The organism is Amycolatopsis sp. NPDC005961, from assembly GCF_040629235.1.
Taxonomy (GTDB): Bacteria; Actinomycetota; Actinomycetes; order Mycobacteriales; family Pseudonocardiaceae; genus Amycolatopsis; species Amycolatopsis camponoti.
The window spans coordinates 1-53007 of record NZ_JBEXVF010000036.1 but is presented as its reverse complement, the minus strand read 5'-3'; the positions used below and the strand labels follow the sequence as shown (position 1 = coordinate 53007).

Annotated in this window: 60 protein-coding genes and 1 tRNA gene (1 of these 61 only partly in view); 32 read left to right on the top strand and 29 right to left on the bottom strand. The window is 71.6% G+C overall.

Annotated elements, in window-relative coordinates:
* A protein-coding gene (locus ABZ342_RS28455; RefSeq protein ID WP_360479055.1) for a P1 family peptidase crosses the window boundary here: on the top strand, positions 1 to 569 show its 3' portion. Its footprint begins 412 nt before the window's first position; 569 of the gene's 981 nt are visible here — the last part of the coding sequence; the start codon falls outside the window, past its left edge; it ends in the stop codon at positions 567 to 569.
* A gap of 1 nt (position 570) precedes the next feature.
* On the opposite strand, the gene ABZ342_RS28450 is transcribed toward ABZ342_RS28455, so the two are convergent.
* Positions 571 to 948, bottom strand: coding sequence for a hypothetical protein (locus tag ABZ342_RS28450; protein WP_360479052.1), 378 nt, complete (start codon positions 946 to 948; stop codon positions 571 to 573).
* A gap of 71 nt (positions 949 to 1019) precedes the next feature.
* Here ABZ342_RS28450 and ABZ342_RS28445 point away from each other — a divergent pair, with 71 nt between their 5' ends.
* The 3 genes from ABZ342_RS28445 to ABZ342_RS28435 all read left to right on the top strand — a co-directional run bounded on the left by ABZ342_RS28445 (position 1020) and on the right by ABZ342_RS28435 (position 2721).
* Positions 1020 to 1427 (top strand): M67 family metallopeptidase, encoded by a 408-nt coding sequence (locus tag ABZ342_RS28445; RefSeq protein ID WP_155541331.1) that lies wholly within the window; start codon positions 1020 to 1022, stop codon positions 1425 to 1427.
* Between the two features lie 67 nt (positions 1428 to 1494).
* Positions 1495 to 1767, top strand: a complete 273-nt coding sequence (locus ABZ342_RS28440) for a MoaD/ThiS family protein (protein ID WP_086679767.1) — start codon at positions 1495 to 1497, stop codon at positions 1765 to 1767.
* Between the two features lie 3 nt (positions 1768 to 1770).
* Positions 1771 to 2721 (top strand): cysteine synthase, encoded by a 951-nt coding sequence (locus ABZ342_RS28435; RefSeq protein ID WP_155541332.1) that lies wholly within the window; start codon positions 1771 to 1773, stop codon positions 2719 to 2721.
* Position 2722: 1 nt separating this feature from the next.
* On the opposite strand, the gene ABZ342_RS28430 is transcribed toward ABZ342_RS28435, so the two are convergent.
* Positions 2723 to 3550, bottom strand: coding sequence for an MBL fold metallo-hydrolase (locus tag ABZ342_RS28430; RefSeq protein WP_360479048.1), 828 nt, complete (start codon positions 3548 to 3550; stop codon positions 2723 to 2725).
* A gap of 10 nt (positions 3551 to 3560) precedes the next feature.
* Here ABZ342_RS28430 and ABZ342_RS28425 point away from each other — a divergent pair, with 10 nt between their 5' ends.
* Positions 3561 to 4283, top strand: coding sequence for an aspartate/glutamate racemase family protein (locus ABZ342_RS28425; RefSeq protein ID WP_360479161.1), 723 nt, complete (start codon positions 3561 to 3563; stop codon positions 4281 to 4283).
* Here ABZ342_RS28425 and ABZ342_RS28420 read toward each other — a convergent pair.
* Positions 4273 to 5121: an arylamine N-acetyltransferase gene (locus ABZ342_RS28420; protein WP_360479045.1), complete on the bottom strand. Its 849-nt coding sequence runs from the start codon at positions 5119 to 5121 to the stop codon at positions 4273 to 4275. The two genes, ABZ342_RS28425 and ABZ342_RS28420, sit on opposite strands and share 11 nt — an antisense overlap.
* A 183-nt stretch (positions 5122 to 5304) precedes the next feature.
* Here ABZ342_RS28420 and ABZ342_RS28415 point away from each other — a divergent pair, with 183 nt between their 5' ends.
* Genes ABZ342_RS28415 through rdgB form a run of 5 tightly spaced genes read left to right on the top strand, consistent with a single transcriptional unit; the run spans position 5305 to position 8960 of the window.
* Positions 5305 to 5955 carry a rhomboid family intramembrane serine protease gene (locus ABZ342_RS28415; RefSeq protein ID WP_360479042.1) on the top strand — a complete coding sequence of 217 codons (651 nt, stop codon included), beginning with the start codon at positions 5305 to 5307 and terminating at the stop codon, positions 5953 to 5955.
* The gene (gene murI, locus ABZ342_RS28410) at positions 5952 to 6758 is read left to right on the top strand and encodes a glutamate racemase (RefSeq protein WP_360479039.1); all 807 of its coding nucleotides are present in this window, start codon (positions 5952 to 5954) and stop codon (positions 6756 to 6758) included. Before ABZ342_RS28415 ends, murI begins: the two co-directional genes overlap by 4 nt.
* Positions 6759 to 6787: 29 nt before the next feature.
* Entirely contained in the window at positions 6788 to 7555 is a 768-nt protein-coding gene (locus ABZ342_RS28405) for an MBL fold metallo-hydrolase (protein WP_360479036.1), read from the top strand.
* Between the two features lie 23 nt (positions 7556 to 7578).
* Positions 7579 to 8355 (top strand): ribonuclease PH, encoded by a 777-nt coding sequence (gene rph / locus ABZ342_RS28400; RefSeq protein ID WP_155541338.1) that lies wholly within the window; start codon positions 7579 to 7581, stop codon positions 8353 to 8355.
* Positions 8352 to 8960 (top strand): RdgB/HAM1 family non-canonical purine NTP pyrophosphatase, encoded by a 609-nt coding sequence (gene rdgB / locus ABZ342_RS28395; RefSeq protein WP_155541339.1) that lies wholly within the window; start codon positions 8352 to 8354, stop codon positions 8958 to 8960. The genes rph and rdgB overlap by 4 nt, the downstream gene beginning before the upstream one ends.
* A 4-nt stretch (positions 8961 to 8964) precedes the next feature.
* Here rdgB and bcp read toward each other — a convergent pair whose 3' ends face one another.
* From bcp to ABZ342_RS28370, 5 genes are all read right to left on the bottom strand, one after another.
* Positions 8965 to 9438, bottom strand: a complete 474-nt coding sequence (gene bcp / locus ABZ342_RS28390) for a thioredoxin-dependent thiol peroxidase (RefSeq protein WP_360479032.1) — start codon at positions 9436 to 9438, stop codon at positions 8965 to 8967.
* Positions 9439 to 9454: 16 nt separating this feature from the next.
* Complete coding sequence (locus ABZ342_RS28385; protein ID WP_360479029.1) at positions 9455 to 9994, bottom strand: hypothetical protein; 540 nt, start codon at positions 9992 to 9994, stop codon at positions 9455 to 9457.
* A 192-nt stretch (positions 9995 to 10186) separates the two neighbouring features.
* Positions 10187 to 10369, bottom strand: coding sequence for a hypothetical protein (locus tag ABZ342_RS28380; protein WP_155541342.1), 183 nt, complete (start codon positions 10367 to 10369; stop codon positions 10187 to 10189).
* Between the two features lie 134 nt (positions 10370 to 10503).
* Positions 10504 to 11391 carry a hypothetical protein gene (locus tag ABZ342_RS28375; protein ID WP_360479025.1) on the bottom strand — a complete coding sequence of 296 codons (888 nt, stop codon included), beginning with the start codon at positions 11389 to 11391 and terminating at the stop codon, positions 10504 to 10506.
* Between the two features lie 49 nt (positions 11392 to 11440).
* A complete protein-coding gene (locus tag ABZ342_RS28370) occupies positions 11441 to 12334 on the bottom strand; it encodes an AraC family transcriptional regulator (protein WP_155541344.1) in 894 nt (297 codons plus the stop codon).
* A gap of 140 nt (positions 12335 to 12474) precedes the next feature.
* On the opposite strand from ABZ342_RS28370, the gene ABZ342_RS28365 reads away from it, so the two are divergent.
* On the top strand, positions 12475 to 13557 hold the full coding sequence (locus tag ABZ342_RS28365; protein ID WP_360479022.1) for an aldo/keto reductase: 1083 nt from the start codon (positions 12475 to 12477) through the stop codon (positions 13555 to 13557).
* Between the two features lie 17 nt (positions 13558 to 13574).
* On the opposite strand, the gene ABZ342_RS28360 is transcribed toward ABZ342_RS28365, so the two are convergent.
* Positions 13575 to 14492: a helix-turn-helix domain-containing protein gene (locus ABZ342_RS28360; RefSeq protein ID WP_360479019.1), complete on the bottom strand. Its 918-nt coding sequence runs from the start codon at positions 14490 to 14492 to the stop codon at positions 13575 to 13577.
* A gap of 70 nt (positions 14493 to 14562) precedes the next feature.
* On the opposite strand from ABZ342_RS28360, the gene ABZ342_RS28355 reads away from it, so the two are divergent.
* Positions 14563 to 15510, top strand: coding sequence for a saccharopine dehydrogenase NADP-binding domain-containing protein (locus ABZ342_RS28355; protein ID WP_360479016.1), 948 nt, complete (start codon positions 14563 to 14565; stop codon positions 15508 to 15510).
* Positions 15511 to 15692: 182 nt separating this feature from the next.
* Here the strand turns inward: ABZ342_RS28355 and ABZ342_RS28350 are convergent.
* A tRNA-Leu gene (locus ABZ342_RS28350) sits at positions 15693 to 15766 on the bottom strand.
* Positions 15767 to 15864: 98 nt separating this feature from the next.
* Here ABZ342_RS28350 and ABZ342_RS28345 point away from each other — a divergent pair.
* Positions 15865 to 16086, top strand: coding sequence for a DUF3618 domain-containing protein (locus ABZ342_RS28345; protein ID WP_360479013.1), 222 nt, complete (start codon positions 15865 to 15867; stop codon positions 16084 to 16086).
* A 3-nt stretch (positions 16087 to 16089) separates the two neighbouring features.
* On the opposite strand, the gene ABZ342_RS28340 is transcribed toward ABZ342_RS28345, so the two are convergent.
* Together ABZ342_RS28340 and ABZ342_RS28335 are read right to left on the bottom strand one after the other, a co-directional pair.
* A complete protein-coding gene (locus tag ABZ342_RS28340) occupies positions 16090 to 16524 on the bottom strand; it encodes a hypothetical protein (protein ID WP_196425409.1) in 435 nt (144 codons plus the stop codon).
* A 209-nt stretch (positions 16525 to 16733) separates the two neighbouring features.
* Entirely contained in the window at positions 16734 to 17291 is a 558-nt protein-coding gene (locus ABZ342_RS28335) for a helix-turn-helix domain-containing protein (RefSeq protein WP_360479158.1), read from the bottom strand.
* A 114-nt stretch (positions 17292 to 17405) separates the two neighbouring features.
* Between ABZ342_RS28335 and ABZ342_RS28330 the strand changes: the two genes are divergently transcribed.
* Positions 17406 to 18863, top strand: coding sequence for an NAD(P)/FAD-dependent oxidoreductase (locus ABZ342_RS28330; protein WP_360479010.1), 1458 nt, complete (start codon positions 17406 to 17408; stop codon positions 18861 to 18863).
* A gap of 47 nt (positions 18864 to 18910) precedes the next feature.
* On the opposite strand, the gene ABZ342_RS28325 is transcribed toward ABZ342_RS28330, so the two are convergent.
* The 3 genes from ABZ342_RS28325 to ABZ342_RS28315 all read right to left on the bottom strand — a co-directional run bounded on the left by ABZ342_RS28325 (position 18911) and on the right by ABZ342_RS28315 (position 23584).
* Positions 18911 to 19381 (bottom strand): helix-turn-helix domain-containing protein, encoded by a 471-nt coding sequence (locus tag ABZ342_RS28325; protein ID WP_155541352.1) that lies wholly within the window; start codon positions 19379 to 19381, stop codon positions 18911 to 18913.
* A 250-nt stretch (positions 19382 to 19631) separates the two neighbouring features.
* The gene (locus tag ABZ342_RS28320) at positions 19632 to 21053 is read right to left on the bottom strand and encodes an LCP family protein (protein WP_196425411.1); all 1422 of its coding nucleotides are present in this window, start codon (positions 21051 to 21053) and stop codon (positions 19632 to 19634) included.
* A 377-nt stretch (positions 21054 to 21430) separates the two neighbouring features.
* The gene (locus ABZ342_RS28315; protein ID WP_360479006.1) at positions 21431 to 23584 is read right to left on the bottom strand and encodes a phospholipase A2; all 2154 of its coding nucleotides are present in this window, start codon (positions 23582 to 23584) and stop codon (positions 21431 to 21433) included.
* A 1113-nt stretch (positions 23585 to 24697) separates the two neighbouring features.
* Between ABZ342_RS28315 and ABZ342_RS28310 the strand changes: the two genes are divergently transcribed.
* On the top strand, positions 24698 to 25039 hold the full coding sequence (locus ABZ342_RS28310) for a hypothetical protein (RefSeq protein WP_360479003.1): 342 nt from the start codon (positions 24698 to 24700) through the stop codon (positions 25037 to 25039).
* Here the strand turns inward: ABZ342_RS28310 and ABZ342_RS28305 are convergent.
* Both ABZ342_RS28305 and ABZ342_RS28300 read right to left on the bottom strand, forming a co-directional pair.
* Positions 25017 to 26252 carry a GGDEF domain-containing protein gene (locus ABZ342_RS28305; RefSeq protein WP_230862339.1) on the bottom strand — a complete coding sequence of 412 codons (1236 nt, stop codon included), beginning with the start codon at positions 26250 to 26252 and terminating at the stop codon, positions 25017 to 25019. The genes ABZ342_RS28310 and ABZ342_RS28305 overlap by 23 nt on opposite strands.
* A 542-nt stretch (positions 26253 to 26794) precedes the next feature.
* On the bottom strand, positions 26795 to 28009 hold the full coding sequence (locus tag ABZ342_RS28300; RefSeq protein WP_360479000.1) for an MFS transporter: 1215 nt from the start codon (positions 28007 to 28009) through the stop codon (positions 26795 to 26797).
* A 384-nt stretch (positions 28010 to 28393) separates the two neighbouring features.
* On the opposite strand from ABZ342_RS28300, the gene ABZ342_RS28295 reads away from it, so the two are divergent.
* The gene (locus ABZ342_RS28295; protein WP_155541356.1) at positions 28394 to 29293 is read left to right on the top strand and encodes an SDR family oxidoreductase; all 900 of its coding nucleotides are present in this window, start codon (positions 28394 to 28396) and stop codon (positions 29291 to 29293) included.
* 66 nt (positions 29294 to 29359) lie between these two features.
* On the opposite strand, the gene ABZ342_RS28290 is transcribed toward ABZ342_RS28295, so the two are convergent.
* Entirely contained in the window at positions 29360 to 31216 is a 1857-nt protein-coding gene (locus ABZ342_RS28290) for an AMP-dependent synthetase/ligase (RefSeq protein ID WP_360478997.1), read from the bottom strand.
* Positions 31217 to 31410: 194 nt separating this feature from the next.
* Here ABZ342_RS28290 and ABZ342_RS28285 point away from each other — a divergent pair, with 194 nt between their 5' ends.
* From ABZ342_RS28285 to ABZ342_RS28265, 5 genes are all read left to right on the top strand, one after another.
* Complete coding sequence (locus tag ABZ342_RS28285; RefSeq protein ID WP_360478994.1) at positions 31411 to 32067, top strand: transcriptional regulator; 657 nt, start codon at positions 31411 to 31413, stop codon at positions 32065 to 32067.
* 597 nt (positions 32068 to 32664) lie between these two features.
* Positions 32665 to 35178: an ATP-binding protein gene (locus tag ABZ342_RS28280; protein WP_155541359.1), complete on the top strand. Its 2514-nt coding sequence runs from the start codon at positions 32665 to 32667 to the stop codon at positions 35176 to 35178.
* Complete coding sequence (locus tag ABZ342_RS28275) at positions 35178 to 35597, top strand: roadblock/LC7 domain-containing protein (protein WP_284745731.1); 420 nt, start codon at positions 35178 to 35180, stop codon at positions 35595 to 35597. Before ABZ342_RS28280 ends, ABZ342_RS28275 begins: the two co-directional genes overlap by 1 nt.
* Positions 35594 to 35965 (top strand): DUF742 domain-containing protein, encoded by a 372-nt coding sequence (locus tag ABZ342_RS28270; RefSeq protein ID WP_155541361.1) that lies wholly within the window; start codon positions 35594 to 35596, stop codon positions 35963 to 35965. The genes ABZ342_RS28275 and ABZ342_RS28270 overlap by 4 nt, the downstream gene beginning before the upstream one ends.
* Positions 35946 to 36548, top strand: a complete 603-nt coding sequence (locus ABZ342_RS28265; protein ID WP_004561734.1) for an ATP/GTP-binding protein — start codon at positions 35946 to 35948, stop codon at positions 36546 to 36548. Before ABZ342_RS28270 ends, ABZ342_RS28265 begins: the two co-directional genes overlap by 20 nt.
* Before the next feature lie 19 nt (positions 36549 to 36567).
* Here the strand turns inward: ABZ342_RS28265 and ABZ342_RS28260 are convergent, their stop codons facing one another.
* Positions 36568 to 37008 carry a DoxX family protein gene (locus ABZ342_RS28260; RefSeq protein ID WP_360478989.1) on the bottom strand — a complete coding sequence of 147 codons (441 nt, stop codon included), beginning with the start codon at positions 37006 to 37008 and terminating at the stop codon, positions 36568 to 36570.
* Positions 37009 to 37121: 113 nt separating this feature from the next.
* Between ABZ342_RS28260 and ABZ342_RS28255 the strand changes: the two genes are divergently transcribed.
* Complete coding sequence (locus tag ABZ342_RS28255) at positions 37122 to 37586, top strand: NUDIX domain-containing protein (protein WP_155541363.1); 465 nt, start codon at positions 37122 to 37124, stop codon at positions 37584 to 37586.
* On the opposite strand, the gene ABZ342_RS28250 is transcribed toward ABZ342_RS28255, so the two are convergent.
* From ABZ342_RS28250 to ABZ342_RS28230, 5 genes are all read right to left on the bottom strand, one after another.
* The gene (locus tag ABZ342_RS28250; RefSeq protein WP_155541364.1) at positions 37572 to 38219 is read right to left on the bottom strand and encodes an HAD family hydrolase; all 648 of its coding nucleotides are present in this window, start codon (positions 38217 to 38219) and stop codon (positions 37572 to 37574) included. The genes ABZ342_RS28255 and ABZ342_RS28250 overlap by 15 nt on opposite strands.
* A gap of 28 nt (positions 38220 to 38247) precedes the next feature.
* Positions 38248 to 38751, bottom strand: a complete 504-nt coding sequence (locus tag ABZ342_RS28245) for an O-acetyl-ADP-ribose deacetylase (RefSeq protein WP_360478984.1) — start codon at positions 38749 to 38751, stop codon at positions 38248 to 38250.
* Complete coding sequence (locus ABZ342_RS28240) at positions 38751 to 39542, bottom strand: alpha/beta hydrolase (protein WP_360478981.1); 792 nt, start codon at positions 39540 to 39542, stop codon at positions 38751 to 38753. Before ABZ342_RS28240 ends, ABZ342_RS28245 begins: the two co-directional genes overlap by 1 nt.
* The gene (locus ABZ342_RS28235) at positions 39539 to 40189 is read right to left on the bottom strand and encodes a DUF998 domain-containing protein (protein ID WP_360478978.1); all 651 of its coding nucleotides are present in this window, start codon (positions 40187 to 40189) and stop codon (positions 39539 to 39541) included. Before ABZ342_RS28235 ends, ABZ342_RS28240 begins: the two co-directional genes overlap by 4 nt.
* A 95-nt stretch (positions 40190 to 40284) precedes the next feature.
* Positions 40285 to 41406, bottom strand: coding sequence for a metallophosphoesterase (locus ABZ342_RS28230; protein ID WP_230862340.1), 1122 nt, complete (start codon positions 41404 to 41406; stop codon positions 40285 to 40287).
* Positions 41407 to 41480: 74 nt separating this feature from the next.
* On the opposite strand from ABZ342_RS28230, the gene ABZ342_RS28225 reads away from it, so the two are divergent.
* Positions 41481 to 41753, top strand: coding sequence for a hypothetical protein (locus tag ABZ342_RS28225; RefSeq protein WP_155541368.1), 273 nt, complete (start codon positions 41481 to 41483; stop codon positions 41751 to 41753).
* A gap of 63 nt (positions 41754 to 41816) precedes the next feature.
* Complete coding sequence (locus tag ABZ342_RS28220) at positions 41817 to 42467, top strand: YidC/Oxa1 family membrane protein insertase (RefSeq protein ID WP_360478974.1); 651 nt, start codon at positions 41817 to 41819, stop codon at positions 42465 to 42467.
* Here the strand turns inward: ABZ342_RS28220 and ABZ342_RS28215 are convergent.
* A complete protein-coding gene (locus tag ABZ342_RS28215; protein WP_360478971.1) occupies positions 42450 to 42863 on the bottom strand; it encodes a DUF1992 domain-containing protein in 414 nt (137 codons plus the stop codon). The two genes, ABZ342_RS28220 and ABZ342_RS28215, sit on opposite strands and share 18 nt — an antisense overlap.
* Positions 42864 to 42930: 67 nt before the next feature.
* Between ABZ342_RS28215 and ABZ342_RS28210 the strand changes: the two genes are divergently transcribed.
* Positions 42931 to 43701, top strand: coding sequence for a TetR/AcrR family transcriptional regulator (locus tag ABZ342_RS28210; RefSeq protein WP_360478968.1), 771 nt, complete (start codon positions 42931 to 42933; stop codon positions 43699 to 43701).
* Here ABZ342_RS28210 and ABZ342_RS28205 read toward each other — a convergent pair.
* The 3 genes from ABZ342_RS28205 to ABZ342_RS28195 all read right to left on the bottom strand — a co-directional run bounded on the left by ABZ342_RS28205 (position 43698) and on the right by ABZ342_RS28195 (position 46236).
* The gene (locus ABZ342_RS28205) at positions 43698 to 43964 is read right to left on the bottom strand and encodes a hypothetical protein (RefSeq protein WP_360478965.1); all 267 of its coding nucleotides are present in this window, start codon (positions 43962 to 43964) and stop codon (positions 43698 to 43700) included. The genes ABZ342_RS28210 and ABZ342_RS28205 overlap by 4 nt on opposite strands.
* Complete coding sequence (locus ABZ342_RS28200) at positions 43961 to 45127, bottom strand: hypothetical protein (RefSeq protein ID WP_360478962.1); 1167 nt, start codon at positions 45125 to 45127, stop codon at positions 43961 to 43963. Before ABZ342_RS28200 ends, ABZ342_RS28205 begins: the two co-directional genes overlap by 4 nt.
* A 194-nt stretch (positions 45128 to 45321) precedes the next feature.
* Positions 45322 to 46236, bottom strand: a complete 915-nt coding sequence (locus tag ABZ342_RS28195; RefSeq protein WP_360478959.1) for a LysR family transcriptional regulator — start codon at positions 46234 to 46236, stop codon at positions 45322 to 45324.
* A 103-nt stretch (positions 46237 to 46339) separates the two neighbouring features.
* Between ABZ342_RS28195 and ABZ342_RS28190 the strand changes: the two genes are divergently transcribed.
* Both ABZ342_RS28190 and ABZ342_RS28185 read left to right on the top strand, forming a co-directional pair.
* A complete protein-coding gene (locus tag ABZ342_RS28190; protein ID WP_360478956.1) occupies positions 46340 to 47035 on the top strand; it encodes an SDR family oxidoreductase in 696 nt (231 codons plus the stop codon).
* Positions 47036 to 47136: 101 nt separating this feature from the next.
* Positions 47137 to 47697 (top strand): hypothetical protein, encoded by a 561-nt coding sequence (locus tag ABZ342_RS28185; RefSeq protein WP_360478953.1) that lies wholly within the window; start codon positions 47137 to 47139, stop codon positions 47695 to 47697.
* A 2-nt stretch (positions 47698 to 47699) separates the two neighbouring features.
* Here ABZ342_RS28185 and ABZ342_RS28180 read toward each other — a convergent pair whose 3' ends face one another.
* Positions 47700 to 48140 (bottom strand): GNAT family N-acetyltransferase, encoded by a 441-nt coding sequence (locus ABZ342_RS28180; RefSeq protein ID WP_360478950.1) that lies wholly within the window; start codon positions 48138 to 48140, stop codon positions 47700 to 47702.
* Between the two features lie 138 nt (positions 48141 to 48278).
* On the opposite strand from ABZ342_RS28180, the gene ABZ342_RS28175 reads away from it, so the two are divergent.
* From ABZ342_RS28175 to ABZ342_RS28155, 5 genes are all read left to right on the top strand, one after another.
* Entirely contained in the window at positions 48279 to 48500 is a 222-nt protein-coding gene (locus tag ABZ342_RS28175) for a hypothetical protein (RefSeq protein WP_155541377.1), read from the top strand.
* A gap of 240 nt (positions 48501 to 48740) precedes the next feature.
* The gene (locus tag ABZ342_RS28170; protein WP_360478946.1) at positions 48741 to 49622 is read left to right on the top strand and encodes a sugar isomerase; all 882 of its coding nucleotides are present in this window, start codon (positions 48741 to 48743) and stop codon (positions 49620 to 49622) included.
* A complete protein-coding gene (locus ABZ342_RS28165; protein WP_360478943.1) occupies positions 49619 to 50521 on the top strand; it encodes a 1-phosphofructokinase family hexose kinase in 903 nt (300 codons plus the stop codon). Before ABZ342_RS28170 ends, ABZ342_RS28165 begins: the two co-directional genes overlap by 4 nt.
* A complete protein-coding gene (locus ABZ342_RS28160; RefSeq protein ID WP_360478940.1) occupies positions 50521 to 51363 on the top strand; it encodes a class II fructose-bisphosphate aldolase in 843 nt (280 codons plus the stop codon). The genes ABZ342_RS28165 and ABZ342_RS28160 overlap by 1 nt, the downstream gene beginning before the upstream one ends.
* Before the next feature lie 98 nt (positions 51364 to 51461).
* Complete coding sequence (locus ABZ342_RS28155) at positions 51462 to 52826, top strand: ABC transporter substrate-binding protein (protein WP_360478938.1); 1365 nt, start codon at positions 51462 to 51464, stop codon at positions 52824 to 52826.
* Positions 52827 to 53007 lie beyond the last annotated feature (181 nt).

The following is a 53007-nucleotide window of genomic DNA, read 5'->3' as shown; positions in this document are numbered from 1 at the left end:
CTTCGGGGACGGTCGGTGCGGGCGCTGGGGCGGCCGTCGGGTCGCTGAAGGGCGGGATCGGGTCCGCGAGCGAGGTCGTCGGCGAGTTCACGGTCGGGGCGATCGCGGCGGTCAACGCGGCCGGTGAGGCCGTGGACCTCTCGACGGGCCGCGCGTTCGCGGCCGACCACGGCGACTTCGGCGTGACGTGGCCTTCGCGCGCCGCTGACCTGCCGTCGCGGCGGACCGACCTGAACACGACGATCGGCGTGGTCGCGGTGGACGCGGCGCTGTCGAAGGCCGAGGCGCGGCGGATCGCGGTCGCGGCCCAGGACGGGCTGGCGCGCGCGGTGCGCCCGGCCCACACGATGTTCGACGGCGACACGGTGTTCGCGCTGGCCACGGGAGCGCACGAGCTGCCGGACGCGAGCGGCCCGTTCGGCGCGGCGGCGCGCCCGGCGGCGCTGGACGCGCTGTGCTCGGCGGCGGCGAGGGTGTTCGCGCGGGCGATGGTGCACGGGTTGCTGGCGGCGACGACGGCCGGTGGCGTGCCGGCCTACCGGGACGTCTGGCCGGAGGCGTTCGGCTGAGTCAGAGGTCCGGGAGCGGGTCCGGCGGCAGGTCGTGGGCGCCTTCGAGGTTCGCCGCGCGGACCGCGCTGACGTACTCCTCGTCGATCTCGAGGTGCAGCCGGGCGAAGCTCAGCACCGGGCCGAGCGACGGGTGGACCTCGACCGGGCCGATCTCGGTGCGCCGCGACACCCGGTCGTAGACGGCTTTCGGGGTGTAGCGGCGGAAGCGACCGCCGTAGAGCACCGTGATGGCGCGGTCGGTGACCACGATGAAGAACGCCGCCCGCGTGCGGACGCCGTCGACGTAGAGCGAGATGCCGGGGATGAGGTACTGGATCACCTCGCCGTCTTCGAGGAACTCGCGGCAGCGTTCACGGGCGTTCGCGGGCATCGGCATGCCTCGATTGTCCTGGTGAGCGCAATATCTCATCATCTGGACAGCTTGTGTCCACCACCTAAGATGTCGGTGTGCTCCGGATCCGCCGTGAACTCGTCGACGAGATCGTCGCCCATGCCCGCCGTGACCATCCCGACGAGGCGTGCGGCGTCATCGCCGGGCCCGCGGGGTCCGACTCGGCCGAGCGGTTCATCCCCATGCTGAACGCCGCGCGGTCGCCGACGTTCTACGAGTTCGACTCCGGTGACCTGCTGAAGCTCTACCGGGAGATGGACGCCAACGACGAGGTGCCCGTGGTGATCTACCACTCGCACACCGCGACCGAGGCCTACCCGTCGCGGACCGACGCGAACATCGCGGCCGAGCCGGACGCGCACTACGTGCTCGTCTCCACCCGCGACCCCGAAGTGCACGAATTCCGGTCGTACCGGATCGTGGACGCCGAGATCACCGAGGAGCCGGTCGAGATCGTCGACTGAGCCCCGCCGGAATAAACCGCCGCGCCACCGGCGTCTGCGTGTAAGAACCCACCGGAGGTAAGAACCCATGGCCGTGACCGTCTCCATCCCGACGATCCTGCGCACCCACACCGGCGGCGAGAAGTCCGTCGAGGCGAAGGGCGCGACCGTCCTCGAGGTCATCGACGACGTCGAGTCCCGCCACGCCGGCATCAAGGGCCGCCTGGTGAAGGAGGAGAAGCTGCACCGCTTCATCAACGTCTACGTCAACGACGAGGACGTGCGCTTCGCCGGTGGCCTCGAGGCCGAGGTCAAGGACGGCGACACCCTGACCATCCTCCCCGCCGTGGCCGGTGGCTGATCGATGGCTCGCTTCGAGTCCCTGCTCGACGCGCTCGGCGGCACCCCGCTGGTCGGGCTGCCCCGGCTCTCGCCCACGCACGACGTGCGCCTCTGGGCGAAGCTGGAGGACCGCAACCCGACCGGCTCGATCAAGGACCGCCCCGCGCTGGCCATGATCGAAGCCGCCGAGCGCGAGGGCAAGCTGCGGCGCGGCTCCACGATCCTGGAGCCGACGTCGGGCAACACCGGCATCTCGCTGGCCATGGCCGCCAAGCTCAAGGGCTACGGGCTGGTCTGCGTCATGCCGGAGAACACCTCGACCGAGCGCAAGCAGCTGCTGCAGGCCTACGGCGCGCGGATCGTGTTCTCCCCGGCCGCGGGCGGCTCGAACGAGGCCGTCCGGCGGGCGAAGGAACTGGCGGAGGCGAACCCCGAGTGGGTGATGCTCTACCAGTACGGCAACCCGGCCAACGCCGACGCGCACTACCGCGGCACCGGCCCGGAGCTGCTCAAGGACCTGCCGACGCTGACGCACTTCGTCGGCGGCCTCGGCACGACCGGGACCCTGGTGGGCGTCGGCCGGTACCTGCACGAGGCGAAGCCGGACGTCCAGGTCATCGCGGCCGAGCCGCGCTACGGCGAACTGGTGTACGGCCTGCGCAACCTCGACGAGGGGTTCGTCCCGGAGCTGTACGACGCTTCGGTGCTGAACGGCCGCTACTCCGTGGGCGCGTACGACGCGCTTCGCCGCACGCGTGAGCTGCTCGAGAACGAAGGCATCTTCGCGGGCATCTCGACGGGCGCGGTGCTGCACGCGGCGCTGGCGGTGGCCGAGAAGGCCGCGGCCCGGGGCGAGCAGGCGGACGTCGCTTTCGTCGTCGCCGACGCCGGGTGGAAGTACCTGTCGACGGGTGCCTACGCGGGGTCGCTCGACGAGGCCGCCGCGCGGCTCGACGGGCAGCTCTGGGCCTGAGTCACTCGGCCTTCCACAGTTCGGGCAGAGCCAGGTCGACGCCGTCGGCCTCGGCCAGCCGCTCGAAGGTGGCCATGGTCGCCCCCAGGTCGTCGAACACCTTCGGCAGCAGCTTCAGCGGCTTGGACAGCGGGCGCCAGAAGGCGTCCCAGTGGATCGGGCGGACCTTGCGCGGCCTGAGCGCGCCGACGGTCTCCCGCCAGTACTCCTCCCGCCATTCCTCCGTCTGCTTGCCGGCCGCTCCCGCGCCGAGGTAGACGACGTCCGCGGAGTGGCCGGCGAGCGCCCCGGGCACGAAGTTCGCGGACGCGTGGACGACGGCGCTGCCCGCCGCGTGCGCGATGTGGAACGAGTAGCACCGCCCGGTCTTGAAGTCCTTCGCCCTGGCCGGCAGCCGGACCGGCTCGGTGATCTCGCCCGGTACCCGGTCGCCGGCGCTGTGCCGGGTGTCGATCGGGGTCACGGTGAACGCGCCGAACTCCACCGGCCTGCCCGGCACCAGCTCTTCGAACGGCTCCGCGGCCAGGTCGTAGCCCTCCTGGACCTTCCGGGTCGACGGCGAGCCGGCCAGCGTGGCGCCGGTGAGCTGCGCGACGACCGGCGCGTCGAGGACGTGGTCGACGTGCGAATGCGCCACCAGGACGGCGTCGAGCTTCGTGACCCCGAGCCGGCTCAGTGCCTCGTCGATGCGCTCGCGGTCCGGCGCCACGCGCGTCGCCATCTTCAGCAGGGACGGCCGCGAGAAGAAGCCGTCGACCAGCACGCCGGAGGTGCCGTCGGTGACCAGGACGTTCGACACCCCGGCGAAAGCCGTGCGCAGTTCGGGCATGCTGAACAGCATGAAGGTCATCGGGCTGCTCGGCGGGATGAGCTGGGAATCTTCAGCCGAGTACTACCGGCTGCTGAACGAACGGGTGAAGGACGCCCTCGGCGGGTTCCACTCCGCCCACACGATCCTCTACTCCGTCGACTTCGCCGCCATCGAAGCCATGCAGGCCGAAGACCGCTGGGACGACGCCGGCGCCGAGCTGAACCGCGCGGCTCGCGCGCTCGAAGCGGCGGGAGCGGACTTCGTCGTGCTCTGCACCAACACCATGCACAAGGTCGCCGAGCAGCTGGAAGACGGCCTCGGCATCCCGCTGCTGCACCTCGGCGACGCCACCGCCGCGGCCGTCGGCGCCGCCGGGATCCGGCGGGTCGGGCTGCTCGGGACCGGGTTCACCATGGGGCAGCCGTTCTACCGCGACCGGCTCGCCGCGCACGGCCTCGACGTGCTCGTGCCGAGCGCGCAAGACCGTGACCTCGTCCACCGCGTCATCTACGACGAGCTGGTGCTCGGCGTGGTGAAGCCCGAGTCCAGGACCGCCTACCGCGGCGTGATCGCGCGGCTGGTCGAGGCGGGGGCCGAGGGCGTGATCTACGGGTGCACGGAGATCGAGCTGCTCGTCGGCCCGGAGGACTCGCCCGTGCCGACCTTCCCGACGACCCGCCTGCACGCCGACGCCGCCGTCGACTTCGCGCTCGGCAAGGCCCCGCTGCCGCCGGCTCCGGTCACACGCTGACCACCGGTCCTCCCGTGTGGGCTTCGTGCTGCGCAACGACCTGCCGCCACAGCCGCTCGCGCTCCTCGGCCGTGAACAGGTCCGGCGTGATGCCGAAGACGTCCGCCGCGGCCGTCCACCAGTCCGCCGGGGACTCGACGAACTCCTTGGCACCGTGGCGGTTCAGGGTCCGCGCCCGCAGGGTGTCGACGCCCGTCGCGTCCCGGCGTTGCAGCACGCAGACCCGGACGAACCCGGACTCCGGTGACGTCGACAGCCACGCGTGCTTCTCGGCGAAGTCGGCCATCTCCGCCGCGCCCGCCGCGAAGTCGAAGCCGGCGAAGCTGCCCGACGGGTCGTGGTCGAACCGCCAGCCGCCCGGCGCCACCTCCGAGGGCCGCAGCCGGTAGGTGTGCGGGCCTTGCCGGTGGGTGCCTTCCCGTAGGGGGAGCGGCTCGTGGATGCCGTCGCCGAGCCCGGCGTCCACCAGCCACGTCGTCCCCGGCTCGTCCGGCACCCCGGTGACGGTCAGCGCCAGGTGGTTGCGGTCGACGTTCGGCGCGTCGCCCGGACCGCCCTGAACCCCGCCGAGGTGGCGCGTGACCTGGTAGCCGAGCTCGCGCAGCAAGGCCGAGAAGGCGCCGTTCAGCTGGTAGCAGTACCCGCCGCGGCCCCGCAGGATCCGCGCGAGCGACGCCGACGGCTCCAGCGGCGTCGGCCGCCCGAGCTGGATCTCCAGCGCCTCGTACGGCACGCGCTCGACCTGCGCGGAGTGCAGCCGCCGCAGCGCGGCCACGCTCGGCGGCTCCGCGTCGAGGCCGAGCCGCTTCAGGTATCCGTGGACGTCGAAGTTCCCCATGCCCGAGACGCTAGCGGGAGGGACCGACAGAATGAGGCTTGTTCTGGTTAGACCGGCGCTACGGACTGCAGGTCGCCGACCAGTGGTGACCTTTGCGCCGGGCGACGGCTGAACAAGCCTCACTGCCGGGATCAGGGATTTCACCCGAGGTGGACCCGCTCGGATCGACGTAGCGTCGATCACGTGAGCACACTGCCCGTGAACCCGGACCCGGAAACCGACGCCGCGAAACGCGTGCTGCCGCCGAGACCGAAGGCGGCCGCGCTCGTCGCGCTCTCGTTCACCCTGCTGCTCTACCTGGTCGAGCTGGTGGACGTGATCCTGCCCGGCGACCTGGACCAGGGCGGCATCCACTCGCGGATGCTGTCCGGCCTCGACGGCGTGCTGTTCGCGCCGCTGCTGCACGCCGGCTGGTCGCACCTGTTCGCGAACACCGTGCCGGTGCTCGTGTTCTCCTTCCTCGCCATGGCCGCCGGGATCGGCCGGTTCGCCCTGGTCACGGCCATCATCTGGGTGGTTTCCGGGCTCGGGGTGTGGCTGATCGGGCCGGCCAACACGGTCACGGTCGGCGCGTCCGGGCTGGCCTTCGGCTGGCTCGCCTACCTGCTGGTGCGCGGCATCTTCAACCGCGCCGCCGGGCAGATCCTGGTCGCCGTCGTCCTGCTCGGCGTGTGGAGCGGCATGCTCGCCGGCCTGCTGCCCGGCAACCCGGGCGTTTCCTGGCAGGGACACGTCTTCGGCGCGCTGGCCGGCGTCCTCGCGGCGTGGCTGACCAGCCGCACGGGGAAGTCGCGCAAAGCCGTACCCCCGGCTGCGGGTAACCTCGAAGGGTGACGTCTCCGTCTGCTGATGCCCCGATCGGTGTGTTCGATTCCGGCGTCGGCGGGCTGACGGTCGCGAGGGCGCTCCTCGAGCAGCTGCCCGCCGAGCAGCTCCGCTACGTCGGCGACACGGCGCACAACCCGTACGGCCCGCTGCCGATCGCCACCGCCCGCAGCTACGCGCTCGCGGCCCTCGACGAGATCGTCGAGGGCGGCGTGAAAGCCCTGGTCATCGCCTGCAACACGGCGTCCGCGGCCTGCCTGCGCGACGCCCGCGAGCGCTACGACGTGCCGGTGATCGAGGTCGTCCTGCCCGCCGCGCGGCGCGCCGTCGTGGCCACGCACACCGGCCGCGTCGGCGTGATCGGCACCGAGGGCACCGTGCGGTCGCGCGCCTACGAGGACGCGTTCGCCGCCGCGCCCGGCATCACGCTCACCAGCGTCGCCTGCCCGCGGTTCGTCGACTTCGTGGAGCGCGGCATCACCTCCGGGCGCCAGGTCCTCGGGCTCGCGCAGGGCTACCTCCAGCCGCTGCTCGACGCCGAGGTCGACACGCTCGTGCTGGGCTGCACGCACTACCCGCTCCTGCAGGGCGTGCTGCAGATCGTGATGGGCCAGGAGGTCACCCTGGTTTCGAGCGCGGACGAGACGGCCAAGGACGTCGTCCGGATCCTCACCGAACGGGACCTGCTGACGACGCGGGAGACGCCGCCGCGGCACGAATTCCTCGCCACCGGCTCGGCCGAGCCGTTCACCCGGCTCGCCGCGCGGTTCATGGGGTTCGCCCCGGGTGTCCTCGCTCCCACCACCGCGTGATCAGGCGTCTTGGCGCTTAGGGTGTCGAAGTGCGACTGACCATCCTCGGGTGCTCCGGCAGCATCCCCGGGCCGAACACCGCCGCGTCCGGCTACCTGGTCGAGGCGGAGGGCTTCCTGCTCGGCCTCGAACTCGGCAACGGCACGCTGGCGCAGCTGCAGGCCGTGGCCGATCCGTTCGACCTGGACGCCCTCGTGCTCACGCACCTGCACCCCGACCACTGCGCCGACGTCAGCGCGCTCACCGTCCTGCGGCGCTACCACCCGGCGCCGCCGTACCCGGCCCGCCCGCGCCTGCTGCCGCTGTACGCGCCGCACGACGCGCCCCTGCGGCTCGCGAACGCGTACGCGCCCAACGAGACCGAGCGGGCCACCACCGACCTCACCGACGTCTACGCCTTCCACCCGCTGCGGCCGGAGCCGTTCCGGATCGGGCCGTTCGAGGTCGTCGCGGTCGAGGTCGACCACCCGACCCCCGCATACGGCCTGCGTATCTCCTACGGCGGCCGGATCCTCGCGTTCACCGGCGACACCGGGCCGTGCGCGGCGCTGAACGAGCTCGCCGACGGCGTCGACCTGCTGCTCGCCGAGGCGTCCTGGACGGATTCGGCCGAACGCCCGGCCGGCGTTCACCTGTCGGGCAAGCAGGCGGGCGAGCTGGCGCGCGACGCCGCGGTCGGGCGGCTGCTGCTGACGCACATCGCGCCGTGGACGGACGCGGGCGCGGTACTGGCCGAGGCGTCGGCGGAGTTCCCGGGGGCCGAGGTCGTCAAGCAGGGTGCCGTCTACGACGTCTGAGCCGCCGGTTCTAGAGTGCTCCCGTGGCTCGAAAAGATGGCAGGAACGACGACCAGCTCCGTGACATCAAGATCACCCGGGGGTTCCAGCAGTGGCCGGCGGGGTCGGTGCTGATCGAATTCGGCAACACCCGGGTGCTCTGCGCGGCGAGCGTCACCGAAGGCGTGCCGCGCTGGCGGGCCGGGTCCGGGCTCGGGTGGGTGACCGCCGAGTACGCGATGCTGCCGTCCGCGACCAACACCCGCGGTGACCGCGAATCGGTCAAGGGCCGGATCGGCGGGCGCACGCACGAGATCTCACGGCTGATCGGCCGCTCGCTGCGCGCCTGCATCGACCTGGCCGCGCTGGGCGAGAACACGATCGTCATCGACTGCGACGTCATCCAGGCCGACGGCGGCACCCGCACGGCCGCGGTGACCGGCGGTTACGTGGCGCTGGCCGACGCCATCACGTGGCTGGGCGCGGCGAACCGGCTCAACGACCCGCAGCCGCTGTCGTCTTCGGTGGCCGCGGTGAGCGTCGGCGTGGTCGACGGCCGCGTGCGGCTCGACCTGCCGTACGAGGAGGACTCGCGCGCCGAGGTGGACATGAACGTGGTGGCCACCGACGCGGGCACGCTGATCGAGGTCCAGGGCACGGGCGAGGGCGCGACCTTCGCGCGGTCCACTTTGGACAAGATGCTGGACCTGGCGCAGGCGGGCTGCGAGGAGCTGACCCGGCTGCAGAACGAGGCGCTGGCGCTGCCGTACCCGGGCGAGCTGCCGGAGCCGCGTCCGGACAAGAAGAAGGGCTCGAAGTGACGAAGCTGCTTCTGGCCACGCGCAACGCGAAGAAGCTCGGCGAGCTCGAGCGAATCCTTGCCGCCGAAGGCATTTCGGGGATCGAGGTGCTCGGTCTCGCGGACGTCCCCGAGTTCCCGGAGGCACCGGAGACGGCGCCGGACTTCGAGGGCAACGCGGTGGCGAAGGCCCGCGACGCGGTGGCGGCGTGCGGCTTGCCGGCCATCGCCGACGACTCGGGCCTCGCGATCGACGCGTTGAACGGCATGCCGGGCGTGCTGTCGGCCCGCTGGTCGGGCCGTCACGGCGACGACGAGGCGAACCTGAACCTGGTGCTGGGCCAGCTGGGCGACGTCCCGGACGAGCGCCGTGGAGCCCAGTTCGTGTGCGCGGCGGCGTTGGTCCTGGTGTCGGGCGAGGAGACGGTGGTCCGCGGCGAGTGGCGCGGGACGATGGTGCGCTCGCCGCGAGGAACCAACGGGTTCGGCTACGACCCGATCTTCCAGCCGGACGGCGAATCGCGGACGTCGGCGGAGCTGGAACCGTCCGAAAAGGACGCCGTCTCGCACCGGGGCAGGGCGTTGCGGGCCCTGCTCCCGGCGCTGCGGGAGCTCGCGGAAGGCTGACGCCTCAGGAAGCCACGCCGAGGTCGCGGATCAGCTTCGCCACGTGCCCGGTCGCGCGGACGTTGTAGAAGGCGTGCGCGATCTTGCCCTCGGGGTCGACGACGAACGTCGAGCGGATGACGCCCAGGTACGTCTTGCCGTAGTTCTTCTTCTCGCCGTACGCGCCCCAGGCCTCGATGACGCCCTTGTCCGGGTCGCCCAGCATCGGGAACGTCAGCTTCTCGGTCTCGACGAACTTCGCGAGCTTCGCCTGCTTGTCCGGCGAAATGCCGATCACCTGGAAGCCGGCATCGTTCAGCTCGGCGAGGTTGTCGCGGAAGTCGCAGGCCTGCTTGGTGCAGCCCGGCGTGCTCGCCGCCGGGTAGAAGTACACGACGACGGACTTGCCGCGGAAGTCGCGCAGCGAGACGTCTTTGCCCTCGCTGTCGGGCAGGGTGAAGTCCGGGGCTTCGTCGCCGGGGGAAAGTCGCTCGGTCATAGGGCCGAGCCTAACCTCAGGCCGGACCGCAGTACGTGACGGCGGCGGCCTCGGTCGCGCTCGGCCGGATCTGCAGGCGCAGCTGCGTCGGCTCCTGCGGTACCGCGAACGCCAGGGTGACGTGCACCGAGCGGCCGGGCGGGATGTCCTTGCCCGCGTCGGTGATGCCGGTGAACCCCTGGGTCGTGTCGACGACCTGCTTGACCGGCTTGCCCGCCGAGGTCGCGGTGACGGTGAGGCCGGAGAGCTTGTACGTCGTCGCGCCGTCGTTCGTCAGCTGGACGTCGAAGGCCGCGCCGCGCGAGCTGCGCGGGTACGCCGACGCGCTGGGCTGGAACGACTCCGGCGAGCCGACCGAGATGGTGACGCCGCTGGCGAACCGGTGGTCGGCGCCGAACTTGAGGTCGTTGCCCGCCTGCGCCGCGCTCGCACCCGCCTGGCCGCCGCCCGCGCCGAGCGCCGCGGTGCCCTCCTGAGCCGAGGGGACCCCGCACGCCACCGCCAGGGAAAGCAGTCCTGTGGTGAACATGATCTTGCACGTGCGCGCGAGCGCCATCGCGGGTACTCCAGTCGGCGGTTCGGGGGTGCCGTTCGGCAACGGGGCGTGCCGGGCGAACCCGCTCCACTGTGGCCGTGATCGCGCGTGGTTACGAGGAGACACGGGGGGTTGTCGCGCACCTGGTGCCGCCCCGTGGCCAATCCGTGACCGGAACGGCACGGGTGGTGACAATCACCGCCGACATGCCACTTAAACCGCGAGGGCGAACAGCAGGATGAAGATCGCCACGCCGACCACCCAGGAGGCCATCAACCAGCCGAAATCCCGGACCGGATCGACCGCGCGGCTCTCTTCGCCGGGCACGTAGACACCGCGCTCTTCGAACCAGTCGGCCCAGCGGGTGAACCAGCTCAACGGGTTGCGCGACGACATGCTTCACCTCCGGGCACCGGCTTACCCGTCACAGTACGGGTACGGCCGCGCTCACCGGAAGCCGCGTAACCGCTCACCGCCCGTGACACGACGTGCCACGGGCGGGTGAACTCCCACGTTGCTCGTGTAGATCTTCAGAGCACGCCGTTGCGCTGCAGGATCGAGACCGCGCGGACGGTCGCGTAACCGCTCCACTCGAGCTCCGCCGCGGGTGAATAACTCGCGAAATCGACCCGCCAGCCACCGTCGTCGTGCTGCTCGCCGGCGAGCCGCTCCAGCTCCGCGTCGATCACGGCGTCCTTGAACAACGCGCGGGCCGGACGGTCCGGCAGCGGGGCGAAGTCCAGTGCGCGCAAGGTTTCTCCGTCGGACCCGCCGGCCACCGGGACCAGGCCGTCCGGCGAGACGAACGGCGCCAGCCGGTCCAGCAGCGTCGCCGCTTCGGCGTGGAAGTCGTGGGCCGCGTCCACGAAACCCACCGCGAACGACAGCGCGATCGCGTGCGGGGCCTCGTCCAGGGCACGGATTTCGCGGAAGCAGTACTCCGTCGCCGCGGCGAGCCACGGGTGTTCGCGCACGGCCCGGTCGTGGCGGGCGACGCGCAGGGCGGCGCTCGCGGCGAACGCCGTGCTCTGCAAAGCGGCCCGCGCCGGGTCCGCCTGGACCCAGAAGGGCGCGCAGCCCGCCGGGTCCGCCACGGGCAGGGCGAACGGCAGGCCGCCGTCCGGCGTGGAAACCGAAGCCAGCCAGTCGCAGAGCCGGGCCGCGTGCGGGGTGGTCGCCGGCCCGGCCTCTTCGAACACCTCGAAGGCGTGGAGGGCGCCGCCGGGCTGGCTCTCCGGCGCCCGCAGGTCGGGCTCCAGGCCCCAGCCGTAGCCCCCGTCGGGATTGCGGTAGCCGTCGACGGCGGCCAGCACGGCGTCGGCGCCGGTTTCGCCGCGGAGCAGCTCGAAGCGGCGTCGGTCGAGGAGCCGGGCGTGCGTCGCCATGAACGACGCCGCCGCGGAAAGGTTCACAGCCATGCGCCCAGCGTCGCACCGGGGCGGCCGCGGGTCTTGAACGGATCGGACCTCACGGCAGCCGCGGCCCGGCCGGGGCGGCGGCCGCGCGCAGCCGGGCCGCGTCCTGGCCGGGTGGGGCGCCGAACAGGCGGCGGTACTCGCGGTTGAACTGCGACGGGCTGTCGTAGCCGACGAGGTGCCCGACCCCCGCGACGTCGCCCGCGTCGGCCAGCAGCAGCGAGCGGGCTTCCTGCAGGCGGATGCGCTTCTGGAACTGCAGCGGGCTCATCGCCGTGACCGCGCGGAAGTGCCGGTGGAACGCCGACGGGCTCATCCCGCTCAGCTTCGCTAGCTCGTCGACCCGCATCGGCTCGGCGTGGTTCTCGCGGATCCACCGGATCGCGCGGCCGACGTGGGCCAGCCCGCTGTCGGCCAGGCCGATCTGCCGGACCAGGTCGCCGTGCGGGCCGGTCAGCACCCGCCAAAGGATCTCCCGCTCGATCAGCGGCGCGAGCACGCGCGCGTCGGCGGGGTGATCGAGCAGCCGCACCAGCCGGACGACGGCGTCGAGCAGCTCGGGCCCGGCGTCCCCGGTCGCGATCGGCGACGCCGGCGGAGTGCGCGAGAACCGGCCGGGCGGGGCGTCGAGCAGCAGCGGGGCGATGGCCGCGGGCCGCAGGGCCAGCCCCACGCCCAGCGACGGCGTCTCCGGTGTCGCGCCGACGAAGTGGCCGGTCACCGGCAGATCGGTGCTGACCAGCAGGTACTGCCCCGCGCGGTACTCGTGCACCTGCTCGCCGAGCAGCAGGCGCTTGCCGCCCTGGACCATGACGACCAGCAGCGGCTCGGCCAGCGAGTGGTGCGGCTCGCTGGTGTCCACTTCGGACAGCAGCAGGCCCGGGATCGGCGTGCGAAGGTCGGCGCGCGCGTGGGCGGCGACGAGGTCGCGAAGCTCGGTCAGCACCCCTCAAGGAAAGCACGCCGGTTTGCCGGTGACCATCGAAGTCGAGAGGATCGTGCAAGAGAAGGCGACGATCAATCTACCGTTCACCTGGGATTCACGGTTTTCTGGTGGTGGTCAATCCGACACCAGAGGAGAGTTCCATGTCACTCGACCAGTACGTCACCCTCGGCCGGTCCGGGCTGCGGGTCAGCCCGTTCGCGCTCGGCGCGATGACCTTCGGCGAGGACGCCGGTGGTGCCGGCTGCAGCGTCGAAGAGTCCGAGAAGATCCTCGAGACGTACCTCGGCCGCGGCGGGAACTTCGTCGACACGGCCAACTTCTACACGAACGGCCACTCGGAGAAGATCCTCGGCGACTTCTTCGCGGCGCGGCCGGGCCTGCGCTCGCACGTGGTGCTCGCGTCGAAGTTCTTCGGCAACATGTTCCCCGGCGACCCCAACGGCGGTGGCGCGGGCCGCGCGTCGATCATCGCCCAGCTCGACGAGTCGCTGCGGCGGCTGCGGACCGACCACCTCGACCTGTACTGGCTGCACAACTGGGACCGCCACACGCCGATCGAGGAGACCCTGCGGACCCTCGACGACCTCGTCCGCGCGGGCAAGATCCGTTACGTCGGTTTCTCGAACACCCCGGCGTGGGTCACGGCGCAGGCCCAGACGACGGCGCTGCTGCGGGGCTGGACGCCGCTGGTCGCGCTGCAGGTGGAGTATTCGCTGCTGGCGCGGACCGTGGAGGGGGAGCTGGCGCCGTTCGCGCTCGACCAGGGCATCGCGCTGACGCCGTGGAGCCCGTTGAAGAACGGCTTCCTGTCGGGGAAGTACCGGCGCGACGCCGCGGTGCCGGACTCCGCCCGCGCGGCTTTCGTCGGGGGTCCCTCGCCGGAGGAGTACGCCGTGATCGACGAGGTGGCCTCGATCGCTTCGGCGCTGGAGACGACGTCGGCGGCGGTTTCCCTGGCGTGGCTGCGCGCCCGGCCCGGGACGGTGGTCCCGATCGTCGGCGCCCGGCGGCTGGAGCACCTGACGGGCAACCTCGAAGGTCTCGAAGTGACGCTCTCGGCGGCGGATCTGGCGCGCCTGGACGAGGTTTCCGCGCCGACGCTGGACTACCCGGCCCCGATGCACGGTGCCCAGCGCGCGATGCTGCAGTTCGCGGGCGCGACGGTCGACGGCGAACCGTCCACTGTGTACCCGCCGCTGCTGCAGAGCGACGTGCGCTACTGACTCTCGAGTGGGGAACCCTAGCCGCGGAACGTGCGCCGGTAGGTGTCCGGGGGTACGCCCACCGTGCGGTTGAAGTGCCTGCGCAACGTCGTCGCCGTGCCCATGCCGACCGCCGCCGCGATCGTGTCCACTCCCGAGTCCGTCTTCTCCAGCAGCTCTTGCGCCCGGCGGATGCGCTGGACCAGCAGCCACCGCAGCGGCGTCGTGCCGGTCGCCGCGTGGAAGTGGCGGGTCAGGTGGCGGGTGCTGACCTTCGCCTGGCGAGCGAGGTCCTCCACCGTCAGGGGCTGGTCGAGCCGGGCCGTGATCCACGGGAGCAGCGCGGCGAGCGGGTGGTCGTCGCGGGCGGGGATCGGGGTGGACACGTACTGGGCCTGGCCGCCGGCCCGGTGCGGCGGCACGACGAGCCGGCGGGCGACCGCGTTGGCGGCGGCCGGGCCGTGGTCGGCGCGGACGAGGTGCAGGCAGAGGTCCATCGCCGCGGCCTTGCCCGCCGACGTCAGCACGCTCCCGTTGTCCACGTACAGCACGTCCGCGTCGACGGTCACCCGCGGGAACCGGGCGGCGAGGACCTCGGTGTGCGCCCAGTGCGTCGTCGCGCGGAGGCCGTCCAGCAGCCCGGCGGCGGCCAGCACGAAGGCACCGGTGCAGAGAGACGCCACGCGCGCGCCGGCCGCGTGCGCGGCCCGCACCGCCTCGACCAGGTCCGCGGGCGGGTCGGCATCGACGTCGGCCCAGCCGGGCACGATGACCGTACCGGCGCGCGCGAGCCGCTCGAGGCCGTGATCGGGTTCGAGGAGGAAGCGACCGACCCGCACCGGAGCCGAGCCACAGACGGCAAAGCCGTACCGCGGATCCTCACCGAAAACCTCGGCGGCGATGGTCAGCTCGAAGGACAGCATCCCATCGGTGGCGGCGAGCGCAACGGCATGCATGTCCGAAAGTGTACGCATCACGTCGTTCCGGACACTGTCGCCAACGGACAACCCCAACGAGGATTGCCCCATGACTTCGGTACTGGTGTACGGCGCCTACGGGCACACAGGACGTTTCGTAGTGGCTGAGCTGCACAGACGCGGCTTCGACCCGATCCTCTCCGGCCGCGACGCGACCAGGCTCCCGGGCGGCCGCCAGGCGACGGTCGACAACCCGGAATCGCTGGACCGCGCACTGAACGGCGCAGCGGCAGTGATCAACTGCGCGGGCCCGTTCGCGACAACGGCAATCCCCCTGATCGAGGCAGCAGCACGCGCCAACATCCCGTACGTCGACGTAGCGGCCGAAATCGAAGCCAACCTGGACACGTTCGCCCTGAAGGTGGACACAACGGTGGTACCGGCAATGGCGTTCTTCGGAGGCTTGGCCGACCTGCTGGCCACGGCGGCCATGGACGACTGGGAGGAGGCGGACGAGATCCACGTGGCCTACGGCCTGACCGCCTGGAACCCCACCCCGGGAACCCTGGCGGCAGGCAAGAAATCCCACGAGCGCCGAGGAGCGAAGCGAATCCGTTTCACAGACGGCCACCTGCAGCACCACACGGAAGCCCTCCGAACCCAAGAGTGGAACTTCCCCGCCCCACTGGGCCCCCGCCAGGTACTGGCGGAGTTCTCAATGGCCGACATAGTGACAATCCCCAGCCACGTAAAGGTCCCGAGAGTAACGAGCTACATGACAACGAAGGCGGCAGAGGACCTATCCGCAGCCGCCAGGCGCACCGAACCCGAGACGTTCGTGGTCGAGGTAACAGTCCAGGCAAAAGGCAGGCAACGCCAAGCAACGGCAAGAGGCAAGGACATCTACGCGGTAAGCGCACCCCTGGCGGTAGAGGCGGTGGACCGAATCCTGACGGGAAGAACAAAGACAAAGGGAGTGGCCTCAGCAGGAGAGATCTTCGAAGCAAAAGACTTCCTACAGGCCCTAAACCCCCACATCACGGTCAACCTGACCTGACCCGACCTGACTTGAGCTAAGCGACCCCCCACGAACAGAGGGCCAACAACGCCAGGCAACCACGGCTGGGGGTCCGGGGGCGAAGCCCCCGGGCGGGGTCTGGGGGTCGCACCCCCAGAAGCAATGACGAAGCGAGGGAGTCCGGCGAAGGCGCGAAGCGCCGAAGCCGGAACTCATGAGCGTGGGCCCGGAGAGACTCGAACTCTCACTGGCACGGACCTAAACCGTGTGCCTCTGCCAATTGGGCTACGGGCCCCAGCCACTGGGAAGCGTAGCGTGCGGTGTGGCCGGTGCGGCCGCGGTGGGGCGGTCGACTAGGTTGGGGTTCGGAAGTCCCTGCGGCGAGGAGGACACGTGGCTCGCGATCCCGAGACGATCGAGCGTGAGATCGAGCAGGCCAGGACGGCTCTGGCTTCGACGCTGGATCAGCTGACCGTCAAGGCCGACCCGAAGAAGCTGGCGGAGTCGGCGAAGGACGGCCTGCGCGTCAAGCTGGACAACCCCAAGGTCAAGTATCCGCTGATCGGCGGGGGGATCCTCGTGGTGGTCCTGTTGGTGCGCAAGCTGCTCAAGTAGCGCTCAGGCGCGGGCCTCGGCTGCTTTCTCGGTGGCGGGGGCCGGCTCGGCCGCCGGCTTGCTCTCCTCGACTGCTTTCGGGAGTTGCTTGCTCGGCGGCAGCTGCGGCTTCTTCTCGGGGGCCGCGGCTTCCGGGGTCTTCTCGGTGGTCTGCTGCTTGGGCACGCTGCCGGGCGGCGGGATCTCGAGTGGTGCCTGTTTCGGGAGTGTCAGCCGCGCGGTCATGTACGCCTGGGTGAAGTCCAGTGCGCTGCCGTTGAGCAGGTGGACGACGGTGTTCTTCCCGTCGCCACCGAGTTCCTCGACGAGCTGGTCGGCCCGGTCGCGCGCGGCGATGATGCCGGGTGCGCGGGCGGTCAGCTCCTTGCCGCGGCCGCTGACCGTGATCGCCCAGTCGGCGTCCTCTTGGACGTACGTCGCCGTGATCGCTTCCACCATCTGCCTCACGCCCCTCTCGATGCCTTACACAACCGTGACGCGGTCGTAGCGATTCCATGACGCTGGTTCTTGGTCACTTTGTCCGCGCCCCCTCTCGGTCGTGAAGGTCCAGCACACTTTCTACCGTGTCTTGAGTACCGTAGAGCAACTCTGTGTCACACGACACGACAGCGCTGAGTAACGACCGAATGGCCTAATGCACGCGCAGGTTACCGTGCACGGCGCTGGAGGCCGCTCCACAGCACGTCCATGGCGTATTCGGTGGCCAGCTGGGGGCTCACCTCATCGTGTCGTTCGCACCAGATCGCGAGCCGTTCGCACGCTCCGACCACGAATTCCGCGGCCGCTTCGGCTCGGAGGTCGTCGCCGCTGTCGAAGTAGCCGCTCATCAGGGCGGCGATGAGGTCGGTCTGCTGGCGGCGGGTCTCCTCGACCTCGTCGGCGGCCGGCGTGCCGATCAGGGCCATCTCGTGGCGCAGCAGTGACCACGCCTGGCGCCGTTCCCGGATGAAGACGAAGAAGGCCAGCAGGCCGCGGCGCAGGGCGTCCTCGGCGGTCGCCGCGCCGACCGTCGCCTGCTCGGTAACCTCGCGCAGGATCGACCGCGACTCGCGGATGCAGGCGAGCAGCAGGCCTTCCTTCGAGTTGAAGTACTCGTAGAGCATCGGCTTGGAGACGCCCACCAGCTCGGCGATCTCGTCCATGGACGCCGCCGCGTAGCCGCGCGCCGAAAACACCTGCTCGGCGACCTCGACCATCTGCCGCATCCGCTCGGCCCGGGGCATGCGCTTGCGCTTCGCGGTGGTCACGGGCGACACTCTACCGGTAGTAACCTACTCTGAGTAAGCTGGACGACGAGTAACAGTAAACCGGGAGGCGCGATGGGCAACCGCACGGAGACCGGGGTCGTGATCGTCGGGACCGGGTTCTCCGGTCTCGGCATGGCGATCCAGCTGCGCAAGGAGGGGCGCGACGACTTCGTCATCCTCGAAAAGGCGCACGACGTCGGCGGCACCTGGCGGGACAACAGCTACCCCGGGTGTGCCTGCGACATCCCGTCGCACATGTACTCGTTCTCCTTCGAGCAGAACCCGGGCTGGTCGCGGGCGTACTCGCCGCAGCCGGAGATCTGGCGGTACATGCGCGAGGTGGCCGACAAGCACGACCTGCGCCGCTTCGTCCACTTCGGCCAGGAGATGACCGGCGCCCGCTGGGACGCCGACGAGAACCGCTGGCACGTCGCCACGAGGGGCGGCGACGAGCTCGTGGCGGGTGCGCTGGTCGCGGGGGTCGGGGCGCTGCACCTGCCGATGATCCCGGAGCTGCCCGGCATCGAGAACTTCGAGGGCCCGGCCTACCACTCCGCGCGGTGGCGCCACGACGTCGACCTGAAGGGCAAGAAGGTCGCCGTCGTCGGCACCGGCGCCAGCGCGGTGCAGTTCGTGCCGAAGATCGCGCCCGAGGTGGGGGAGCTGACGCTGTTCCAGCGCACCCCGCCGTGGATCATGCCGAAGGCCGACCACGAGATGTCCGGGCGCACGCGCGCCCTGTTCAAGGCGTTCCCGCCGGCCCAGCGCGCCTACCGGAACCTGCTCTACTGGATGCTCGAAGCGCGCGCCATCGGCTTCAACGGACAGTCGTGGGTGATGAAGCTCGGGCAGCGCCTGGCCAAGCGCAACATCGACCGCGCGATCACCGACCCGGCGCTGCGGCGCAAGGTCACCCCGGACTACACCATGGGCTGCAAGCGCGTGCTCATCTCCAACGACTACTACCCGGCGCTGGCCCGGGACAACGTCGACGTCGTCACCGACGGCGTGAAGGAGGTCCGCGAGCACAGCGTCGTCGACGCGGCGGGCGTCGAGCACGAGGCCGACGTCATCGTCTACGGCACCGGCTTCCACGTCACCGACGCCTTCGACGACCTGGAGATCGTCGGGCGCGACGGGCGCAACCTGGGCAAGGAGTGGGCGACCGAGGGGATGCGGACGCACCTCGGGATCACCGTCGCCGGCTTCCCGAACCTGTTCTTCCTGCTCGGCCCGAACACCGGCCTCGGGCACAACTCCGTCGTGTTCATGATCGAGGCCCAGATCTCCTACGTCGCCGAAGCGCTGCGGCTGGCCCGCGGCAAGGCGATCGAGCCGAAGCCCGAGGTGCAGGAACGGTTCAACACCTCGATCCAGCGCAAGCTGGCGAAGGGTATCTGGACGCGCGGCGGCTGCAAGAGCTGGTACCTGGACGCGAAGGGCGTCAACCGGACGATCTGGCCGGGCTTCACCTGGCGGTACTGGCTGGACACGCGCAAGGTGCGGCGCGAGGACTTCCTCGTCGGCTGACCGGGCGGTCCCCACCGGCGGAGGAGGCCGGTGGGGACCGCCGCGGATCAGCGGGAGACGTAGCGGCGGAGGCGGCCGATCAGGTCCACCGTCGGCAGCCCGCACAGCTCGGCCATGCGCTCCAGCGCCGGCAGGTCGAGCGCGACCTCGGCGCCCCCGTGCTCGCCGGACTGGCGCAGGCGGTCCTCGGCCCAGCGGCGCAACGGCAACAGCTCGTCCGACGCGTCGGCGACGACCTTGCGCAGGTCGACGCGGACCCGGCCGGGCTCGTCGACGAACACCCGGCGGTGCACCTTGGCCAGCAGGTCCTGGGGCAGCTCGTCCATCGCGACGCACAGCTCGACCAGGCGCACCACCGAGCACTGTCTGGTGCCCAGTTCGTAGGTGGCCAGCGTCTGCAGCGAAATCTCGCTCTGCAGGTGCTGGTTCAGCTCCTTGCGCGTCCACCCTCGGCTGCGCCTGAGCTTGCGGAGCTCGTCTCCGAGAATCCGCTGATAGTCCTCAGCGTCGATCAGCACATCAATGTCCCCTGCCGTGCTCTCCCGCGGCACTCGCACGGTGGTGACAAGATTCCCGTGCAGGTGCACCCTCACATGTATGTAAGTGCGCAGGCCCCCGGCCCTTACGCGATTCCGGGCATGTCTTTGATACCGATTGCGCGAGTTAGGCCGAACGGGTTAACGGCAGGTGGCCATGCCTGCAAATTGCAGTCTGCAGAACACTAAACCGATCGCAGTGTCCCTGATGGACAGTCGGACCGGGGCGCCGTCAGTTGACGCAGGGGACGCCTTCGGCGGTGATCGGCTTGTCCTCGTCGGCGACCGGCGGCGGGGCCGGGGCCTGGGACGACGAGCCCGCGGCGGCGCCGGAACCGGCGCTCGCGTCGGAGGCCGTGCCCTGGTAGTCCGAGCCCAGGAACACCATCACGTGGCCGGCCGAGACGCTCTTGTCCTCCTGGATCGTCGGCGAGCCGCCGAGCGCGTCCGCGACGGCCTGGCCCTTGTCCTTGCCGCCCTTGGGGACCCAGATGACCGTGGTCTTGCGCGCGGTCGCGTTCGCCGTGTCGCCGGAGGTGAAGCCCTTGGCGTCGAGGGTCTTGGCGACGCTCGCGGCCAGGCCGGTCTTGCCGGAGGCGTTGCGGACGTCGACCGTGGTCGCCTTGTTCGCGGGGTCGGCCTGGTTCGCCGGCGGCGCCGTCTGGCCCGGCTGCGGCCCGGCGAGGCTCTGGACGAACTGCTTCACCTCGGCCGGGTCGACCTGGATGGCCGTGCCGTCTTCGGGGGTCTTGTACTCGACGTTCTTCACCGGGATGGTGCGGAACTCGAGCTGGCCGCCGGTCAGGCCCTTCATCTGCTGGGCGAACCCGAAGATGTCCCAGTTCTGGTTGAGCACGACCGACTTCTTGATGGCGTCGATCAGGTCGGACAGCTTGCCCGGGTTGGTTAGCGTGCCCGCCGAGAGCACTTTGCGGGCCATGCCGGCCATGAACACCTGCTGGCGGACGACCCGGTCGAGGTCGCCGTTGGGCAGGCCGTGGCGCTGCCGGACGAACTCGAGCGCCTCGACGCCGGAGATCGTGTGCTGGCCCTTGGTGAAGTTCGCGCCGGAGTACTGGTCCTTGACGTTGTTGTTGAGGCAGACGTCGACGCCGCCGATGGCCTTCGTGATGTCGCTGAAGCCGAGCAGGTTGACCGCGGCGTAGTTGTCGATGGTCGACCCGGTGAGCTTCTCGATGGTCTCGATGAGCTCCTTCGCCCCGGCCTGGTTGGCCTTGACGTCGAGCTCCTTCGGGTCGGTGACGCCCTGCTTCTGCAGGTCCTTGCGGGCCTGCAGCATCGCCCTGGCGTAGGCGGAGTTGATCTTGTGCTTGCCGTAGCCGGGGATGTCGACGTAGGAGTCGCGCGGCAGCGACATCGCGACGGCCTTGCTGCCGTCGTTCGGGATGTGCACGAAGATCAGCGAGTCGGTGTTGAGCTCGCCGTCGGAGTCGCCCGCGCGCAGCTCGTCGAGCACCTCGCGCGAGAGCGGGTTGCCCTGGGCGTCGGTGCGGCTGTCGAGGCCGACGAGCAGGATGTCGCGGGCGCCGTCGGCGGGCTTGTCGCCCCCGCCGCCGTCGCTGATCACGTTCGCGTAGTTCAGCCCGTTGACCAGGCCCTGCATGGCGGCCCACGCGTACCCCGTCAGGCCCATGACCAGCAGTGACACAACGGCCAGCGCGATCTTCGCGCCGCGGAAGGAGTTGTGGCGGGCCCGCGGGGCCGGCCGCGGCTGGGGACGGCGAGGCGGCGGAGCCGTGCGGCGCGCGTCCACCGGCTCGCGGCGGGGCGCCGGGCGGCGCGGCGGTGCGGTGCGCCGGCCTGGCTCTTCCTGCCGGGGCCGGGCGGGGCGGCGGTCGCCTTGCCCGTTCCGAGGCGGGTGATCCACGCGGGCGACTCCTCACTGCTTCGATCGGTACTGCCAGAGGATGGACGCATGGTGCCTTCACCTGGTTGCCGTAGCGTTACACATCCCCCTGTGAATGTGGCATGCACCACCCAGTTTCCCGCACGTCAGCCGGTTTCGCCTGGTCAGGACGTCGCGTTCGCCGGTCTGCGAGCCGGCAGCAGAGTGCCCGCCGTCGCGAGCAGGGCGAACCCGGCCGTCGCCGCGTGCAGCGTGACGCCGAGGAGCTCGGACGTGCCGCCGCCGTCGGCGAACAGGAGCGAGGGCGCGCAGGCGAGTGCCGTGGTGAGCCAGGTGCCGGTCGCCGCGCCCGCCCCGAGCCGGATCGTGTGCAGCAGGAGCACCCCGAGCAGCAGGTGCACCAGGCTCTGGATCGGGTCGAGCCGCAGGCCCAGCAGGTCGGCGTCGGCGGCCACCCCGCCGAAGCGGGTGAGCGCGAAGCCGAACACCCCGAGCGTCGCGTAGCCGATGCCGAACCCGGCCGCGGCCCTGGTCAGCACGACGGTCCGGCGGCCGGGGAGCTCGGCCGCGCGGGGCCGCCGTCCGTGGTGGCCGTGCCGCTCGAACCACCAGAAGACCAGGGTCGCGGGCACCGCGAGCAGCCCGACCGCGACCAGCGTGCGCGGCCGGACCAGCCAGGTCAGCCCGTCGGCGATCCGGCCGGGCAGGTACACGACGGACACGAGCAGCAGCATCCCGGCGAGGAACGCCAGGTAGAGGCTCATCGGCGCGCGCACGACGAACCGGGACGCGGCGGCGACGCGCGGCCGGTCGCCGAGCCTGCCCAGCGGGCCGGCCAGGAGCCCGAGCACGCCGAGCTGGACCAGTCCGAGCAGCAGCACGCCCCACGGCGGCGCCGAGAACGCCGCCGGGGCGCCCGGGCTGCCGAGCAGGACGGGCGGCCCGTCCCGCAGGACGCTCGCCACGACGAGGCCCGCGACACCGGTCGCGGCGGCCGCGGCGAGCAGCCGTCGTGACGGGCGTACGCCGTCCGCGTGCGCGAAGGCGAGTTGCTGGGCGAGGAGCGCGAGAGCGAACGTCGCCGCGAAGCGGGGCAGGGGCGAACCGGTCGCCTCGGCGGCCAGTTCGCCGGCGACGACCAGCGCGAGCAGCCCGGCCGCCGCGCTCACCGGGGCGCGGCGGTGCAGGGCCAGCAGCGGGGGCGCGCAGACGATCGTCAGCAGGTAGACCCCGAGCAGCCACAGCGGGTGCAGCGCGATCCGCATGACCGTCGCGGTCGTCCCCGCCGGGATGCCGAGGAGCTCGAGCGCGAGTGGCGTCAGGAGGGCGACGACGGCGAAGATCAGCGCCGGGCGCAGCAGCGGGCTGGCGCGCTCGGCGAGGAAGTGGCGGTAGCCGCCGCCGTGCTCTTGTTCGGTGCGCCAGCCGGCCGCGTTGGCGTGGCCGCCGGCGAAGAAGATCAGCGGGGCGAGCTGGGCGAGCCAGGTCAGCGGCCAGAGCGACGTCTCGGCCGCGCCGGCCCAGTGCGCGAGTGCCGTCACCGACTCGCCGAGGAGCAGGAGGACGACCCCGCCCGCGCCGAGCAACGCCCACCGGGTGACTTCGGCGGGGGTGGCGGCGGGCGCCGGCAGCCGCGGCTCGCGGCGGGCCCGCAGCCAGCCGCGCAGCCGGAAGACCAGCAGGCAGGCGATCACGAGCACGCCGGCGACCATCGGGCCGATCGGGTCGCCGACCGGAGGGCCCCAGCGCTGGTGCCACGAGTTGACGACCAGGCCGGCCGAGTAGAAGGACGCGACGACCCGGCAGGTCCCCGCCGAGTTCATCGGGTTGAGGTCGCAGGCGTGGTGCATGTCGTGCGACAGCTGGTTGTCGAGGGCTTCACGGACCTCGGGGCCGAGCGGGTGGCCCTTGCGGTCGGCGTAGCGCAGGAGGTCGTAGCCGAGGTCGTGCGCCTTGCACGGCACGGCGTAGTCCCACTTCGTGTTGTCGTCGCCCCAGGGCGTCGAGCAGCCGCCGTCGACGTGGACGGCGCGGACGGTGCCGTCGCGGGCCGTCATCGCACCGGGGGTGACGCCGCTGAGCGCGGTGAAGTCCTTCGGCAGCCGCGCGAGCGCGTCGGGGTGCGGGCCCGGGTGGACGAGCGCCTCGATGGCGTTCTGCGCGGCGAGCACGTCGCCGGTCGGTGGGCCCTGGTCCGGCGGGGCCGGCGGGCGCGAGGCGATCAGGCCGAAGGCGAAGACGACCAGGAGGACCAGCAGCAGCCAGCCGGACGTCGACCAGGGTCGGCGGACACGAGACGGCTCGGTCGGGGCTGGCATGGGTTCAAGGGTGCCAGCCCCGTCCCGGCGGCGACACGGGGCTAACCCCCGAGCCGGGCCCTGCCCGATCGGGTGGCGCGGAGGGCTGCCCGTTCTTACGTTCCGCGACGAGCGGGCGCGGCGCAGACTGCGTCCGGGGGACCAGGAGGCGTTGCGGTGGACGCGACCGATCCCGACGGACGTTCGGTGCCGGTGGAGAACACGGTGTGCGCGTTGCGCCGGCTGGCGCCCGGAGCCGCGTTGCGCCCGGTCCCCGCCGAGCTGCGGGTGCTCGCTTCCGCGTTGCGGGAGTGCCCGGTTGCGGAGCTGGCTGTCCGGTGTCCGTCTGCGGTGGTGCGGGTGGTGCTGGGATCGCAGCTGCGGGCGCTCGACCGCGCGATGACGGGGTTGTTCGGCCCACCGTCTCCGGAGGCGGCTCGGCTGGTCCGGGCGGTTCGGTTCAGCGGTCGGCGTCGTGGCGGGTTGCTCGACCGGCTGAAGGCGGAGCCGGGCCTGCACGCGGCGGCTTCGGGCTGGGCGGAGGCCGGGGGTGCCCGGCTGCTCGCGGACGAGCTGCGCGGGGTCGCGCTGGTCCCGGACGGAGCGGATGGACGGCGGGCGGCGGAGCTGGTGGTGGCCGCGTTGCTGCCGCGACCGGAGGACGGGGGCCGGGAGGTTCCGGTGTGGCGGGTCGGTAGTGGTTGTGGGCCGGGCTTGAGGCGGGGTGGTGCGGTCGGTTGTGGTGCGGGTGGTTCGGCGCGGGGCTGTGCCGCTGGTTCTGGGGCGGGTGGCTCGGGCGGTGCTGCTGGTTGTGGGGCGGGTGGTTCGGCGGGAGGCGGCCCTGCTGGTTGCGCGGCGAGTGGCTCGGCGGGGGACGGCGCCGCTGGTTCTGGGGCGGGTAGCGAGGCGCGTGGCGGTGCTGGCGGTTGTGGTGCGAGTGGTTCGGCGGGAGGCGGCCCTGCCGGTTGCGCGGCGAGTGGCTCGGCGCGGGACGGCGCCGCCGGCTGTGTGGCGGGGGGTGTGCGGGCGGATCGCGAGGCAGGCCATCCGCCGGCGGCCGGGTGCGGGACGAGCTGCTCGCCGGAGGATCGCTGCGAGGCCGGCCCGTCCAGTGGCTTCCTCGAAGTCCGTTCGGTGCGGGTCGGCGAGCGGGGGTTCCGGGTCGACGTCCGGGCCGATCCACCCGCCGAGCTGGTCCGCGAAGGTGCGAGCCTCGTCCTGCGCGCGCTGTGGTGGAACGGTCTCGGCCGGGTCAGTGACGATCTCGGCCACGAATACCTCGTCCTGGCCAAGGACCCGGACGGCACCGGGGTCGTCCGCCACTGGTGCCATCCCCGCCCGGCACCGGGCGCCCGCGTGCTGCGACTGGAGTCGGCCGGCTACCGCGGCGAGCGCCTGCGGCTCGACCCGGCCGCCGCCGGGACGTCCGCCGAGGTGCTGGTGAAGCTCGCGCTCACGGTTCGGCTGGGGGCGTGACCGGGAGTCCCCCTCCCGGGGTATCCGGGGCGAAGCACACCTGGTCCCGCCCGTTCTCCTTCGCCAGGTACACCGCCGCGTCCGCGGACTGCAGCAAGCGCTCCAGCGTGTCGCCGTGGCGGGGGTGGCGGGCCACTCCGATCGACGTGGTCCGGTCGGCGATCGTGGCCGGGTCGCCGCGTTTGTCCGTGGTCACTATGTGCAGCTTGGCGATCGCCACGCGTACGCGCTCGGCCGCGTCCCACGTCGACTCTTCGTCGATGTCCGGGAGCAGAATGAGGAATTCCTCACCCCCGAAACGGCCGACCAAGTCGCTCGGGCGCGTCACTTCGTCGAGGGTTTGCGCAACCGTGCGGAGCACGTCGTCACCCGCCGGATGTCCATAGGTGTCGTTAATCCACTTGAAGTGGTCGAGATCGACCATCAGCAGCGCCAGTTGATCACCCGATCGTGCGGTCCGTTCCAGTGCCCGCTCGGCCGACTCCGACCAGCCGCGCATGTTGAGAATCCCGGTTTTCGGGTCCGTCCGGACGTCGTTCTGGAGCTGATCGAGTTCCGCGAGGCGATTGAAGACCACGGTGACCACGGCCATCACCGCCACCATCGGCGGCACGGCGGCGAGCAGGATCGCGGTCACCGCGCCCAGGCCGATGGTGATCGCTTCGAGCGTGTTGTCGGCGGGGCTGCCGAGCACGTTACGAACCGTGCGCCCGGCGGGGGATCCGAGCAGCAGGACCCCGCCCACGTACGCGATCTGGATGGCCTCGTAGATGGCCCCGGTGAGCACGATCGTGCCGAACTCGCGGAGGAAGCCGCTCCAGTCCGGCGGCCCGAGCAGGTGGGGCCCGAGCGACGTGTACGTGACGTGCGCGAGCGTGCCCGCGAGGCCGTGCGTGATCGACGAGAAAACGAAGTTGTTGGCCGGTCGGCGCGCGATGAACCAGTGCTGCGCCCGGACCACCGCGATCACGAACAAAACGAGCGGAATCGGCAGGATCATCGCCGCGGAAAACGTCCAGACGGCGGTCAGGTCGATCAGGACCGTTTTCGTCCGGTCGCGCCGGCGCTCTTCCTGGCGCTGGGTCAGCTGAATGTGCACGGTGGCACCCGCCGCCAGAATGGCGAAATTGATCCAGTCGTTTCCGGACGGAATCGGCGAGCGCGCGAAAGCGGTCGCGAGAATCGCGACGGCGACGGCTTCGGCTCCGAGCATGAACGCGACCTGCACCGGCCGGCGACGCCACAGCGCCCAGTTGCGCGGCAGGTACGCGTGGCCGCTCCGGGCGGTCGCGAGCGGACCACCGGTCGTGGTCGCCGACTCGTCCGTGGTCACGCGCTGGTCCGCCGCGTCCGGGCCGCCGGCCTCGCCGGGCCCGGGCGGCCGCGTCGGCTGGCCGGGGTCGCCGTCCGGTCCTGGATGCAATTGGTCACCTCCTTTCCAGCCTAGTCGCCGCCTTGAGTAATCTCATCGGTACCTGGCAGAGTGTTCACGCATTCCACGGCCGGGTACCATCCCACAGCAACAGACCTGCCGAGGACCCGGAGGAACTGCCGGGAACGCGGCGCAAAAGGTTCTGCGAGACTCTCCCCGCACGGAGGTGGCCCCCATGCGCAACCGCGACTTCTGAACCACCCGCGAATTGTCGCCCGAGACGCTCGTGAATGCCATTCATGATCTTGGTTGCACAGAGAGGTGGCACCCGATGGCCAACCGTGACTTCTGATCCGTCCCGGCCGGGAGATCCCGTTCCCCGCTCATGACGCCCGTGGCCCCGGCTCCGCTCCGCCGGCCCGGCGCCAGGACAACGCGACCGGAACGGCCAGCAGCAGCCCCACCGCCCCCGCGAGCGCGATCGTCGTGTTCGCCGAACCGACCCATTGGGCCACCAGCCCGCCGATGCCGACGCCCACGCCCTGGGCCACGCGCAGCCCGGTCCGGTAGAGCCCACCGGCACTGCCCCGGATGTCGTTGGGCACCCACGTGATGAACGTGGCCGAAACCGTGATGACATACGCGCCCGTCGCGCCGGCCAGCGCGAGCAGGATCAGCGCGAACGCCAGGTTCGGCTGCAGCGCGAACGCCGCCAGCGCGGCCAGCGGCAGCGCGGCCAGCACCCCCAGCAGCCGGCGCCGGCGCTCCGTCGAGACGAACCGCGACAGCAGGAACGTCCCGACGACGAAGCCCAGCGGATCGGCCGCCAGCAGCCAGCCCACCGCCTGGTCACCCGCGCCGAGCTGTGCGGCGAGCGGCGCGGCGAGGCCCTCGGGGATCACCGCGAGGCCGACGAGCCACGACAGGTAGAGCAGCACGCGGAGCCGTTCGTCGCCGAAAACCTGCCGGATGGCGCCGAACCACGGGGCGCCCCCGTCCCCCGCGGCCGCTCGCCGCAGCACCATCAGCCGCACGGCGACGGCGGCGACCAGGAACGTCGCCGCGTCGATCGCCAGTGCCCACGACGTGCCGATGCCGGTCACCAGCAGGCCGCCGGCGGCGAGGCCGGCCAGCATCGCCGTGTTGTTCGTGATCCCGCGCAGGTCCTGGCTCTGCAGGTAGACGTCGTCGTCGGCGAAGATCTCGCGGCCGAGCGCGTTCTGCGCCGCGTTGCCCGGCGCGTTCGCCAGCCGGGCGAAGACGAAGAGGACGAACAGCCAGCCCATCGGCATCCCGGGCACGGCCATCAGCCCGATCAGCACGGCCTGCGCGAGCGAGCCCGTCACCAGCACCGCGCGCCGCGGGAACCGGTCCGCGAGCTGCGACAACCCGAGCCCGCCGGCGAGCGCGGGCAGGAACGTCAGCGAGTAGACGACGGCCGAGAGCAGCGGCGACCCGGTCCGGTCGAAGATCAGGATGGCCAGCGCGACGATGGTCAGCTGGTCGCCGAGCATCGACTGCGTTTCGGCGAACCACAGCGCGCGGAACTCCCGGTTGGCCAGTACGGCCCGGAACCGGGGTGTCGCGCGTGTCGTCACCTCGTAACCACCGTCCCCCGATCGAGTGAATATGGATCGCCCGCATTGTGCCTCGCCAGTGACGACCCCGTCCGGGGGAGTCACGGCTGACCGCCCGGAAGCACTGACAGTATGCCGCCGGTTACGCGCCGGTGTCCCCGGAACGCGCGTCACCGTCCGCTTCGGAGCCGATCGGGTTACCCGCACGGTGAGGGGCCGCGATGGGCAGTGACCGGCTCGCGGGTACCTCCGGACTGATCGAACCGGATTCGCTCGGCGCAGGGCGGCGGCCGCTCGTCGTCGCGACGCTGCCCCACTGGACCGAATGGGCCAAGACTGGACGCAGAGCCGGCCGGGGTGGGCGGACCGCGCCGCCGTCGGCGCGCGCAGAGCGGGGAGATGACGATGGACGGGTTGATGCAGGGCAAGGCGGTCGTGGTGACCGGTGCCGGCCGGGGCCTGGGCGAGGCGTTCGCCGTGCACGTCGCGCGCGCGGGCGGGGCGGTGGTCGTCAACGACATCGACGTCGACCTGGCCGAGCGCACGGCGGAGAACATCCGCGCGCACGGCGGCCGCGCCGTCGCCAGCGGGCACAGCGTGGCCGAGGCCGGCGAGGCCCAGGAGATCGTCGACCTGTGCGTCAAGGAGTTCGGCGGGATCGACGGGCTGGTCAACAACGCCGGCCTGAACTACGAGGCGCTCCCCTGGGAGGACGACGCCGAGCAGGCGGCCGAGCTCGTCCAGGTCAACGTCATGGGCGTGGTGAACACGGGCCTGGCCGCGATCAAGGCGATGGTCGGCGCCGGCACCGGCGGCTCGATCGTCAACATCTCTTCGGGCGCGTCGCTCGGGCAGCGCAAGCTCGGCGTCTACGCGGCGAGCAAGGGCGCGGTCGCGTCGCTGACCTACTCGTGGGCGCTCGACCTCGAGGAGGCCGGCATCCGCGTCAACGCCGTCTGCCCGCTCGCGCACACGCGGATGGTGTGGAAGTCCGAACGCTCGCTGCGCGCCTGCCCGCCGGACCGCACGCCGTCGCGGATCGCGCCGGTCGTGCTGTTCCTGCTCGGCGAGGGTTCGCACGGCATCACCGGCCAGATGATCCGGTGCAACGGCCCGCAGCTGCACGTCATGGGCCAGCCGTTCCTCAAGCAGCCGATCCTCGAACGCCCGGTGTGGGACACCGAGACCGTGCAGAAGGCGTTCGACGAGGTCTTTTCGGCCCACCTGGAGAACTACGGCCTGGAGAAGCGCGTCCCGCCGCGGCTGCGCAAGTGGACGGACTCGACCTCGCCCCGCACGGCCTGAGGCGCGGCCTTCACGTGAAGGCTGCCACCTGGGGGCGGAGCCTTCACGTGAAAGCCGCGGTCGCGATCAGGACCCGGCGGCGGGCTCCGGGTCGCGGACGGCCGCGTAGAGGGCCTCGATGTCGGTCGAGTAGCGGTCGTTGATGACCCGGCGCTTGAGCTTGAGCGTCGGCGTGAGCTCGCCGGACTCGGGTGTCCACGCCTTCGGCAGCACGTGGTAGCGCTTGATCTGCTCGATCCGGGCCAGCCTGCTGTTGGCCGACTCGACCGCGCGTTCCAGCTCGGCCCGCACCGCCGGGTGCGAAGCCAGCTCGTCCGGCGACGCCTCGACGCCGTTCGCCGCGGCCCAGCCGGGCGCGATCTCGTCGTCGAGCACGATCAGCGCCGTCACGTACGGCCGGTCGTCGCCGATCGCGACCGCCTGGCCGATCAGCGGGTGCTCCTTGAGCAGGCCTTCGACGCGGGTCGGCGCGATGTTCTTGCCGCTCGAGGTGATGATCAGTTCCTTCTTGCGGTCGGTGATCGTCACGAAGCCGTCTTCGTCGATCGTGCCGATGTCGCCGGTGGCGTACCAGCCGTCGGCGTCGGTGGCGTCCTCGATCGTCCCGTCCTCCTGCAGGTAGCCGAGGAAGACGATCGGGCCGCGCACCAGCAGCTCGCCGTCTTCGGCGAGCTTCACCTCGACGCCGTCGAGCGGCTTGCCCACCGTCCCGGCCCGGAAGTCCGAGCCGGAGTTCGACGTCGCCGCGCCGGTCGTCTCCGACAGGCCCCAGACCTCGCAGATCTCGAGGCCGAGGCCGGCCAGGAAGTAGATGATCTCCACCGGCAGGGCGGCCGCGCCGCTGGAGGCGACCAGCACCTTGTCCAGGCCCAGCAGCGAGCGGATCGGGGCGAGCGCGGCCTCGTCGGTCTGCTTGATCTTTTCGGCGAGCTCCGCCGGCACCGGCTGCCCGGCGCTGCGCAGCTTGTAGCCCTGCTGCAGCAGCTCGTTCGCCTGCAGCAACGCGGTGCGCCGGTCCTCCGGGACGCCGCCGAGCATGTTCTTGAGCCCGGCGACCATCTTCTCCCACACGCGCGGGACGCCGAAGAAGCTCTCCGGGTGCACCTGGCCGAGCGCGCCGACGACGCCGGACGGGTCGGCGAGCGTGTGCACGTGGCCGGCCCACACGATCGGCAGGTAGATCGACAGCTCCCGCTCGGCGATGTGCGCGAGCGGCAGGTACGCGATGTTCGTCGCGTGCATCGGCGGGTGGTGCAGCTCCGTCACCGCGTACGCCTGGTGGATCGCGTTGCGGTGCGACAGCACGACGCCCTTGGGGTCGCCGGTGGTGCCGGAGGTGTAGATCATGGACAGCGGGTCGTCCGGCTTGATCTCCTGCCAGGACCGCTCGAAGACGTCCGGGTCGGCGGCAAGCGCTTCCCGGCCCTGCTCCCGCAGGGAAGCGAAGGAGAGGAACCGGTCGTCGCCGTCCGGGATGGCCGCGGCGTCCATGACGACGATGTGGCGCAGCGCCGGGAGGTCCTCGAGCACCGGCTGCCAGCGCGTCAGCTCGGACTCGCCGCCGAGCACGACGACCGGCGCCGCGCTGTGCCGCGCGACGAACCGGATCTGGTCCGGGCTGAGCGTGGCGTAGGCGGTGCAGGGGATCGCGGACAGGTGCGTCGCGGCGAGGTCGGCGATGATGTGGTCCGGGCAGCCGGGCGCCATGATCAGCATGCGGTCGCCCGCGGCGAGCCCGAGCCCGGCGAGGCCGCGGGACACCTCGGCGATCGCGGTGCGGAACTCCAGCCAGCTGAGCGTCGGCTTTCCTTCGAGGTCGAGCGAGGTGATCGCCGGCAGGTCCGGGTAGTCGACCGCGTTGCGGTGCAGCAGCCGCGGGATCGTCAGGCCCTCGGTCTGCTCGGCGACGGACGGGGTGGTCAACGCTGGCCTCCTCGAAAGCGGCGGAAAGCCACACTGTATTGGCTCCCGCGCCGGGTGGATAGAGAATCGCGGCCACGTCAAACGCCCCCTTCACACGGCCTCTCGCGGTCAGCTCCCCACGACCGTCCACAGTGCACACGGGCGCCGGTGCGCGAACCGCGCTTCAATGGGGTGAGGACTTCGAGGGGGAAACGATGACGCGATCGGCCCGGAAACTGCTCGACGAGATCCAGCGGGAGCTCGCACCGCGCGACGACGACAACGAGCTGGTCCCGTTGATCACGTCGGGCCGAGCGCCGCGCGCGGTGTTCGCCGCGCTCGCCGCGGAGGAGAAGCGGATCACGCTTTCCGATTGGCGGAGCTTCCACGCGCTCGCCGCCCGCGCCGACGAGCCGAACGCGCGCACCTTCTTCGGCGGCCTCGCGCCGGGGGAGCAGCAGGCGAACGGGATGCTCGACGCGTTGCTCGAGGCCACTGGTCCGGACCACGGCAAGGAACGGCCGCGCGCGGGCTGCCAGGCCTACCCCGCTTACGTCGCGTGGCTCGCGCTGAACGGCGAATCGTCGGCGACGGCGGCCGGGATCTACGCGAACTTCGCCGCCTTCGGCCGGTACTGCGCGGACGTCGCCGCCGGCATGCGCCGGCACTACGGCTTCACCGACGCCGAATGCGCCTTCTTCGACTTCTTCGCCGCGGACGTTCCGGAAATTGAAGAACAAGCACTCGCCGCGATCCAGGCCGGTCTCGACGCGCGCCGGCTCGACGAGCGCGAAGCCCACCTCTACGCCCGGCTCTTCCAGAGCTACGAACTGCAGTTCTGGAACACCCTCGCCGCCGAGTTCCGGGGCTGACGCCGCGGAACCGGTTCCAGGCCTCCGCGAGGTGCCACGCGGAGTGGTCGAACCAGCGCGCATGCGGAATGGGGGGAATTCCGGCTCGCCGTCCGGGGAATCCGTGGCGATGACGGCGAATGCCGTGCAATTCCGCTTTGGGGAAGCCGCAAACCCCGGACGAAGCGCGCGCTGCCGCCTGCCGTCGCCGGCCCGTGACCTTTCTCACCGAACCATCCGGCGCTCACGTACGTAGCGGACCCCGCCGCGGCGCTTGGGTCGATCGCACCACCGAAGAGCCTGCACCCAAGGGGCGGAACGGAAACAGTGCTGGGACGAACGTCACGACTTTCGGTGGTGGACTTTCCAAGCGCAGGCAGCAAGTGTGGACGGGTCACCGTTTCAAGATCACGTTCTCGCCACGGACTTGACGCGCCCTGAAGGGCTGCATACCGTCGTCGCGGGCGAAGCAGACCACGGTGATGTTGATCCGGCTGGTCGGAATCCGGGTGTTGACCGCCTCGGGCGACCCGAAACCATGTACTGCCGGAAGGAATACGGACCCAGGTGAAGCAGATTTCTCTTCGACGCAACCGGGGATCCTCGATTCGGAAGCGCGTGCTCACGATCGCGCTCATCCCCAGTGTGGCCTTGCTCCTCGTGGGTGTGGCCCTCGCCGGTTACCTCATCTACGACGCCGTCACGGGCCGTGACTACGTCAACCGGATCCGGGGCTCGGAAGCCCCGTCGATCCCCTTCTTCGGCGCGCTGCAGCAAGAGCGCCAGGCGACCCTGAGCCTCCTCGCGGGCCAGGGCAACCAGCGCGCCGTGCTCGCGGCCGTCCGCCCGAAGACGGACCAGAACGCCGCGAAGACGATCGAGTACCTGAAGGACAACTTCGCGGGCTACGACGACACCCCGCCGAGCGTGCAGAAGAACATCGCCACGTTCTTCGGGCTCTTCCAGCAGCTCCCGCAGACCCGGCAGGCGGTCGACAGCGGCCAGATCCAGATCGGCCAGGCCTACACCTTCTACAACAAGATCATCGACCAGTTCACCGACGGGCTGGCCGGGCTCGCGCAGAACGCCCGTGGCGCGCAGAACGCGTTCGACCGGCTGACCGCCATCCCGATGTTCACCGCGGCCGAGTCGATGCAGCGCAGTGACGCACTCGCCGCCGCCGGGCTCGCGGCGGGCGGACTGAGCAGCGACGACTTCCGCAACTACGTCGAGCAGGTCGGTGCCTACCACGCGCAGCTGGACGCGTCGGCGCCGAAGATGATCCCCGACGTCAAGGCGAAGTACGACCAGCTGCTGGCCAGCCAGCCGTGGCAGACGGTGAACCAGGTCGAAACCGCGTTCCTGCGCGGTGACCTGTCGAAGCTGCCGGTGGCGCAGGACCAGTGGCGCACCAGCGCCCGGCTGGTCGGCGACGCCCTGTCCGGCATCTTCGTGCTGCAGAGCTCCAACGCCAGCCAGGCCGCGATCAACGACGCCGACTCGACGTTCACCGAGTCGCTGATCGCCGGTGTGATCGCGGTCCTGTTCGCGGTCTTCGTGGTGTTCGTCGCCGTCCGGCTGTCGAACCGGCTCATCGGCCGCCTGCACCGGCTGCGCGAGGACACCCTCGACGCGGCCGAGGTGCGGCTGCCCGAGCTGGTCGCCCGGGTCCAGGCGGGCGAGCCCGTCGACCTCGAAGAGGGCGGGCACTTCCTCGACCACGGCACCGACGAGATCGGCCAGGTCGCCGACGCGTTCAACAAGGCGCAGCAGACCGCCATCGCGGCCGCCATCGACGAGGCGAAGATCAAGGAGGGCACCAAGGCGGTGTTCCTCAACATCGCCCACCGCAGCCAGGTCATCGTGCACCGCCAGCTCAAGGTGCTCGACCAGGCCGAGCGCAAGCAGGAGGACCCGGAGCAGCTGGACACCCTGTTCCAGCTCGACCACCTCTCCACGCGCGCCCGCCGCAACGCCGAGAACCTGATCATCCTCGGTGGCGGGCAGCCGGGCCGGCAGTGGCGCAACCCGGTCGGGCTGGCCGAGCTGGTCCGCGGCGCGTCCGCCGAGACCGAGGACTTCGCCCGGGTCAAGACGGCCGCGCTGCCGCAGATCGCCATCCGCGGCCCGGTCGTCGGCGACCTCGTGCACCTGCTCGCCGAGCTGATCGACAACGCGACGTCGTTCTCGCCGCCGCAGTCGCGGGTCGAGGTGCGCGGCAACGTGGTCGGCAAGGGCGTCGTGATCGAGGTCGAGGACCAGGGCCTCGGGCTCGAGCCGGACCAGACCGACGAGATCAACACGATGCTGGCGAGCCCGCCGGACTTCGGGATCATGGCGCTGTCCGACGAGCCCCGCCTGGGCCTGTTCGTGGTCGCGCGGCTGGCCGCCCGCCACGGCATCCAGGTGCACCTGCGGGAGTCGGCCTACGGCGGCACCCGCGCCATCGTGCTGGTGCGCACCGACCTGCTGGCCCCCTTGGCGGAGTCCGAGCCGGAGCAGCCGATCACCCCGCCGAAGCCGGAGCTCGTGCCGAACCCGGTCGAGCCGGAGCCGGTGAACGACGAGGTCGCGCCGCTGCGGCGGCCGGTCCGCCGCCCGGCCCGCCACCGGACCGAGCCGCCGATGCCGGTGTCGCAGCCCGACCCGGCCCCGGCCGCCCCGCCGATGCCGGTGACGTCGCCGTCCCCCGCGCAGCCGCCGTCCGCGCCGACGCCGGTCCCCGTCGGGGCCGTCTCCGAGCCGGTCAGCCAGCCGACGCAGGCGCAGCCGGCGGTCGCCGCGGTGCGCCCGCCCGCGCCGCCGGTGCGGACGTCGCGTCCGGCCCGCCCGGCCGCGCAGCCGCCCGTGTGGCCGCCGTCGGAGCCGCGGCCCGCGATGCCCCAAGGCCGACCGGAGCAGCCGCGTCGCCCGGAGGCCCCGGGCCGCCCGCCGCTGCCCCAGCGGCGACGTCAGCAGAGCCTCGTTCCGCAGTTGCGGGAAGACAAGCCCGCCGCGCAGGAGCGGGAGGAGGTCCGGCTGGATTCGCCGGAGGCCGCCCGCAGCCGGCTGTCCGCCTTCCAGCAGGGCACCCGCCGCGGCCGTGACGAAGAACCAGCCGAGAACGACGACAGGTACGGAGAGCGCGAGTAATGGCCAACTCAGGCGTCAGTGAGCTCGACTGGCTGCTGGACGACCTCGTCAAGCGGGTCGCCGGGGCGGACCGCGCCGTGGTCCTGTCCTCGGACGGCCTGCTCATCGGGAGGTCGGGCAACCTCTCCGAAGAGGACGCCGAACACCTCTCGGCGGTCGCCTCGGCGTTCCAGAGCCTGGCGCGCGGGACCGGACGGCACTTCGGCGGCGGCAACGTCCGTCAGACGATGGTCGAGATGGACCACGCGTTCCTGTTCGTGACGGCGGCCGGCCGAGGCGCTTGCCTCGCCCTGCTGGCTCGCGAAGACGCGGACATGGGGCTGGTCGCGTACGAGATGAACCTGATGGTGAAGCGCGTCGGCCAGGTGCTCACCTCGGCCCCGCGGACCGGTGCCGGCGTCCTGCCCACGTCGCCATGAGCGGACGGCACGAAGCCTGGTTCGACGACGAGGCCGGCCCCCTGGTCCGGTCCTACGCGGTCACGGGCGGCCGCACCCGGTCCGACACGCTCGGGCTCGACCTCATCACGCTCGTGGTCGCCCTGCGCACCGCGCACGAAGCGGGCATGCTCGAACCGGAGTACGCGCGGATCATCGCCCTGTGCCAGCGGCCGGTCTCGGTGGCGGAGGTCGCCGCGCGCGTCGACCTGCCGCTGCCCGTGGTCAAGGTGATGCTCAGCGACCTCATCGAGCAGAACCTGGTGCTGTTCCGTACCGCGGCACCGGCTCAGGAATCCCCCAACCGACACGTATTGCAGGCGGTCCTTGATGGCATCCGGAAACTCTGACCCCCGGCGGAACCTGACCGCGACCGCGGTCAAGGTACTCATCGCCGGCGGGTTCGGGGTCGGCAAGACCACGATGGTCGGCTCGGTGAGCGAAGTGCCGCCGCTGCGGACCGAAGAGGTCATCACGACCGCGTCCGAGGGCGTCGACGACCTCTCGGGGGTCGAGCAGAAGACCACCACGACGGTCGCGCTCGACTTCGGCCGCATCACGATCAACCCGGACCTGATCCTGTACCTGTTCGGCACGCCGGGGCAGGACCGGTTCTGGTTCATGTGGGACGAGCTGGCGGAGGGCGCGCTCGGCGCCGTCGTGCTGGCCGACACCCGCCGGCTGGACAGCTGCTTCGCGGCCGTCGACTTCTTCGAGCGCCGCAACCTGCCGTTCGTCGTCGGCGTGAACTGCTTCGACGGCGCGTACCGCTACGGCACCGAGGAGGTCCGGCAGGCGCTCGACGTCGGCATGGACGTCCCGCTGCTGCTGTGCGACGCCCGCGAGCGGGAGTCGACGAAGCAGGTGCTGACCAGCCTGATGGAACACGTGATGGCGCGGTCCGACCTGGCAGCCGCCCAGGGCGGCTACTGATCGGACCGCGCGTTTCCCGTCAGCCGCGTCGCCGCTTGATCAGCGTGTCGACGGCGAAGCGGCCCGGGCCGATCGCGGCGAACAGCAGGAAGATCCACGAGTAGACCGCGGCGGGCTCGCCCATGTTCTGCAGCGGCAGCAGGCCCATCGGCGCGTGCACGGTGAAGTAGGCGAAGGCCATCACACCGGAGAGCAGGATCGCGGCCGGCCTGCTGGCGAGCCCGACGAGCAGCAGCAAGGCGCCCACGAGTTCGAAGACGCTGCCCCACCAGCCGGGGAACGAGCCGAACGGGACGCCGCCGCCCTGGCCGTCGACGCCACCGAAGAAGCCGAATCCCTGCAAGCCGTGGAAGCCGAACAGGAACGAGATCACGATCCGGCTCGCGCCGATGACGACGCCCTTGGCCGGGGCGGTCCTGGTGGCGGTGGTCTGGGTCTCGCGGGCGATCGTGGTGGTCATCGGGGTTCCTTCCCTGGGTTCTTCCTTGCCTTCTGCCTACGCGTCGAGTGGGTTCTCCCCGGTTCGACAACCCCGCGGAAAAATCTTGAACGGGTTTTCGGCAGACTGTGTCGATGGCGGGCAAACGCAGTGCCGGGCTCCTGCTCCACCGCGGGCGGGGCGACGACGTCGAAGTGCTGCTCGGGCACATGGGCGGGCCGTTCTGGGCGAAGAAGGACGCGGCGGCCTGGTCGCTGCCGAAGGGCGAGCTGGACCCGGACGAGGAGCCGGAGCACGCGGCCCGGCGCGAGTTCGAGGAGGAGCTGGGCCTGCCCGCGCCGTCCGGTGAGTACGTCCCGCTGGGCGAGGTGAAGCAGTCGGGCAAGACCGTCACGGCGTGGGCGGTCGAGGCCGACCTCGACCCGGCTTCGGTGGTGCCGGGGACGTTCTCCATGGAGTGGCCGCCGCGCTCGGGCAAGCAGCAGGAGTTTCCGGAGATCGACCGGGTCGAGTGGTTCTCGCTCGACGTCGCGCGCGAGAAGCTCGTGAAGGGCCAGCTGCCGTTCCTGGACCGGCTGCTCGAGCTAGCGGGTCAGTAGGGCCTCGAGCGGCTTGGCGGTGAACGACGGCAGCACGACGTCGGCCTGGCCGAAGTCGAGGCTCTCGGTGATGGCGTTCGGCACGGCGACGCAGGTCAGCCCGGCGGCCTTGGCGGCGGTGACGCCGTGGGGCGTGTCCTCGAAGGCGATCGTGTCCGCCGCTTCGGCTCCGAGGGCGTCGAGCGCGGCGAGGTAGAGGTCCGGGTCGGGCTTGGCCTTGTGGAGGTCCCCGGTGAGGACGGCGTCGAAGTAGCCGTTGATGCCGAGCCGTTCGAGGTGCGGGTTCACCCAGGCCCCGGACGAGCTGGAGGCGACGGCCAGCTTGAGGCCGTGGTCTTTCGCCGTCTCCAGGTAGCTTCGGACGCCGTCACGCGGGCCGAGCTTCTCGAGCAGCTGGAAGACGCGGGCTTTGCTCTTGGGGCGCAGCGCCTCGGGGTCGATGCCGGGGACGTGCTCGGCGAGCAGGGCGAACATCGCGGGCGTGGTGTGCTGCGTGCCGATGACGGCGTACCAGGCCGCCATCGGCAGCTCGACCCCGTGCTCCCGGAACAGCTCCCGCCACGACTGCAGGACGGCGGACTCGGTGTCGGCGAGGGTGCCGTCGAAGTCGAAGACCAGGGCGCGGGTGGGCACGTCTGCACCCTGCCCGGTCGGTGATCGTTCAGGCAAGGGAGTTGTGAAACGCGTCCATCGCGGCTTGCCCCCGCAGTGCGAAGATCACTTCCTCGGCCCCGCCGGTCTCCCGCACGGCGGCCACGGCGATCGCGGCGGCCGATGCGAGCGGCCACCGGTAGATCCCGGTGGAGATGGCCGGGAAGGCGACGGTCTTCGCGGCCAGCTCCCGGGCGACGGCCAGGGAGTTCCGGTGGCAGTCGGCGAGGAGCGCGGAGCGGTCTTCGGTCGCGGACCACACGGGGCCGACGGTGTGCACGACCCAGTTCGCGGGCAGGTTCCCGGCGGTGGTGGCGACGGCCTGCCCGGTCTTGAGGCCCTTCCCGTAGTGCCCGGCCCGCAGCTTCCGGCACGCGGCGAGGATCTCGGGGCCACCCTTGCGGTGGATGGCCCCGTCGACCCCGCCGCCGCCCAGCAGCGAGGAGTTGGCCGCGTTGACGACGACGTCGACCTCGAGGGTGGTGATGTCGGCGTCGAGGATCCGGATGCGCATCAGCTCAGGTAGAAGTCCGTCAGGACCGGGGCCAGCGCCGCGGCCTTCACGATGTGCGTCTGGCCCGGCAGGGTCTTGTACTCCGCCGAGGGCAGCACCTTCGCCAGCGACGACACGCCGTTGCGCATCCAGGCCGGGCTGCGGCCGCCGTCCACCGCCAGGGCCGGGACCTTCACCTCGGGCCACGCGGCGGGCAGGGGTTCCCCCGACTGGTGGTCGGCCACCAAAGCCGTGTCGTACGGGAGCGTGTGGGCCACGCGCTTGAGCTTGGCCCAGAACGGCATGATCCGCATCGTCGCCACCACCGCACCGCTCAGGCCGACGCCTTCGGTCATGAACATCTTCACCGCCTGGCCGCGCTTTCCCGCGGCCAGCACCGCGTCGAGCCGCGCCGGATAGTCGGCCGGGACGCGCGGGCGGGTGTCGTCGACGACGAACGGTGGCTCGTACAGCGCCAGCTTCGTCACCGGGAGGCTGCGCGCCGCTTCGAGCGCCAGCGCGGCGCCCGACGAGATGCCGAACAGGAACACCTCGCCGCCCGCTTCCTTGACGAGCGCGGCGAGGTCCTCGACCTCGCGCTCGACCGCGTACGGCCCGGTGTCGGTGCTCTCGCCCCGGCCGCGGCGGTCGTAGGTGTAGACGGTGAAGCGCGTGGCCAGCTCCTTCGCGAGCGCGTCGTTCGGGGACGAGCCGCGGTAGCACATCGCGCCGTCGACGAGGACGAGCGCGGGGCCGGACCCGGCGCGGGTGTAGGCGATCTTCGTGCCGTCGGCCGAAACCGTCGTGCTCATCGGGACTCTCCTCGCGACAGCAGTTGGACGGACGTGGCGGCGAGCCACGCGAAGGCGATCACCACGGCTGCCCAGAAGCCGAGGGTGACGACCGGGCTCGTCGATCCGGACGCTACGCCCGCGAAGCCCGCGAGGAACAGCAATCCGCTGATCCGCGAGTACCAGGCCCGCGCGAGCGTGAGGTGCGAGCCGATCGCGAAGCAGGCCGCGACCAGGGCGGCGAAGCCGACACCACCGGCGACGAAGTGCAGCGTGCCGTGCCAGCTGATCGACGAGGGCGGGCCGGCGGGGGTTCCGGCCGGGAAGCCGTCCTGCGGGTCGGCGCGGAAGACGCCCGCGCAGAGCAGGCCGACGCCGTAGACGGTGAGGAGTCTCGGCCCCCACCGCCCGGGCAGGACGCGCCGGATCCCGGCCGCCGCCGCGATCGTCAGCAGGCCGGTGACCAGGAAGTTCGTGATCTGGACGAAGCCGAGCGAGCCGTTCGACAGGAGGCTCGCGGGGTGCCGCGTGAAGTCGAAGCCGGCGCGGGTCAGGCCCTGGACGACGCCGGTCACGACGAAGACGGGCCCGGCGAGGATCCCGCAGGTCAGCAGGCCGCGGGTGGTCGAAGGGGCGAGGGATCGGGGGCGGATCGCGGTGGTGGTCATGCGGACCAGAGTGGCACCCGACGATCGAAACTGTCAAGACAAAAAAAGTTGTCGGAGGCCGCCGAGTGCCCCAAGACGGCCCTGGGGCGCCGGGGTCAGGCGGAGCGCAGGGTGAGGAGCGTGATCTCGCTGGGCGCGAAGACGCGGAACGGCGGTCCCCAGAAGCCGGTGCCCCGGCTGTTGTACAGCTGGGTCGGGCCGTGCCGGGTCAGGCCCGACAGCGTCGGCTGGTCGAGCCGCACCAGCAGGTGGAACGGCCAGATCTGGCCGCCGTGCGTGTGCCCGGAGATCTGCAGGTCGACGTCGGCCTCGCGGGCCTGGCGCACCTGCTTCGGCTGGTGCGCCAGCAGGACCACCGGCACGTCGGCGGGGCGGCCGTCCAGCGCGAGGGCCAGGTCGGGGCCGTGGCCGGGCAGGCCGGACGACGCGCCCGTCGGGTCGTCGATGCCGGCGAACAGGATGCGGTCGCCGCCGCGCTCCAGGAGCGTCGAGCGGTTGTGCAGCGTGTCCCAGCCCAGCCCTTCCATGTGGTCGAGCCACGCCTGGGCCTCGCCGAAGTACTCGTGGTTGCCGGTGATGTAGAACCGGCCGAGCGCGGCCTGGACGCCGCCGAGCGGGTCGACCTGCTTGCGGCGCTTCGCCACCGCGCCGTCGGCGAGGTCGCCGGCGTGGCAGACGACGTCCGCGTCGAGGGCGTTGACCGCCGCGACGACCTTCTCCGACCACCTGGTCCGGTCGATCGGCCCGAAGTGGGTGTCGGTCAGCACGGCGACGCGCAGGCCGTCGAGGCCCGGGCCGAGCCGCGGGATGACGACGTCGGTCGCCTTCACCGGCGGCACCCGCATGGCGACGCGGTTGCCGTGCACGAGCAGCGTGGCCGCCACCAGCACGGTCGCGCCCGCGACGATCCGCGACCGCAGCGGGTCGTCGACGCCGAGCAGCGCCACCCGCAGCACGAGGCTGAGGATGCACCAGCTGAACAGCACCCAGATCACGGCCAGCAGCGAGTCGCCCAGGCGCGCGGAGGCGTCGCTTTGGCGCTTAGAGTGGCCGCGGAACATGGCGACCGGCATCGTGACCAGGCCCAGCGCGAGCACCGCGGTGCCGGCGATCGTGCCCGCCGTGCCCCACTCCGGCGCGAGAACGAGCGTCCACCACGGCACGCCGAACAGCAGGAGCATGGCCAGGATCGGCACGACGACGAGTTGCCCTCTCATCGAACCAGATTACAGCCCGTCGGGCTGTTAGCGTTTTCGCTACCCTGGGGAGCGGAGGAAGGGGGACGGCCGCCGTGAACACGTTGCTGGAGCTGGCGTTCCCCGTCGTGAGCAGCCCGACGGCGCTGGTCGCCTTCGCCTCGCTCGCCGCGGCGAGCCTCCTGATCGTGCTGCTGGTCGGCAGCACGCACGGCCGCGAGGTCGCCCTGTGGTCGGTGCCGGTGCGCAGCCGCGTCGCCGCACTGCGCCGCCGGGCCCGGCGCGCCGAGTCGATCCGCCTGCGCGACCCCGGCCGACCCGGCAGCAGCAGGCCACGAGCACCCGGTTCCCGCAGCACGGCTGCGTAGGAACCCCTTCAGCGCAGCCATTCCGCGTACCCCCATCCCTTCCACTCATGCGGAGTGCTGCCCATGTTCGGCTTTCTCGACGTGCCCGTCGAAGGCGCGTACCACCTGATCCACGCGTTCACCGGCCCGCTGTCCCCGGCGCCGGCCATCGTCCTGTTCACTCTCGCCGTGCGGCTGCTGCTGCACCCGCTCGCCCGGTCGGCGGTCCGCGGCGAGCGCGCCCGGGCCGTACTGATGCCGGAAATCCAGGCCCTGCGGGCCAAGCACGGCCAGGACCGCGAGCGGCTGGCCGCGGAGATGACGAAGCTGCAGCGGGAGTCCGGGGCCTCGCTGTTCGCCGGCTGCCTGCCGATGCTGCTGCAGCTGCCGTTCTTCATGGTCATGTACCGGCTCTTCACGACACCCACGGTCGGCGGCGAACCCAACTCGCTGCTCGGCGCGACGCTGTTCGGGACGCCGCTGGGCGCGCACGGCCTGGCCGGCAGCCCGCTGGTGTTCGTGATCGCGGCCGGGCTGGCGCTCGTCGCGTGGTTTTCGGTCCGCCTGCAGAGCCGCGGCGCCACGGCGGACGTCCCGGGCGGCAGGCTCCTGCGCTTCCTGCCCTACGGCACGGTGCTCGCGACGCTGGTCATCCCGCAGGCCGCCGGGATCTACCTGCTCACCACGACGGCGTGGACCGCGGCCGAACGGGCACTGCTACGACGCGGCTCGTGAGCGTCGCCAGTTCTCGACGGCTTCTTCGACGTCCACCGGCGCCACCGTGAGCGGCGGGCCGGTGTGGTGGTTGAGGTAGGCCTGGCGGATCCGCTCGTTGAGGTCCTCGACGACCTCCCGCACCTGCCGTTCGGCCCGCTCGGCGGCGAGCCGTTCCGGCAGGTCCTGGACTTCGCGCTTGAGGGCGAGCGCCGGCGGCAGCAACGCCTTCGTGTCGTGGCCGCCCTTGCGGATCTCGCGCAGCACCCAGTCGGTCGCGGCGTCGTTGCCGGTGGGCTTCGGCAGCGGCTTGCCGGCGCCGGGCAGGCCGTCGAACTCGCCGCGCTCGCGGGCTTCGCCGATCTGCCGGTCGACCCACCAGCGGAAGGAGACCTTGGGCGGTTTGCGTCCGGTCATGCCTCCAGAATGCCAGGTCGGACGGCCGGCCCGGGTAAGATCTCCGGCGGGGGAGCGAGGGGAGCGCATGACCGCCGAACGCACTGGCGCCGACGAAGTCGACCGGACGCTGGCGTTGCTCTGGCGCGCTCGCGGCGCCGCCGCCGAGCCGACCCGGGGCCGTCGCCCGACGCTGACGATCGAGCGGATCGTCGCCGCCGCGATCGCGGTCGCGGACGCCGACGGGCTGACCGCCGCGTCGATGCACCGCGTCGCCAAGGAGCTCGGCGCCGGCACGATGACGCTCTACACGTACGTGCCCGGCAAGGCCGAGCTGGTCGACCTGATGGTCGACGACGTGCTCGTCGAGCGGCGCCTGCCCGGTCCGGGCGAGCCGCGCCCGGCGGACTGGCGCGAGCAGGTGGCGCTCTACGCCGAGCGGACGCGCGAGGCGTACCGCACCCACCCGTGGCTGTGCGAGGTTTCGCGGGTCCGGCCGCCGCTCGGGCCCGGTCAGCTGGCCGGCCAGGAGTACCTGCTGTCCATCATGGACGAGCTGGGCCTGCCGCCGCGCGAGGCCGTGGCGGCCGCCAACGGGATCGGCACGTACGTCGACGCGAACGCGGCCCTCGGCGCGGAGAACACCCGCCTCGAGCGCAGCACCGGCCAGTCGACCGAGGCCTGGTGGCACCAGCGGTCGTCGTTCTGGGAGAACTACTTCGTGGTCGACGCGCACCCGGCGATGAACCGCATCTGGCTGGGCGGCGGCTTCGACCAGAGCGCGAAGGCCCAGGGCGACACGGCCTACGAGTTCGGCCTGAACCGCATGCTCGACGGCATCCAGGCCCTGGTCGGCTAGCGGCGGGTGCGCCACCTCGACCGGCGGCGTTCCTGCCGGGGCACCGAAGGCTCCGGTGCGCCGTTTCCGCGCAGGACGTCGCGGCACACGGGGTCGAACCGGCCGGGTGCCTCGATCATCGGCGCCGCCAGCACCACGTGGCCGCACACCGCGCGGAACCGCCCGTCGCGGCGGCCCTCGGCGAACTCTTCCTCGGTGACGGCATGGGTGTAGCCGTCGGTGTCGCAGCGGATGTGCACCAGGAACGGCTCCACGGGGCTCATCCCGTCGGGCTGGTCGTGGTGGTTTCGGTGGGCGTGCTCGCCGAGTCGGCCGCGGTGGTCGACGTCGTGACCGGCGGCGGGGTCGTGCTCGTGGTCTCGGGCGGCGGCGTGGTGGACGACGACGGCGGCGGGGTGGTCGCCGGGTCCGTGCTGGGGGTGCCCGGCGTCGTGGCCGGCGTGGACGACGACGGCGACGACGACGGCGACGTGCTGGTCGGCGGCGTCGACGTGCCCGGCAGGGAGCCCGGCGGCTGGGCGGCCACCGGCGGTGCGGGCGGGGCGGGCGCGCCGACCGGGCCGCCCGCCGCGGCGGCGTCCGGGGCGTCGGGCGCGCCGATCGGCACCTGGCTGTCGGGCAGCTGGGCGACGCCGCCGCGGTAGGCCGAGGCCCACGCCATCACGGTGTCCACATAGGACTGCGAGTTGTTGTAGCGGCGGACCGCGATGCGCTGGCCCGCGTCGGTCGAGAGGTCGAGCCCGCCGGAGCACAGGTAGCGCCCGGTGGCCAGGGCTTCGTCGTAGATGTTGTTCGGGTTCGAGACGCCGTCGCCGTTGCCGTCGGAGGCGTAGCCCTTCCACGTGGCCGGGATGAACTGCGTCGGGCCGACCGCGCGGTCCCAGACGGCGTCGCCGTCGTACTTGCCGCCGTCGGTGTCGGGGATCGCGGCGAACGCGCCCGCGCCGTTGAGCACCGGGCCGAGGATGGGCTCGAGGGTGTCACCGTTGGCGTTGACGTACCCGCCGCGCGCGTGGTTCGACTCGATCCGGCCGATGCTCGCGATCAGCGCCCAGTCGAGGTGGCAGTTCGGCTGCTCCTTGGCCAGGATCTCGGCGGCGTTCTTGTACGCCTTCAGCATGCTCCCCGGGATGCCGAGCGGCCCGGAGATGCCCGCCGAGCCGGCGTGCCCGCCGGGCACGACGAGCGGCGTGGGCAGCGGCGGCTGCGGGAGGCTGCCGTCGACGGCGATGGGCGGCATGACGATGTTCGGGGGCTGCAGCGGGGCGGCCTGGTCGGGCAGCGCCTCGCCGGCACCGGCGATGACGACCGGCGCGGGCAGGCCGGTGGTCAGCGTGGGCAGCACGACGAGCGCGCCGCCGGCGAGCGCGGCCGCGGTGCGGCGGACCCCGCGCGTGGCCTTGCGACGTGGCCGGTGCTTCGGCATGGTGCGTCCCCGCTTCCCTCGATCTTCGCTGATCGCCTCACCGATCGGCCCCACCCACCGGTACTGACCGGTAGGAGCAAGCTATCCGATGGAAGCGAACTTTGGCGAATGGCACAGCGAAATCGGGGCTCCGAAGAGAAGTTCGTCCTGATGGCACAAAACCTTAGTAGGGAATCTGTCACATTCACGTGGACTTAACGGGTTGCTGAGGAGAGTTTGTCCAGCAGGACACCGGGTACGGCGATCCCGCGGTGCGTCACGTCCGAAGAAAACCGCCGGACGAGCGAATCCGACGGCGTCGAGGTGAACGTGACGACGTCGCGGTGCAGAGCGGGCTTCAGCCGCCGCAGCGCCCCGGCGAACGTGCGGGTCAGCGCCGTCGTCGGGACCAGCGCCACGCCCAGGCCGGCCGCCGCGAGCTGCGCTGCCGTCGTCGCCTGTTTCGTCCGCATCACCGCGCCGAGCACCGTCGCGCGCTGAGCGGCTTGCTCGTCGAGCCACGCTCCGAGGCCGTTGTCCGGGTGGTAGTGCACCACCGGCAGCTCGGCCAGGTCGGTCATCGGTACCGCCGGCCGGGTGGCGAGCGGGTGGTCGGCGGCCAGCGCGACGACGATCTCTTCGCGTCCCACCAGTTCGGCCGGCCCGGTCCAACGGCTCGGCCGCGGCCCGACCGCGACGTCCGCTTCGCCCGCGTCCAGGGCCGCCACCAGCGCGTCCGCGCTCGTCGTCTCGGTCAGCGTGATCAGCACGCCCGGGCGGTGCCGGTGCCAGTGCCGCAGCACGGGCGCGAGCAGCCCGGCGGTCATCGTCTCCGCGCACGCGATCCGCAGCGTGCCCTCGCCACCGCCGGCCACCGCGCGGCCGATCCGGGTCACGCGTTCGGCGGCGGCCAGTGCGGCCCGCGCGTCGGCCAGGACCGCCCGCCCGGTGGCGGTCGGCCGCACCCCGCGCGGGAGCCGTTCGAGCACCGGCGTGCCCAGTTCCCGTTCGAGCGCGCCGATCTGGTGCGACAGCGCGGGCTGCGAGAGGTGCAGCCGCACGGCCGCTTCGGTGATCGACCCGGCGTCCAGCACCGCGACCAGGCACTCGAGCGCGCGCAGCGTAGGCATTCGCTGAATCTATCGCAGCCATCGAAAACATTCGGATCGCGAAGGGATGGTTCCAGCCGTGTTCCGCGCTGACTCCGGTGTGCGAGACGAAAGGAGCACGGAAATGTCGTTCGAAGGAAAGCGGCTGGTCGTCGTGGGCGGGGGATCGGGGATCGCGCGCCGGATCGCGGCGGACGCGCACGCGGCCGGCGCCGAGGTCATCGCGGCCGGGCGGAATCCGGCGCGGATCGACGTTCCCGGTATTCGCACCGCATTCGCGGACCTCGGGGACGAATCGTCGCTGAAAGCGCTTGCGGACGGAACCGGTGAACTCGACTACCTGGTCACGCTCGCCGGGGCGCCGGCGAACGGGCCGGTCGCGGAACTCGAGCGGGACGCGGTCACCCGGGCGTTCGACGCCAAGGTGATCGGGCCGCTGATGCTGGTCAAGCACTTCGCCCCGCGGTTCCGCGACGGCGGCGCCATCGCCCTGTTCTCCGGGGTCGCGGCGTGGCGGCCGTCTCCCGGGCGCACGGTCATGGCCACGACGAACGGCGCGGTCGCGTTCCTCGCGCAGGCGCTCGCGGTCGACCTCGCGCCGATCCGCGTCACCGCGATCTCGCCGGGCATCGTCGACTCCGGCGCGTGGGACCGCCTCGGCGCCGGGAAGGACGACTTCTTCCGCCGGACCGCGGAAACGACTCCGGCGCGCCGGATCGGCCGTACCGCCGACCTCGCGGCCGCGACCCTGCAGGCGCTGGCGAATCCGTTCATCACGGGCACCGTGCTGCACGTGGACGGGGGCGGCCGGCTCGGCTGAAAACGCTGGGTGAACAAGCCTTTACAGGAACGCGGACCATTCCTATGATCGGCCGACCGGACGCAGTGCCCGCGCCCGGTCGGCCCAGGTGGGGGGTGTGGATGGCACGCAGGGCTCCGCGCAGTGAGGCGGTCACCGTGGCCGAGCTGCTGGTCCGGTCCGCGGTGGACGCTCGTCCTCATGCGCCCGCGCACCACCACGAGAAACCGCGGGCCCGGCGTTCGCTCGCCCGGCTGCGGGTGTTCTCCGTCGTCGCCGGTGCGCTCGCGCTGACCGGTGGAGTCGCCGCGGCGGTGTCGATGCCGGCGCAGCGGAGCACGGGTCCGGCCGGCCTGGAGCCCGTGGCCGTCCCGCTGGTGCCGCTCCCCGGCGAAGTCGTGGTGCCGCCCGCGAAGCCCGCTCCGGAATTCGTGGCGCCCGTGGTCGAAGCAGGCGGAATCGTGCCGGTCGCCGTGGTGCAGGATTCGAATTCCGGAACCGCGGCCGCCCATCGCGGAAAACTCGCGAAAGCGGTCAAGGTCGTCGAGAAAGCCAAGCCGAAGCAGCTGCCGAAGCACGCGGCCCCGGTGCGGCACACGATCCCGGACGTTCCGGCCTGGTCACGGGGTCACCACCAGCAGCAGCACCACCACGACTGCGGCGGTGGCCGCCACCGCCGGTGACGTCAGGCGTCGAGCGGGATCTGGTACTGCATGAAGCCCTTGTCGAGCGCGATCTGGTCGTAGAGACGGCGGGCGGTGGTGTTCGACGTCTGCGTGTGCCAGTAGACGCGGACGCACCCCCGCTCGCGCGCCCACTCGGCGACGGCTTCGATCAGCACCCGGCCGACGCCGCGCCCGCGGGCCTGGGTGTCGGTGAACAGGTCCTGCAGGTAGCAGACGTCGGCGGAGGTCGTGCTGACGTGCGTGAAGAAGTGCACGATGCCGACGAGCTCGCCGTCGAGCCGCGCGCCGAGTGCGTGCATCCGCTCGCCACTGGCGAACTCGCGCCACGCGCGGTCCATCAGCTCGGGCGCGAGTGTCCTGCCGTAGAACGTGTTGTAGCCGGCGAACAGGTTTTCCCAGGCCGGACGGTCTTCCGCGGTGAGGCCCCCGAGTGTGATCATGCGCCGAGGCTAACGCGCCGGCTGACCGGTTCGATGACCACACCGGACACAACTGGCCAGTAAGGTGACGAACCCGAATCAGATTCATAGAATCACCAGCCATCAGGTCCGGCAGACCCAATTCAGCGGAGGTTCCCGATGGCGCGCACGGCGCACCGTGCCAGTGGCAAGCCCGTCACGGTGGGGGAGCTGATGCTCCGGCCGGACGTCCACGGCAGACGCCGGCCCGAGGACCTGGAGGTGCTCGAGCTCGCCTACCGGATGCGCCGGCGGGTCGGTCCCGAGCCGGTCGTCGCCCGGACGCCGCGGTCCCGCGCGCTGGCCGTGGTCACCGGCCTCTGGCGGCGCAAGCCGCGGTAGCCCCCGCCGCTTTCGAGCGGGCTTCGCCGCCCTGATCGGGTCACGCCGACCCGCTTTCTCGCAGGCCACCCTCGTCGAGGGTGGCCTTTTTCGTGCCCACTGACAGCCGGCACGCCCTGCTCGCAGCTGCACGCTCGTGCGTAGCTGATGCAAAGATATGCTCGATACGACGATTGACGATGCACAAAACTGCACCTACCGTGACAGCTGTTGCGCACAACCGGCACGGATGGGGAGCTCATGAGCGGGACCTTCATGGCGGCGGAGGTCGCCAGCCAGCCCGGCTGCTGGCGCGAGGCCGGCGCGTTCGCCGCCGCGAACACCGGGCGGCTGCCCGCACCGGGGTCCCGGGTGGCGATCGTCGGCTGCGGCACCTCGTGGTTCGTCGGCCAGGCCTACGCCGTGCTGCGCGAAACCGCCGGGCTCGGCGAGACCGACGCCTTCGCCGCGTCCGAGTTCCCGGCCGGCCGCGCCTACGACCACGTGCTGGCCCTGAGCCGCTCGGGCACCACCACCGAGGTGCACACCCTGCTCGCGCGGCTGCGCGGCCGGACGAAGACCACGGCGATCACCGGCGTGCCGGCCGCGATCGCCGGTGCCGCCGACGCCGTCGTCGACCTGTCCGCGGTGGACGAACGCTCGGTCGTGCAGACCCGGTTCGCCACCACCGCCCTCGCGATGCTGCGCGCGCACCTCGGCGAAGACCTGACCGATGTCATCGCGCAGGCCGAGCGGGTGCTGGCCGAGCCGCTGCCTCGCGAGCTCACCGGCGCCGGGCAGTTCAGCTTCCTCGGCACGGGCTGGTCGGTCGGGATCGCGAACGAAGCCGCGCTCAAGTTCCGCGAGGCGTGCCTGCTGTGGACGGAGTCCTACCCGGCGTGGGACTACCGCCACGGCCCGATCAGCATCAGCGAGCCGGGCCGCGTGACCTGGATGTTCGGCCGCGCGCCGGACGGTCTCGCCGACGACGTCCGCCGCGCGGGCGGCACCTTCGTCGAAAGCGGCCTCGACCCGCTCGCCGACCTGGTGCGCGCCCAGCTCGTGGCCGGGGCGATCGCGCGGCGGAAGGGCCTGGACCCGGACCACCCGCGCGGTCTCACGCGATCCGTCGTCCTCGCATGATCGTCACCGTGACGCCGAACGCCGCGCTCGACGTCACCTACACCGTGGACAGCCTGGTGCCGGACGCCGTGCACCGGGCGCGTGACGTCCGGCGCCGAGCGGGCGGCAAGGGCGTGAACGTCGCCCGTGTGCTGCACGCGCTCGGCGCCGACGTCCGCGCCGTCGTCACGGCGGGCGGTGCCACCGGGGCCGAGTTCGCGGCCGACCTGGGCGCGGCCGGGCTGCCCGCCGACCTGGTGCCGATCGACGGCGAGACGCGCCGGACCACCACCGTGCTGTCCGCGGTGGACGGTTCGGTCACCCTCCTCAACGAGCCGGGACCCGAGCTGAGCGCGGCCGAATGGGCGTTGCTGGCCGAGCGGGTCCGGCGCCGCGAACCCGAGGTGCTGGTCTGCTCAGGCAGCCTGCCGCCGGGCGCGCCACTGGACGGTTACGCGCGCCTGCTCGCCGGCCGGACGTCCGTTTTGGACACTTCCGGCGCCGCGCTGCTGCCCGGGCTGGCCGGGCGGCCGGCCGTCGTCAAGCCCAACCTCGAAGAGCTTCGCGAGGTCACCGGCCTTGACGACCCCATCGCCGCGGCCGCCGAGCTGCGGAAGGCCGGAGCCGGCGCGGTCGTCGTGTCGCTCGGCGCCGACGGCCTGCTCGCGGTCACGGCCGCGGGCACCTGGCACGCCACGCCGTCGAAAGTGCTCACCGGCAACAGCACCGGCGCGGGCGACGCCGTGGTGGCGGCGCTCGCGCTCGGGCTCTGCCGCCGCGAGCCGTGGCCGGAGATCCTGCGCCGGGCCGTCGCGCTGTCCGGCGCGGCCGTGCTCGGGCCGCTCGCCGGCGACGTCGACCTCGCGCACTACCACCGGGAGCTGGCCGCGGTGCGCGTCCGGCCGGAAGGGGAGTCCTGATGCCGCTGGTCACCACCGGGGAGATCGTCGCGGAGGCCGTGTCGGCCCGGCGGGGCTGCGGTGCCTTCAACGCGATCCAGCTGGAACACATCACGGCGATCGTCGAGGGTGCGGCCCTGGCCGACGCGCCGGTGATCGTGCAGCTCAGCCAGAACGCCGTGCGCTACCACGGCGCGTTGGCGCCGATCGGCGGCGCCGCGCTGGCCGCGGCCCGCGCGGCCGAAGCCCGTGTCGCCGTGCACCTCGACCACGCCGAGTCCCGTGAGCTGGTGCGCGAAGCCGTCGCGCTCGGGTTCGGCTCGGTCATGTTCGACGCGTCCAAGCTGGACTACGCGGACAACGTGCGCGAGACCCGCGAGGTCGCGGCGTTCTGCCACGACCACGGCGTCTGGGTGGAGGCCGAGCTCGGCGAGATCGGCGGGAAGGACGGCGTGCACGCGCCGGGGGCCCGCACCGATCCCGGCGAGGCCGCGGAGTTCGCCGCGGCCACCGGTATCGACGCGCTCGCGGTGGCCGTCGGCAGTTCGCACGCGATGCTGACCCGGGACGCCACTTTGGACTTCGACCTGATCGCCCGGCTGCGCGAGCGGGTTCCGGTGCCGCTGGTGCTGCACGGCTCGTCCGGGGTGCCCGACGACGGGCTCGCCGAAGCCGTGCGGGCGGGGATGACGAAGGTCAACATCGCGACCCAGCTGAACAAGGTGTTCACCGCGGCCGCCGCGGGTGACTGGCGCGCCCACCCGGAGCACGTCGACCCGCGGAAGTACCTGGGGGCCGGGCGCGACGCCGTGACGACCGAAGTGCGGCGGTTGTTGCAGCTACTTGTGTTGACAGATGCATGAAAGCCCATAAAACTGCGCACTAATGCGCAGAACTTGCGCGATATTCGACCTCGACCAGGTGGTGGCGGATGCGACGAAGCAAAGTCATGGCGTGTGCGGTGGGGGCCTCACTCCTCCTGGCGGGCTGCGGTGGGGGCGCGGACACGAGCGGTGGAACCGGGGAGAACGCGCTGCCCGGGGTCGACCAGTACCTCGGCGCGCCGTGCCCGGAGGCCGCCGTCAAACCGGCCACGGACAAGGAGTTCACCTACTGGGCCATGTGGACCGCCGACGAGCCGCAGGGCAAGGTCCTCCAGAAGGCGTTCAAGTGCTTCCAGGAGAAGACCGGCGTCAAGGTGAACGTCCAGTGGCTGGGGCGCAAGGCCTACACGCAGAACCTGGTGCCGGCGCTGAACACCGACGCCGTGCCGGATCTGTTCGACCAGGACGTCAGCAAGGTCGGCGCGGCCATCATGACCCCGGGCGGCACGCAGAGCGTCGACGACGTCTTCGCGATGAAGGTCGGCGAAGGCGACAAGACGGTGAAGGACGTGCTTTCGCCCAGCTCGTACGACTTCCCGCAGAACAAGGACCGCGAGGGCCACAACTTCATGGTCCCCTACACCGTGCAGTCGAGTGCCTGGTGGTTCAACAAGGACACCTCGGGTGCGGTCCAGCAGCCCCGGACGATGGACGACCTCGTCGCGCTGTTCGACAAGGCGAAGGCCGACGGCAAGGCCGCGATCAGCCAGGACGGCGACATCCCGTTCTACAACATGTACTTCTTCACCCAGCTCGCCGAGCGGTACGTCGGCGCGGGCGGGCTGAACAAGGCCGCGTCCGACAAGACCGGGCAGCTGTGGAAGTCCGATCCCGGATTCCTCAAGGCCGCCGACGAAACCGCGAAGCTGCCGAAGTACTTCATCGACGGCTGGGACGCGGCGAAGTTCCCGCAGGTCCAGCAGCGCTGGGCCGACGGCGACTCGCGTTACCTCTACGTCGGCACCTGGGCGCCGAGCGAGACGCGCGAGTACCTGGACAAGCAGGGCACCGGGACGAAGATCAAGTACGGCTCGTTCCAGTTCCCGATGCCGGCCGGCGCGACGCACGACACGGTCGAGCAGATGTCGATCGGCTTCGCGGTGACCAAGAAGGCCCAGCACGCCGAGGCGGCGAAGGCGTTCATCGCGTACTTCCTGAACAAGGACATCCTTTCCGGCATCCCGGCGGTGGCCGACAACCTGGTGCCGCGCGCCGACCTCGCCGTGCCGGACGACCTCCAGCAGGTCAAGGCCGCGATGGACGACCCGAAGAAGGAACACGTCCTGCAGTACGACGGGATCGACGGCATCGCGGGCGGCAAGTGGCAGACCGACGTCTTCGACCCGGCCGACACCGCGCTGCTGAAGGGGTCGATCAGCCCCCAGCAGTTCGTGGACCAGCTGGCCGCGAAGGGCGCCGACTTCTGGAAGAACCAGGGCTGATGGCGACCCTCGCGACAGCACCGGCGTCGCCTGGTGGCCCGCCGGATCCGCATGCACATCGAGACGTGGGACCGCGAAACCCTCGACGCTTACCGTTCGGCCGAAAACCAACGGTGACCTCTGCGGTCCAGCGCTGGCGCGACTCATCCCAGTAGAGCCCGCCGTCCCCACGACTACGCCG

Bases quoted from the DNA above. Each gene is read 5' to 3' on its own strand.
- ABZ342_RS28450 (WP_360479052.1), bottom strand. From the start codon at position 948: ATGCCGATGCCCGCGAACGCCCGTGAACGCTGCCGCGAGTTCCTCGAA.
- ABZ342_RS28440 (WP_086679767.1), top strand. From the start codon at position 1,495: ATGGCCGTGACCGTCTCCATCCCGACGATCCTGCGCACCCACACCGGC.
- ABZ342_RS28435 (WP_155541332.1), top strand. From the start codon at position 1,771: ATGGCTCGCTTCGAGTCCCTGCTCGACGCGCTCGGCGGCACCCCGCTG.
- ABZ342_RS28430 (WP_360479048.1), bottom strand. From the start codon at position 3,550: ATGCCCGAACTGCGCACGGCTTTCGCCGGGGTGTCGAACGTCCTGGTC.
- ABZ342_RS28425 (WP_360479161.1), top strand. From the start codon at position 3,561: ATGAAGGTCATCGGGCTGCTCGGCGGGATGAGCTGGGAATCTTCAGCC.
- ABZ342_RS28420 (WP_360479045.1), bottom strand. From the start codon at position 5,121: ATGGGGAACTTCGACGTCCACGGATACCTGAAGCGGCTCGGCCTCGAC.
- bcp (WP_360479032.1), bottom strand. From the start codon at position 9,438: ATGACCGAGCGACTTTCCCCCGGCGACGAAGCCCCGGACTTCACCCTG.
- ABZ342_RS28385 (WP_360479029.1), bottom strand. From the start codon at position 9,994: ATGGCGCTCGCGCGCACGTGCAAGATCATGTTCACCACAGGACTGCTT.
- ABZ342_RS28380 (WP_155541342.1), bottom strand. From the start codon at position 10,369: ATGTCGTCGCGCAACCCGTTGAGCTGGTTCACCCGCTGGGCCGACTGG.
- ABZ342_RS28375 (WP_360479025.1), bottom strand. From the start codon at position 11,391: ATGGCTGTGAACCTTTCCGCGGCGGCGTCGTTCATGGCGACGCACGCC.
- ABZ342_RS28365 (WP_360479022.1), top strand. From the start codon at position 12,475: ATGTCACTCGACCAGTACGTCACCCTCGGCCGGTCCGGGCTGCGGGTC.
- ABZ342_RS28360 (WP_360479019.1), bottom strand. From the start codon at position 14,492: ATGCATGCCGTTGCGCTCGCCGCCACCGATGGGATGCTGTCCTTCGAG.
- ABZ342_RS28355 (WP_360479016.1), top strand. From the start codon at position 14,563: ATGACTTCGGTACTGGTGTACGGCGCCTACGGGCACACAGGACGTTTC.
- ABZ342_RS28340 (WP_196425409.1), bottom strand. From the start codon at position 16,524: ATGGTGGAAGCGATCACGGCGACGTACGTCCAAGAGGACGCCGACTGG.
- ABZ342_RS28335 (WP_360479158.1), bottom strand. From the start codon at position 17,291: ATGCGGCAGATGGTCGAGGTCGCCGAGCAGGTGTTTTCGGCGCGCGGC.
- ABZ342_RS28330 (WP_360479010.1), top strand. From the start codon at position 17,406: ATGGGCAACCGCACGGAGACCGGGGTCGTGATCGTCGGGACCGGGTTC.
- ABZ342_RS28320 (WP_196425411.1), bottom strand. From the start codon at position 21,053: ATGGGCCTGACGGGGTACGCGTGGGCCGCCATGCAGGGCCTGGTCAAC.
- ABZ342_RS28315 (WP_360479006.1), bottom strand. From the start codon at position 23,584: ATGCCAGCCCCGACCGAGCCGTCTCGTGTCCGCCGACCCTGGTCGACG.
- ABZ342_RS28305 (WP_230862339.1), bottom strand. From the start codon at position 26,252: ATGCTCGGAGCCGAAGCCGTCGCCGTCGCGATTCTCGCGACCGCTTTC.
- ABZ342_RS28295 (WP_155541356.1), top strand. From the start codon at position 28,394: ATGGACGGGTTGATGCAGGGCAAGGCGGTCGTGGTGACCGGTGCCGGC.
- ABZ342_RS28285 (WP_360478994.1), top strand. From the start codon at position 31,411: ATGACGCGATCGGCCCGGAAACTGCTCGACGAGATCCAGCGGGAGCTC.
- ABZ342_RS28275 (WP_284745731.1), top strand. From the start codon at position 35,178: ATGGCCAACTCAGGCGTCAGTGAGCTCGACTGGCTGCTGGACGACCTC.
- ABZ342_RS28270 (WP_155541361.1), top strand. From the start codon at position 35,594: ATGAGCGGACGGCACGAAGCCTGGTTCGACGACGAGGCCGGCCCCCTG.
- ABZ342_RS28265 (WP_004561734.1), top strand. From the start codon at position 35,946: ATGGCATCCGGAAACTCTGACCCCCGGCGGAACCTGACCGCGACCGCG.
- ABZ342_RS28260 (WP_360478989.1), bottom strand. From the start codon at position 37,008: ATGACCACCACGATCGCCCGCGAGACCCAGACCACCGCCACCAGGACC.
- ABZ342_RS28255 (WP_155541363.1), top strand. From the start codon at position 37,122: ATGGCGGGCAAACGCAGTGCCGGGCTCCTGCTCCACCGCGGGCGGGGC.
- ABZ342_RS28245 (WP_360478984.1), bottom strand. From the start codon at position 38,751: ATGCGCATCCGGATCCTCGACGCCGACATCACCACCCTCGAGGTCGAC.
- ABZ342_RS28240 (WP_360478981.1), bottom strand. From the start codon at position 39,542: ATGAGCACGACGGTTTCGGCCGACGGCACGAAGATCGCCTACACCCGC.
- ABZ342_RS28235 (WP_360478978.1), bottom strand. From the start codon at position 40,189: ATGACCACCACCGCGATCCGCCCCCGATCCCTCGCCCCTTCGACCACC.
- ABZ342_RS28230 (WP_230862340.1), bottom strand. From the start codon at position 41,406: ATGAGAGGGCAACTCGTCGTCGTGCCGATCCTGGCCATGCTCCTGCTG.
- ABZ342_RS28220 (WP_360478974.1), top strand. From the start codon at position 41,817: ATGTTCGGCTTTCTCGACGTGCCCGTCGAAGGCGCGTACCACCTGATC.
- ABZ342_RS28215 (WP_360478971.1), bottom strand. From the start codon at position 42,863: ATGACCGGACGCAAACCGCCCAAGGTCTCCTTCCGCTGGTGGGTCGAC.
- ABZ342_RS28210 (WP_360478968.1), top strand. From the start codon at position 42,931: ATGACCGCCGAACGCACTGGCGCCGACGAAGTCGACCGGACGCTGGCG.
- ABZ342_RS28205 (WP_360478965.1), bottom strand. From the start codon at position 43,964: ATGAGCCCCGTGGAGCCGTTCCTGGTGCACATCCGCTGCGACACCGAC.
- ABZ342_RS28200 (WP_360478962.1), bottom strand. From the start codon at position 45,127: ATGCCGAAGCACCGGCCACGTCGCAAGGCCACGCGCGGGGTCCGCCGC.
- ABZ342_RS28195 (WP_360478959.1), bottom strand. From the start codon at position 46,236: ATGCCTACGCTGCGCGCGCTCGAGTGCCTGGTCGCGGTGCTGGACGCC.
- ABZ342_RS28190 (WP_360478956.1), top strand. From the start codon at position 46,340: ATGTCGTTCGAAGGAAAGCGGCTGGTCGTCGTGGGCGGGGGATCGGGG.
- ABZ342_RS28185 (WP_360478953.1), top strand. From the start codon at position 47,137: ATGGCACGCAGGGCTCCGCGCAGTGAGGCGGTCACCGTGGCCGAGCTG.
- ABZ342_RS28180 (WP_360478950.1), bottom strand. From the start codon at position 48,140: ATGATCACACTCGGGGGCCTCACCGCGGAAGACCGTCCGGCCTGGGAA.
- ABZ342_RS28175 (WP_155541377.1), top strand. From the start codon at position 48,279: ATGGCGCGCACGGCGCACCGTGCCAGTGGCAAGCCCGTCACGGTGGGG.
- ABZ342_RS28170 (WP_360478946.1), top strand. From the start codon at position 48,741: ATGAGCGGGACCTTCATGGCGGCGGAGGTCGCCAGCCAGCCCGGCTGC.
- ABZ342_RS28165 (WP_360478943.1), top strand. From the start codon at position 49,619: ATGATCGTCACCGTGACGCCGAACGCCGCGCTCGACGTCACCTACACC.
- ABZ342_RS28160 (WP_360478940.1), top strand. From the start codon at position 50,521: ATGCCGCTGGTCACCACCGGGGAGATCGTCGCGGAGGCCGTGTCGGCC.